Below are 53,674 nucleotides of genomic sequence, written 5' to 3'. Positions count from 1 at the left end.
TAGCAAACTTTATCCATTCAGAGTGAGAGAAAGGGGGACATTGTCTCTCTTTCCTCTCTGAAAAATAAATGTTTTTATTGCTTATTATCCGCACCCAAAAAGTTGCATTTATAAGTTGAATTCAAGAATTCGCTGAGCCTTTGAGCTTTAAGGGAAGTTTGATTCTCGTTGGTGTTTGCTCTTCTTTGCTGTATTCAATGCTCAGAAATGGAATTGTATAAAGAATGGAATTGTCATCTAAAGCAAAGGTTTTATTGGGTGCATCAGCTAAGGATAATTCTTCTGAAAGTCCCTTTGTATCAGAAATACCATAGATAATTTTTTTACTGATAACAAAAGCTTCGTCATTAATATTTAGTGAAGCCAATAGTTTCTCCTGAGGATCAAATTGAGCGTCAATTAATAAATCTGTATTGAATAAAGTAACATGATATAAACTTCTTTTCTTCGTCGTAGTCACCACATTACCTGTTATGGTTTGTAGGGTAGGAGAGAAGATGGCTTGTTTACGTTGATAAAGTGTTTCTTGATGATCTCCTAAGGTTGGCGTTCGGTATTCAATGAGTAAAAATGGACCATAAAGTGTTTGTTGGGCGCCCCATTTTTCAGATACTTCCTGAATAACTTCCGTTTGAAAGCGGGTGCGTTCTGAAATAATAGAACCAATAATTGGGATTAAGATTAGTAATCCCAAAGATAATGCTGCAATAGCAATCCCTTTAAAAAGGTGTTTTTTTGTTTCTTTTTCCATGTTGTTTTATTTTTAAAAGTACTTTGTTTTTCAAAGTTAAAGGTTAAAAAAAATTATTTTAATGTTTTGATTAAATTTTCTAAATAGGCAAGGTGTTGTTTGAAGGCTAGTTTACCTTCTTCAGTAACGGCGTAAACCGTATTTGTTTTACGACCAATAAATCCTTTATGTACTGTAATATAGTGACTGTCTTCTAAATTTTTTAAATGTGAAGCCAAGTTGCCATCCGTCAGATCTAAAAAATCTTTTAAATCTTTGAAAGACAAAGTTTCATTAACCATGAGTCCGCTCATGATTCCAACGCGAATACGATTATCGAATACTTTATTTAATTTTTCAATATCAAATTTCATTCAAGACTACTTTAGTTCTTTATCGTATTTGTTCCAAAGGATAATACCATAAAGAATGTGAATAACACCAAAGCCAAACGCCCAAAACAATAAACTGTAATCAACAAAACAGAAAGCCAATAAGCCAATAAGTATTTCTAGTAAAGCCATGGTTTTAATCTCTTTTACCGTATCTTCTTGAATAGTATAGAGAGCAAGGCCGTAGAACAAGATGGTTGATGGCAATGTTAGAGGCAATAAAAATTTAGTATAGAGAATAACACACAAAATACCTCCAATTAGTAGAGGAAAGGAAAAGCGAAGTAATAGTCGCTTGGTTACTTTATTAAAAAAAGTAGCTCCTTGTTTTTTTGTCTTTTGAATGGTAAAATAAAGTCCTCCACCCAATGCAACAGCTAAAGTTACAAGTGCCAAGGCTAAAAGATTAAAAGCACTGTAATTCGAATTTTCAGTATAATTGAAATCCATTTTCCAACTATATAAAATACCGCTAGCCAATAGACCACATATTCCTACCCAGATACCGCTCCAACCACTTAAACTTAAAAATTTAGTGGAGCGTTCCATGATTGCCTTGATTTGTTGTAAATCTTCAATTGCTTTTGTGCTCATTTGTAAAGTACTTTGAAAAGCAAAGTTAAAAATATAAATGAAACAAAATACAAATTAAGAATAAAAAATTACTTCAAAAGCAAAGAGTAGCTTTTAGGTTTGTCTGTATGAGTTGAAAAATTAGAAAGTGAGGAGGGAAATAAGCTTGTAATTTTAGTGTTTTATACGAACCAAAGACCGTTTTAGTTTAGGGCTTTTTAAATAGATACTTTAAAAAAGAATAAGCTTTACGTTGCTCTGCATATAAAAGATTCGCTTCATTGGCATAAGCTTCTCGTTCAAAAGAGATAGCGCGATAGGCTTTTCTCTTGTCTTTTAATTGGGTGAAATGTATGAGAAATTCCACCGCATACCACAAGTAAAAGGGCAGAATGAGTAGTTCCAATTGCTGTTGCAAGTGAATGCGTTCGTGGTTCAGGAGAATGGCATCTGCTGTGTAATCTCTCTTTTTATAGATGATAAAGGGAAACAACGTCAGGGCAGCTATGTTTTTGGGTAGCCAAGGACAGATGAGAGAAAAGTGTTTCATACATGTAAGTTAGCAGAATCAAGTGTAAATTACGCTTTTTTTCGTCTTCTTTTTATCCCAATGCGCGTACTTCTAATCTGATCAACGGTATGGTGTCTTATGTACTCGTGGTGTAACAGCCAACCGCCAATTCCTCCCAATAAGCTTCCGATAACAATATCAATCAAACGCGCTTGTATCAAGTCGTTCGGAGAGTGGATCAAAGGACTGCCAGCTTCAGCTAGTAGAACAGTTAAAGCAGTAATAAATATCACCGCAAGTGCATAGTTTCGAGAAATGAATATTTCTATAATAAACTGTAAAAGCATAATGCAAATACACAAGTATAGCGGTTCTTGTGAAATCGAAATTAACACCCAACACAAACCAATTCCGATAAAAGTTCCCGCAATGCGGTGTAAGGCTCGTTGCCAAACGTGGTAAAGGGAAATACCCTGCATGATAGCCAAGCAAGAAATGGGAATCCAATAGGGATTATTAAAGTGTAATACATTTCCAATTAATAGCGAAAGCGACATAAAAACGCCCACAATGATGGCGCGAATCAGATAATCTACCTGTGTTTTTATAGGGACAGGTTGGATGATACGCACTGGAGTTTTAGAGGTGTATTTTCGTCCAACAATAAAGCTATAGATGAGGGCTAAAGTACAAGCAAACATAGTTCCCAAAACGAAATAGCCAATTCGCGTGGCAATGGTATCAAAGTCAAAAGGCGTATTACTCGCCATTGAAGCAATCATGATAAAGAAAAAACTTCCTGGCGGAGGCATGGAGAAATAGAGTGATAGCCAATGCATTGCAGTAGCGAACAAACCAAAAACCAGAGCTGATACAATAAAATTAAAACTGAAGCTCACGCCTACGACATAAGAGAACATAAAACCAAACGAACACACCAACATGATAAACATGCGTTGAGGAGTTGGAAGATTGGAAGGGAGATACAAGATCACCAATCCGGCTAAACAGGCTAATAATCCGGCTTGTAAATTGTCGAAATACCAACCTGCTAATAAGGGAACTCCAATAGCAAACATTGCCATGAATGGAATGTGCCACAAGCGATCACTGTGTTTGAGTTTGAATAGATTTTTACTTTCTTGTGTTAGCAATTGAACGAAGAGACTATTTCTCATGATTGAAATCGAATTTACAGTTTAAAAAGAGATAAACTGTTGGTGTTTTAAATGCGAAATTAAAACAAGGGCAAAGGTACAACATGTGAGGGCGAATTGCAATTGAGGATGAGTACTTTATTAAATTAGGAAAACTAAAAAAGGGCTGAATAACGATCAGCCCTTTTTTAGTTTTGGTGAAGAATGGATTTGAATTCGTTTATGCTTTTTTCAAATTCCACTTGTAAGAGATCATTCGTGATGCTACCATCTTTAAAGTTATCTTGAAAACTCGGTAAAGAAAAGTGAGATTGAATATTTCCACCGAAGAAGGGAAAGATTGTCTTGGCTGATTCCATTACAAATTGACCACCTCTAGGTCCGGGTGAAGTAGATAATAAAAGCATGGGTTTCTGTTGAAACAGCGTTTTATCAGCACGTGATCCCCAATCAAAAATGTTTTTGAATGCCGTACTGAATGTACCGTTGTGTTCGGCCAATCCAATAATTAATGCATCACTTTCTTTTAATAGCTGATTAAATGCCAATGCTTCTGCAGGAATACCTTCTTGGTTTCGCTCTGGAGAGTAAATAGGCATTTCATAATCGTTGAGGTCTAATACTTGTATTTCGTGATCTTGAAAAGTATGTAAAGCGCTTTTTACTAATTCTAGGTTTATGGATTGCGTGCTATTTGTTGCCGCAAAAGCTGTAATTTTCATAGGTTGAATGTTGTTTTATTGTCTTACAAAGGTAGAAGAGACACCGTGAAAAAATACTTAATCTAGGATAAGAAGTAGGGAAGGTGAGTGGATTTATTTTAGGTACTTGACATGAATATCCTAAGTACTAGTAAAAAAAGGAAAGAATAAAAAAAAACTGCGAAACCTAGATTTCGCAGCTTTAGTTATTATTTGTCGATTGACCCGAGTACGCGTTGCATGAAGCTGTTTAAGGCTTCTTTTTGCGTAGCACCTTCTTTCATTAATTTCTGAACTTCTAGTGCACCATACATATTGGAAATTAATTCGCCAATTACGTCTAACTCCTCGTCTTTTAACGAAGGCACTTCCGTAAGGTTTTCCAATACTTCAAGGGTTTCAATGATATAATCTTGGTCATTTTGCTCAATAAATTGAGTCAAATGTTTAATTACAGGTAATTTCATGCTCGTAGTATTTAGGATTAAGCGATTTCACCAACCAATTCGTGTAAAACTTCTGTTTTATTCGTTTGTGTTTGGTTCACTAATTTTCCATTTACAAAAGTAGCAAATGTTGGTAGATTACTCACGTCAGCTAATTTTCTAGATTCAGGGAATTTTTCAGCATCTGCAATTACAAACGTGATATTCTCTTTTTCTGTAGAAAGTTTTTTAAACTTCGGTTTCATAATTCTACAATTACCACACCATGTAGCTGAAAATTGAACAACTACTTTTTCATTTTGACCTACAATTTCTTGTAAGTTATCTTGATCTAATTCTAAAAGCATTTTTTTAAATTTTTACGTTAATACTTGATTAGTGTTTGCTTAAATAATCAGCAACACCTTTTCTGTCAGCATTCATTGCATCTTTTCCTTCTTCCCAGTTTGCTGGACATACTTCACCATGTGTTTGAACGTGTGTATAAGCATCGATTAAACGTACATACTCGTTTACGTTTCTTCCTAATGGCATATCGTTTACTGACTCGTGGAAAATTTTTCCTGTTTCGTCAATTAAGTACGTAGCTCTATATGTAACGTTTGATCCTTCAATTTGAACTGAATCTAACTCTTCATTGTATACTTCGCTCTCTACATCTAAAATTCCTAATACAGAAGATAAGTTTCTTTGTGTATCAGCAATGATTGGGTAAGTAACTCCTTCAATACCTCCGTTGTCTTTTGCTGTGTTTAACCATGCAAAGTGTACTTCGTTTGTATCGCAAGATGCTCCAATTACCATTGTATTTCTTTTCTCAAATTCAGGAAGAGCTTCTTGGAAAGCGTGTAATTCTGTAGGACATACAAAAGTGAAGTCTTTTGGATACCAGAATAATAATACTTTTTTGTTATTTTTTGTCGCTTCTTCGAAAATGTTGATTCTTAAATTATCACCCATTTCTGAAATTGCATCTACTGTAATGTTTGGAAACTTTTTACCTACTAAAGACATAATGTTTATTTTTTAAAAGTTAATATTTGTTTTTCCTTTCTTATTTTCTACTACAAAAGTAGTTCACAGATCTGGTATATACTATTATTTTTGATTATTGTTTTTTATTTTACTATAAGATATATCTATAGTTAGAAGTGAAAATCCTATATTTACCTTGAACCGTAAAACTAATTTCGACGAGACTAAATATACGAATTATTTAAGACTTGTGATGTGAAGAATTTGTTATAAATTTTTTTTCATATGAGAAGTGGTGCTTGTTCAAAAAAAAGGAGCGAATTTGTGATTCGCTCCTTTTAAAAAATTAATAGTTATACATGCTGAAAAAAAGATTAGGACGATGAGCAAAGACCCATTAAAAAATCAGTTAAACATCGTCCCATAAAAAAATTAAATATGATATAATTGACTTAATGGTAGTGATTGAGAAGGTTGAATAGAAACTGGTTTTTGATCAATGTGAATTTCATAAGTTTCGTGATTCATTGCAATATGCGGTTGACTCGCGTTGTGAATCAAATCAGATTTTTTCACTTGACGTGTATTTTTTACGGCTTTTAGTGCTTTTTCAACGCCTAATTCTTGTAATCCACCGTGATCAATGGCTTGTTGTGCTACGAATAGGGCAGAGATCTCACCTACTACTTTGCCAAATGTTCCCCACATAGGACGATACATATAGGGTTGAGGTGTTGAAATCGAGGCGTTAGGATCTCCCATTCCTGCATAAGCAATGACTCCTCCTTTGAGAACCATTTCTGGTTTTATTCCAAAAGCACAAGGTCGATAAAAAACTAAATCAGCCATTTTCCCAACTTCAATAGAACCAACATATTCTGATATACCGTGCGTAATTGCAGGATTAATTGTGTATTTTGCTACATAGCGTTTGGCTCTGAAGTTGTCATTTACAGTATCTGGTTGTAGCGGACCAAAATCTTTTTTCATTTTATCCGCAATTTGCCAAGTGCGCGTTACTACTTCTCCAATTCGACCCATCGCTTGTGAGTCAGAACTCATCATAGATATAGCTCCCATATCGTGTAAAATTCCTTCTGCTGCAATGGTTTGTTCTCGAATACGCGATTTAGCAAAAGCGATATCTTCTGGAATGTTTTTGTCCAAATGATGGCATATCATCATCATATCCAAGTGTTCGTCAATGGTATTGATCGTAAAAGGATTAGTTGGTGTAGTTGAAGACGGTAAAATATTATCGTATTCCACCACTTTTAGCAGATCAGGAGCATGGCCACCACCAGCACCTTCTGTGTGATAGGTGTGAATGGATCGTCCATTGAATGAGCGCAGAGAGTCTTCAACAAATCCTGCTTCGTTTAGTGTATCCGTGTGAATGCATACTTGTATATCCGCTTGATCTGCTACTTCTAAACATTTGTTTAATACATACGGTGTACTTCCCCAATCTTCGTGAATTTTCATTCCTCCTGCACCTGCAGTAACAATTTCGTTTAAGGCATCTGCACTTGAACTATTGCCTTTAGCCAAAAAGATGAAGTTTACAGGAATTTTATCAGTAGCTAGAGCCATGCGTTGTAAATGCCATGCACCCGATGTACAGTTTGTTGCTAAAGTACCTGCAGCTGGTCCGGTACCTCCTCCCACAACGGTTGTTGTACCTGATTGAAGTGCAACGTCAAATTGTTGAGGACAGATATAGTGAACGTGGGTATCGATCGTTCCCGCTGTAACAATCAGATTTTCACCTGCAATATACTCTGTTCCCACACCTACAATCATATTGGGTGAAACACCGTCCATGGTTAATGGATTTCCAGCTTTTCCAATTCCAACAATACAGCCGTTTTTGATTCCAATGTCCGCTTTAACAATCCCCCAATGATCTAAGATAATAGCATTAGAGATAACCGTATCTAATACTTGATCTTTAGTGGCTAGAGGATGTTGTCCCATGCCATCTCGTACTACTTTTCCTCCTCCAAAAATCAACTCATCTCCATAGGTGGTGTAATCTTTTTCAATTTGGATCCAAAGATCCGTATCTGCTAAACGTATTTTGTCTCCTGTTGTTGGTCCAAAATAACTAGCATATTCTTTACGTGATATTTTTTTCATTTTACTTCTTACTCTTTTAAATTAAATCGAACCATTTATTTTTCCTGTAAAACCGTGAATGATTTTATCTCCTCCGTATTCAACAAGTGATATTGTTTCTTGAACTCCAGGCATAAATCGAATGGATAAACCTGACGCAATATCCAGGTGATAGCCCTTCGTTAATTCACGATCAAAGACTAAGGCCGGATTTACCTCGTAGAAGTGGAAGTGTGACCCCACTTGTACTGGACGGTCAGCAGTATTAACTACGGTTATTTCTACGCGTTTTCGTCCCTTTGATAAGATAATGTCCTCTGCCGCATAAGCATAGGCTCCTGGAGGTAAGGTTGCAGATGCTGCAGATGGGATAGGGCTGTTGAGGGAGACTAATTTTGTACCATCAACAAACATCGCTTCTACTTGTAGTTCTGTGATTAGCTCTGGAACACCAGGCATAACATCTTCATTTGTCAGCAATTGATTGCATTCTTCGATGAGTTGTTGTACCGTTTTTCCCTCTCGTGCTCCCTCTATAATATGTCCAGACAAATAAGCAACCGCTTCTGGATAGCTCAATTTTAGTCCTTTTTCTTTTCTACTTTTCGCAACAATAGCTGCAAATAAAAGAAGCATTTTCTCCTTTTCTTGGTGAGTTAAATACATAGTTTTAAAAGTTTTGTACAAAAGTAGTTTTCAACTGAGCACCTGTAAATAGCTATATCATGCGAATAGTTTCCTTTTTCATGCCATGCTAAACTGTTGTTTTTTTGCTTATCTTTAGGCGTATTTTTACTGTACTTTTATATGAAAGATGTTGCTACGATTTTATCTAGTTACGATTATAAAAAAAGATACTTACCCTATCTCGATTTTGCGATATTAAGCAATACAAATTCGCTTCAAGTTTATAAAATAGAAGAATACTTAACGGGAATAGTGAAGCCTGTAAGTCCATATCGAACGGCATTTAGCTTGATTATCTTTGTTACCCATGGCGAATTTGAACAATTGATCAATTTTCAAAATTACCGCATTAGTGCAGGAGAATGTCTTCATGTGAAGCAAGGGGTTTGGACTGCTACCCAAAATTTATCAGAAGACATTAAGGGGTTTATAGTGCTCTATGAATCGGATATTTTTACGCAATACTTGTTGATGCATGACAAAAAAGAAGAAGTCAAGTATATGCCTTACTATGCGTTAGACTATTATGATAGTCAAGCATTAACTGCGAGTATGCTTCTGTTGTACGGCGAATTGGGTCTAACGGCAAATAGACCGAGTATTTACGTGCCTATTTTTTATTCTATACTATCTCGCTTAAACTACTATACCGATCATTATACATTTAATTCAAGGGATTTAGAAATTGCCTTTAAGTTTAAGGAATTGGTTATTGAATCTCATATACGAGAGAAGTCAGTAGGTTATTACGCGCATCAACTGTGTATTTCTGAGAATTATTTGAATCGCTGTATAAAAAAGGTCATCGGGCGCTCTGCCAAACAATTTATCAACGAAGTAACGCTGGAATACGCTAAATTACTCCTCCATAATTCAAATCTAGACATAGCAGAAATTGCTTATGAGTTGCATTTTCCTTCGCCAAGTTATTTTTCCAAGTTTTTTAAAAAAGAAATGGGGGTATCTCCTCATGAATTTAGACGAGGTGTATGGTCTTTTACTTCGATAAATAATGGCTAAGAATTATTTGGGATAAATGTCGCTTACTAACAAAGAACAACTAATTGTCTTTGGTTAAGATGCGTCTTATTTTATAATCAAAAGCGGCGTACAGCAAGGTAACGAACGGACTTAAATAGTTGAAAAAGGCATAAGGTAAATAAGTTAATGTAGGAATTCCCAAAACGCCAGCATGGTACGCACCACAAGTATTCCACGGAATTAGTACAGAAGTAACAGTACCTGAATCTTCAAGTGTTCGACTTAAATTTTCAGGAGCAAGTCCTTTTTGTTTATACGCATCAGAAAACATTTTCCCTGGTACAACAATGGATAAATACTGATCTGAAGTCATGATATTAATTGCTAAACAACTTGCAACAGTACTGGCAAATAAACCAAATAAGTTGTTGGCAATTGCTAAGAGCGACATGGATATTTTTTGCAAAGCACCGATAGCTTCCATGGCTCCTCCGAAGAACATGGCACATAAGATGAGCCAAACGGTGTTGAGCATACTCGCCATACCTCCGGCTTCAAACAAGCCATTAAGACTTTCTAGTGGGGAAAGAATACGGATATCTGTGGTAAGGGCTAACATAATTCCCTTATATGCATTGTAAAAATTGAATTCATCTCCACCTGCGACGTCAACGACAATGTTTGGTTGGAAAATTAAGGCAAATACTCCACCTAATAACGTACCGATTAGTAGAGCGGCAATCGGTTGTACTTTTTTGACGATGAGAACAATCACACATACAGGAACAATAAACAAAAGTGGAGAGATGTGAAAGGTACTGCTAATCGCCTGTAAGGTTTCTGCAGTGTCAACCTGACCATCTGCACTGTAAATAAATCCTAAAACAACAAATAAAATGAGCGTTACGACATACGTTGGTACAGTAGTATAGAGCATGTAGCGGATATGAGTGAATAAATCTGTTCCGGCCATAACAGGAGCTAAGTTTGTGGTATCAGATAAAGGGGAAAGCTTATCTCCAAAGTAAGCCCCAGAAATTACAGCTCCACCAATAACACCCAAAGGCATTCCTAATGCATTTCCAATGCCTACCAAGGCAATACCCACCGTAGCAGAAGTAGTCCAAGAACTCCCTGTTGCAATAGAAATAATAGAGGTAATAATCAAACAAGCGGGTAGATATATAGCAGGATGCAAGATCTCTAAGCCATAGTAAATCATACTAGGAATAATTCCACTCAACAACCATGTACCAGATAAAGCACCAACGAGTAGTAGAATAAAGATCGCATTGGAGGTATCTCGAACATTGTTTACAATTTGTTCTAATATCTTATCATACGATACGCGGTTGAATAGTCCCACCGTTATGGCAATAGCTCCACCTAAAAGCAAAATGAATTGATTCGTTCCCGATAAGGCTTCATCCCGGAATACAAAAACGTTAATAGCCAATAAAACAACAAGTAATACGACAGGAATTAATGATTGTGTTAGTGAAATAGGCTTTGCTTGTTTTTCTTGCATTTCGAGATTGTTTTGATCAAATGAATAAAAAAGTAAAAGTACTTCTTTTTGATGAGTACTCGTTTATTATCCGCATAAACTATACCAAATTGTTTGGTGAGATGGTGAAATCGGAACGCAGTGAAAATCGAAACGCAGTGTAGATTCATCGAACACCAAAACAAATATAAACTAGGTGAGATAGATGGTGAGATGTTCGAAAATCCATCTATAGTCTATAGGCAGTTCTTGTTAGCTTGCTAGGTGTAAATGGAAGTCAGTGATCAGCAATCAGTGACACTCAACAACTCAACAAACAAACAAACAAACAAACAAACAAACAAACAAACAAACAAACAAACAAACAAACAAACAAACAAACAACAAAAAAACAACCGAATTAAACGTTTAATAACAGTTATTCCCTTGTGATCTAGTAATTTTGTATAGAATTAATTTTTAAAACTATGATAGTTAGAGACAAAAAGCATATCGTTCAGATGCTTTTTATTTGGAAAGGATCAGTACTTAAAAAAATTGCCCCCACGCTATTGGCCATTTTTCTCTTTTCTTGGTTGGTCTATTGGAGTCATTATTTTTTTCCAGATATCATCATACCATTAAATGTGGGAGCTTTTACCTTAGTTGGGATATCATTAGCGATTTTCTTGGGTTTTTGCAACAGTGCGGCATATGATCGCTATTGGGAAGGGCGTAAGCAATGGGGAAGTTTGGTGATCCACAGTCGCTCATTGGCTTTTCAGTTGTTGCATTATATTGAAGAAGATGAAACCTGTACAAAGGAGGAAAAACAAAAAGCCATTCGCCTGATTATTGCTTTTTGTTATGCGTTGAATAAGCAATTGAGAAACAAGACCGATTATGAAATTGTTCGATCATATGTAACAGAAGAGCTGTATCAAGAAATGCTAACCAAACGTTTTAAGCCAGCTTTTTTACTGAGTGAATTGACAAAATGGGTCAACCTACAACATAGAGGAGGTCGAATAGACTCGATTACCCAAGCGCGTATTGATCAAAACCTTGAGCAATTGTCTATCATTCTTGGTGCTTGTGAGCGAATTGTTCATACGAAGATCCCCTTTGTCTACTTTGTTATTTTACATCGAACCGTTTATGTATATAGTTTCTTACTGCCCTTTGGCTTAGTTGATCTCATTGTGTGGACCATGCCGTTTTTCGTAACTTTTGTCGCCTATACTTTTATTGCATTAGATGCCGTAGTGGATGAAATTGCAGAACCTTTTGGCGAAGAAGAAAACGATTTAGCCTTGGATCAAATGTGTAGTACTATTGCTTATTCACTCTCCGAAGTTTCGGATTTACCACTACCTGTATTGGTGCTACCAAATGAGGATTATATAGTCAAATAGTCGTTTTTAGTTATACTATAAAAAAGCACGCGTAAAATGCGTGCTTTTTTTGTGAATTATTCATGATTTGGGTATTTCTCTCCTATATGTAACTTTAATAAAACTCTTCTTATTAAGAAAAAATTAACAATGTAAAGTAAAAAAAAAGTGCTTTGTCTGCATTATTTTTTTTGTCTCGTAAATTATTTTTGCTTAGTTTTTATCTAATGATATATGAGTGACTTTGAAGTAAATTCATTTTATGAGTTAATAATACACGATTTAGTGAATCGCGGTTACTCCGTGGTAGATTGCTTTTTCACGGAAAAGGAAATAGACTTATTGCGCGCTAACTTTTTCATGAAGCAAGATCTGCAAGTATTTAAAAAGGCGGCAATTGGTCAGGCCAGTGAAGAGCAAATCGTAGAGGAGGTGAGAGGTGATTTCATTTTGTGGCTCAACGAGCAAACACCTGATGAGGTCGAGGCAATGTACTTCCAAAAGATGAATGAGTTCATCGCTTATGTCAATCGCACTTGTTTTTTGGGAATCAAAGAAGGGGAGTTTCATTATGCAAGCTATCCAGTAGGTACGGGATATCAACGTCACCTAGATGTGTTTCACAAAGATACGCGTCGAACGCTGTCTGTGGTTTTGTACTTAAACGAAAAGGATTGGACACCCGCCAATGGGGGAGAACTCGTACTCTATTTACCCGATGAAAACGGAAATGAACGAGAAGAAATTGTATATGCATTGCCTGGACGATTGGTGATTTTTGATAGTAAATCCATCGAACACGAGGTTCGAACCGTTAATAAACCTCGTTATAGTATCACGGGATGGTTGAAAACAAGATAAGGAAGTTAGGGAAACCTAACTTTTTTTTATGGACATAGTTTAGAGAGGTTTTGATTATTGGAACCTCTTTTCCTCTTCTCTCCAAAATAAACTTCAACTGATAAATGCTAATTTAATTCGCGAATATCGATTTATTTTGAAATTGTCTGGTTATAAAGTGATTGTTCAGTAGTCACTAATGATGTTCTTTGTCATTTTTTGGTTAAAAAAATATAGGTTTACTTTTTTTTTGCGACTATTGGTTTGTTAATTGTTTATGTGTTTTCTTGTTTTTAGTGTTTTAATAATGTTTAATTAACTGTATTTTTTTGTTTATAACCTCTTTGTCTGTTAATTATATTGTTTTAATGTATTTTAATTCACTTAATTCTGTTTTTGATTAAAAATCACTATACTTGTTTATGGATTAAATGATTTTTAATACGGTATTGTCTGTTAATTTTGTTTTTTAGTTATAATTAATTTCTAATTTCACTATTTTTATTTGATTACTTAAATAAATTGTTTTTTGTATTTCTTTAATTTAATTAAATATTAACTAAAACAAAGTCTTTTAATTTGTATAGATACAGTACTAGAAATGAATTGAGTTCACAAAAAGAAATCCAATGTTTAGTAGTATTTCAATCGACGTGCCTAAACAGAAGCTAAAGAGATCATCTTTTTTAAAAGAGATAATCAGTTAGCTTACTCAAGTACATAAAAACAAGCTTAAGATGAAAACTTTACTCTCCTTACTCGTCCTTTTTTGCGGTTTCATTTGCTTTGGACAAAAAAAATTTAATGATGTGCATCAACCCATTTGGGTGAAAGGTGTGTCAACAACAGAAGTAGACTTTGGCTTCAATTACAATACGCGCATTCCCTTTTCTAGTGAGCTTCCAATATTGAATAAGAAATTCAAATCTTCTTCCTATACCTATGTTTTTTACGTGCTCAAAAGTAGCAAAGAAGGAGAAAAGCTTTTTTCTATTTTTGACACTGCAGGTTTACACAGCTTTTATACGGATGTGATTAAATCTAACATAGAGGTCAACGTCGACTTGTCTTATCTTCATCACGGGGCATTGGTCAATTTTAATTTTCCCAATGTGGAGTACAAAAACAAGAATGACAAAGGTATTTTCTACTTGGACAATACCTATGATAAAGCTACAACAGCTTTGTACGAAGTTTTGGTCTGCAGTGATTGTGCGGATTCCTTTTTACGTGATAAAATTGAAACCTATTTAGCGATAAAGTACGGAATTACCTTAGCGAATACTAACAAATATTGGAGTAGTTCAGGAGTAAAAGTATGGGATTCTCAACTGAATTCTTCTTTTAATAACCATATTATAGGCTTGGCGAAAGATTCCTATTTTGGTTTAACACAAGTGGCTACTTCCAGTAATGAAGAGGAGGATGTTGTCTTAAAAAAATCAGAGGATCAAGTAGAACTACTAGATCAAAGCTATCTCTTAGTTGGAGACAATGGCGGCGCAAAAGCGTTTGACAACCAAAATAATCGCTTTAAACGACAATGGCTCGTACAGAACAAAGGAGAACACGATATGCTTGTTGATTTTACTGTAGCTGTTACACCCGAAAAAGACATCGAATATTATTTGTATACATCGGCTGGGAGTGAGTTTGCGTATGATCAAGGGGATACGCTGCAATTGAATTTTAAAAATATAGCCGTAAATAGACAAACGGATATGTATTGGTCTATCGGACGTGTTCAACCTTTAAGTATAGAAATCCAACAAGATAGTACGGGAATAAATCGTTCCTATCGCTTGTTGACCCATGGTGAGGCAGAACCTCCTTTTTCTATTCAAGCAGTTGATTTAGTTACCCAAGAACAGCATTTTTTCATCACAGAGAACACCTCTTTTACTTTGGAGGGATTACCAACTTCTACTTATTCCTTTCAGGTGAATGATAGCCAGCAGCAACAAGCTACCCTTGCATCTATTGCTTTAGATTTTGGGCAGTCTGATTTAATTGTTATGCCTACAACATGGGCGTTGAATGGGCGAGAAATGCTCGTTATTCAACCCCAACTCAAACAAACAGATCTCCTTTACGGTTATCGATGGTTTTTAGGAGATAAGATTATTTCTACAGCTCCTGTTTTGCGCGTGAATTACCCTGGTAGCTTTACGTTGGAAATGACCGATCAACGCGGAAAATATCAACGTTTTGGTTTTACGGTCGACAAGCAAAAGGCAACATCTAGTTCTTTGGATGAACAGTGGCTCGTTAGTCCAAATCCGGTGAAGGCCGGTGAAGAATTCAAGGTGCACTACTTCTTTGAATCCGATAAATACGTTGATTTTTATATCTATACTCTAGAAGGGAAATTTATAAAACGTGAGAAACACGGCCTGATTGCAGGGGGAACCTATACCTATCGCTTGGCTGGAAAAACAACCTATTTATTGGTTTCTATCATCAACAGCAAAACATCCATTCAAAAATTAATTGTCAAATAAGCTACTACTATGATACCATTTTTTAAACGTTACCAAAAAGAGATTGCTGCAGTTATTTTAGTTAGTTTATTTCAAAGTTTTGTTTTTGAGGTTTTTGTTGCTTATGCCAATCCATTGCCTCAGCAACAAGTTGCCTATTTATATCCACCAGTGTTGGATGGGGAAGAATATGAACGTATCAATCAACAGTATAGTACAGTAAATAGTACAACGGAAAATAATTTCGATCAGAAAGAGCAAGTAGTAGATTCTTATGAGATTGATCTAGCGGATGCGATGGCTATGGAAGAAGCTTCTAAACAAGCTGAAATAAGTCAAGCAACAGGCACAGCTTCACCCACGGTTCATTCAAAAGACAATGAATCCGCTACCTTATATACCGCTGATCTTGTGTATGGTGTCATTGGAGTGGACGAAACGGTGCCATATGACAACCCAGAGGATAATGTATTCCGTGTAAACATTACGGAAGCCATAGATGCGCAGGCAACGTATGTTTTGTCTTATGAATTATATGGGGCATCGAGTGCTGCGGAAGTGGCCAAGAGTATTAATACAACAACCAGTGTGGGCGGATATTTAAAAAGTAAGACCACCACTTGGACGCGAGTAGAAGAATACCTATCAGCCTCAAATTTAAAACAGGGAATAAATACAGTGCTATTTACAGCTGATCAACGAGCTGGATCGCAATACTTGGTTCGTCATTTACAAATTGAAAAACGCGTTGCAGCAGATGCAACAGCTCTACTTCAACTCAATACAACAGTGCGCGATAGTATCACAGGAAAAGTATATGTATCGGGGATTGTTTCGTCGAATTTGAGCGAGAACGAATCTGAATTGTATATCTCTGGAAAGCGTATTCCCATTACCCATCGTCGTTTTGAGTATATAGAAAATAGTTCACCAGAGGTAGTTACGCCACTGGTTGTGGAGTTAAAAAAAGAGGATCAACTGCTAGAGAAGCAAACGGTAGTTTTGTCGGAATCAAAAGCGCTTCCTGAAGTAAAGGAATTAACGACGCCTTTTCAACGCTATGAATTTGATGTTCAAAAAGCAAAAGAAGTTCGCGAGATTACAGCAAGTAGAGCGGGTATCCTTTTACCCGAAGGTAGTAGTAAAGCCGACTTTACCTTGTCTATCCAAGAATTAAGACCTAGTGATTACGCACCAACGGGTATGGCGATGATCAATGTGACGGCCAACAAGAGTGCTTATCGCTTTTTACCAGATGGAATTCAATTTGAACAAGAGGTAACCTTGCTGTTACCTTACGATGTTGCAGCGTTACCTCGAGGATATAGCGCCAAAGATATTCAGGTTTTTTACTTTGATACCCAGATGAAACAATGGGAAAAGGTTAAGGTGATTGATGTCTTGGAAGAAAGCCAACAAGTTGTTGCTGTCACTACGCATTTTACGGATTACTTAGCGGGTGTTATTCAAGAACCCGAGAGTCCTGAAGGAGAAGCTTTCGCTCCGACGACGCTGAATGGAATACAAGCAGTGAATCCCACCGAAAATATCCCGATGATTAGCGTACCACAGATTAACGATAGAGGAGATGCGGCGCTGACTTTTCCTTTGATGTTACCTCAAGGGAGACAGGGGGTAACACCTGATATTTCTGTAAATTACAACAGTGGTTCTGATGAGGGAGATTTTGGATTGGGATGGAGTTTATCCGTTCCAACAATTTCGATTGATACCCGCTGGGGAGTGCCTTTATATGATACAGCCAAAGAAACAGAATCCTATCTACTGAATGGAGAAGAATTGCTGTTGGTCAAAGCAGATCGTACTTTATATGTACCCCATAAAGATCCTCTGATTAATAGAGTGTCTAATGCTGTGTTTCAAAAAGCACAACACAATCCTAATCTAGAAATCAAACGTTTAGGGCCAGTAAATAATTATACTTGGCAAGTAATTGATCATACCACAGGATGGATATATCTGTATGATCTTTATTCAAAAGGAAAATGGTATTTGACTAGAGTTAAAGATCCTTTTGAAAACTTTATGCAATATTATTATGAAAGGAACTCAAATGGTGATTACCAGTTAGGTAAGATTATTTATAATCGACATCCTTCAGTGGATTTAACGGTTAATAACATTCCTCAAACTACATCAATTATTCAGCCTAGAGTAGCTTTAGATAGTCATGTTTTTATTATCGATGTATTTAGAAAAAAAACCATTGATTTACCAGCCGGTACTCGAATAGATATTAAAACAAATAATCGCTTTGGAGAAGAATCTAAAAGTGTTGATTTGATAGATCGTATTGTGGTAAGGACAGAACCTATAGCAACATCTATTAATGTAGGTAATGAGAATATTTCGATTGGGTACGCTTTTAATGAATATAAATTTTTGTATAAAAAGGGGCAATTTGGTCGAAGTTTATTATACAAGATTGTCAATACTAATAGCAATAATAATTATGAAGTTTCCAATAACAATTACATACCAAATATTCAAGAGTATAATTTAGATTATTATGATGATATTGGCAGCGGTCCTTTATTTGAGAGTGCTGGGCAAACAATTAATACATATAAAGACTATGCAACTGAATATGATAGTTTTGGAGTTAATATTTCTGCTTTAGGAGGTTCAGAAGGAAAATCGACGAATTTTAATGGAGGAGGTTCTGCGGGAATTGTTACACCCATATTTCCAAACTCTTGGTTACCTTTTAGTCGGGCTGCCACATTAGGAGGGAATTTTGGAGGAGGATCCTCTAATACTGAAATTAAGGTAATGATGACGGATATTGATGGAGATGGATTACCAGATAAAGTGTTTAAAGATAGTAATAAATTCTACTACAGAAAAAATCTGGGAACTGCGTTTTCAACAGAGATCTATCCCATCAAGGATCTCCCTAATTTGAGTTATTCTAGAGGAGAAAATAGTGATGAATCTTTTAGTTTGAATATATTTGTTGGGAATATTACTCGATCAAATTCAAAGAGTTCATCTAAAACGTCTTCATATATGACTGATGTCAATGCTGATGGATTGTTAGATATAGTGGATAATGAACGAGTTTATTTTGGGTACATAGATCCTCAAACCAAGGCTCCTTCCTATAGTTTAGACAGTTCTATAACTCCTGTTATTGTATTAAAAGAAGAGGATGTAGCGCCTATTTTAAATCCAGAACCGCAAGTGGATTTAACTAACGGTCCTATGGATATGGTGATGGTATGGCGTGCACCTAAACCAGGACAAGTAAAAGTAACGGGAACGATTAGTAAACAACACGTAGGGTTAGAAAATGGAGTAAAATTTTCAATTGAGCGATTGAATGCGTCAAATGAGATGGGAACAGCTAGTTTTATACTTGGTCCTAACTTAATGTTATCAACTAGTGAAACCCACAATCATACTTTAACTGTTGAAAAAGGAGATCTGTTGTTTTTTCGTACCCATACCAACCAAATTCCCCAAGAGGAATTAGGCGTTTCATGGAATCCAAAAGTTGAATATATTGGAGTAAATCCAGACCCGATACTTACATCTTCTAGACATACCTCTACTTATCGAGAAAGCTTTATTGTAGGGACCAACCAAGAGCATGTGTTTGATAAAAAAGGGAAATATCGCCTAGAATGGCCAAGTTTTGATATTCATGAACGAGACCGAATAACGATTCAGGTTTCTTACTTTAAAAAGGGGAGTACTGCTGGCGGAAATTTACCTATTATTGGTAATAATGTATTGATTTATAATAAGGCTAGTGGTATCAACAATACCACAACGATGACCTCTCCCAATCAAGTTTTAGATATGAGTTCAATTACTTCTGTACCTAGTAGTTTTCACTACATAAAGGTAGAAGTACAAAGTGATTCTGAAATTAATTGGAAAGCAATTGATAATGTGTTTAAACCCAAATTAGTTTCATTAGATTCTAGTAACCCTGATATCTATTTAATCCCTTATTATACCAATTACAGTAAAGTGCACACTAGTAATACTCCTTTGCAATATATAGCAACAGGACCTCGTGTTACAGTAACAATTAATAATAACTTTTCTATTCCTGGTTGTACAAGCGCAGTATGTGAAAATCGCTATATTTATTTAGTTGCTCGCTATGATACGGGACAGATTATGTCGTTGGTTAGTAATAGCAATCCAAATGAATTTAGAGGTTATGTAAAGTTTCGTTATAAGTTTAATGCAGCTGGAGTTATTGTTCAAAAACAACGTTTGAATGCAAATTATATTTATGAGAATTTAGATAATTCTTATTCGTTTACGTTAAGTCCCAGTATTGGAGAAAAATATTTCTTTGAATATTATACCACAGAGCATGAAATAGGTAAATTATTAGATGATTACCAAGGGTATAGTGGATCAAATCCACCCCCATTTTTAATTAAAGCTACCTCGAGTGGAAATCCTTCTACCTACATGGCAGGTGTTGACACGAATGGAAAAGTAAAAGCAAATATTTATACTTCGGAATCAACGATAGCGTGGGGACCCATGTTTAGAAATTGGGGACAGTTTGCATACAAGGGGGCTGATGTTGGACAAGCGTATCAACCTATTGTAGGCAAAAATATTCAATTTTTTAATAATACCTCTAATACAACAAGTTCGGGAGCAACGGCTCAAGATGTTCTAAATGATCCAAATCTTACGTTAGATCAGGCAGAGTTGGAGATGGATGAGATTCAAGATTTAGGAGGTAATATGTCAGAATATTTTGCTATGCTGTTACCTAATAAACAGTTGAATCGTTGGGAAAGCCACGAGCATTTGTATGTTTCATCTTCGATCATAAGCCCTTATACTCGATTTTTGACTGATGATATTCCCGATTTACGCCCTCCTACGGTACCAGTGGGTAACTTTGGAGCAGTAGGAATTAATAAATACTCCTATTTTAAAAATAATACAACAAATAAGTCACTAGGCTTTTTAGGATTGAGTTTTGGACGTGCAAAGACAGATGGATCAAGTGAGCTGTTGAATGAATTTATGGATATTAATGGTGATGGATTTCCAGATATTATCGGTGAACGCATCCAAATAACAGCCAAGCGAGGAGGGCTGTCAAGTCGCATTGTACAAGCTGATTTTACTGTTAGGAGTTCTATTAGTGGTTCAGGTACTTTAGCAGGAGGTGGAAATGCAGGTATGTCAGGAAGTCCAAAATTGGGTGATAGGGCAACTAGAGCAGCAAACTTTATGGCTAATTTGAATACAAAAATTGGAAATCAAGCCAGTGGAGCACTTAATGGGAGTAAGTTTACAACAAACAATACTGCTAATCGCTTTTATGTAGATATAAATGGCGATGGATTGATTGATATTGTTCAAAGTAATGGAAAAGTGTTGCTAAATTATGGAGGAGTTTTTAGAGAAAGTACAATCTGGCAAAGCTTACCGCTACAAAAGAGTAAAAGCGAAACTATCGGAGGTAGCGGTAATGGAGCGTCAAGTTTAGGTTTTTCGAGTCAATCAAACCTAGATATATCTGCTGGATTGAGTATTTCTTCAAGTACATCCAAAGATGAGATAACTTACCTGGATTTAAATGGTGATGGATTGCCAGAAAAAATTCAAAGTGGAAAATATTATATCAATACAGGTATAGGATTTGAAACTACTGGATATAATTTACCAGGAAGTCAAACTCAAAAATCGATCGAAGCTGGACTAAATGGTAATGTAACTGTCTGTGTCTATTTTCCCCTACCTTTTATTTTAACCGGACCTAAATTCTGTGCTTCTGTTGGGGCAGCAACAGGGCGAAATGTTTCAAGCGAAGAAAGTCGCTATATGGATTTTGACGGTGATGGATTTGTTGACTATGTTACCTCTACTAAAAATGAGAGTATTACGGTTTATAAATCGCGTATTAAACGCACCAATTTATTGAAAGCGGTTACCCAAACAACAGGAGCAAAGATCGAGTTAGACTACGATATCGTTAATCCTATTGACCAGTCGCCGATTGGATCAACCTATAAAATGCCGTATAAGAAATGGGCACTAACTAAGGTAGCCGTTTACGATGGTTTTGAAGGTGATGGACAAAATACAACCCGATATGCGTATGAGTATTTTAATGGGTATAAGGATCGAAAAGAACGAAACTTTTTTGGTTTTGGAAAAACCCAAGCGCACCTTTTAAATACGGATGGGGTTCCCTTTCGCACGGAAGTAACAGAGTATCTTCTGAATGGAATGAATGATTATGAATTATACCAACCAGGTACGAGTTCGGGATTAAAACAGTATCTCTATAAAAAAGGATTACCCAAAAAGACCTATACCTTAGACAAGAGAAAAAGACTGTTAACGGAAACAACGTTTGATTATAAGTTTTACGATACTCGCTTGTTAACGGCTGATGTGAATACTGCGACTACTTCTTCAGCAGAAGTGGGTACATTTACGGAGAAATTATCCGTTTTGCCATTAGTAACAAGTATGCTGACTAAAAACTGGACCTATCAAGAGGAAACAGGAACAACAGCTCTAATGAATCAAACGCAACAAAAGTTTGAGTTGTATGATAAAATGGGGAATGTCAAAAAATATGTGGATGTTGATCGTGGGGTAACGATGGATATCACCTATAATTTGGGCATTAGAACGCTACCTATTAGTCATAAGGTAAGTTTAACAGTTGGTGGACAGCAATTGCGATTAACAAATGCCAGCGTAACAACAAATGGGGTACAGTATAGCGAGGTTAAAAAATATTCTTCTTCTTCAACATTTAGTTCAATTAAGTATGAATATGATCTTTTTGGTAATTTGACGAAGAAAACACTACCAGGTGGGTTTGTATATAAATATAACTATAGTTTAACAAGTACTACTGGTACAAGTGCAAATGAAGCAAATTATTTTAGAATTTATCCAGGTGTTATTACAGATCCTTTTGGAAATATAACAACAGTTTATCATAGTGCTTTTGGGCAACCTGTTCTTGTAAGGGATGTTTATGGAGAAGAAATGCGTTATAAATACGATCCTTTTAATCGTCTATTAGAAGCGAAAGGTCCTTATGAAACAGATTGGACCATCAAAAACACCTATGTAAGCAATCGCAAGGCTATTACACAGCATAATTTAGGTAATGGAAATATATTGCATACGAGCATGTTAACGGATGGTTTAGGACGTCTGATTCAAGTGAAAAAACAATTAGCAAATGACGAAGGTTATCTCGGTTGCGGTGGACGAACACCTGCACTTCGCTTGGCGGTATCAGGTAGAACAAAATACGATGAATTTGGACGTGTGGTAGAAAACTATCTGTCTGAAGAGGAGTTGTATTGCGATCCACTTCGACCACAACAAACCTTAGCGTCGATTTTAACAACATATTATCAAACAACGGATTTAGAGGAACGCAAAATTATGACCACGTATGATGATCAAGATCGCGTTTTGGATCAAAAAGTGTTTGGTACTGATGCTACAACTAAAACAAGTTATGGCTTTACAGGAGATCTAATGACGCAAAAAGTGGTGTTACCTCAAGGAAATACGACAATTAGTTATTTTAATAAATTAGGACAAAAAACAAAAACAGAACAAGTAAGCGGTATTGAGCGTCTTGCAACACAATTTATCTATGACCCTTTGGGACAAGTGAAACAAGTGACTAATGCAATGAATCACTTTACCAAATACGAGTACGATTTATTGGGAAGAGTAACGAAAAAGGATGCTTCAGCTTCAGGTGTTACTCTATTTACGTATGACGATTTAGGGCAGATTACACAAAAGAAAGATGCCAATAATCGCATCGTCAATTATCGATATAGTTTTAATCGATTAGTTGAGATCATTGGACAAGACATCAATGCTACCTTTAGGTATGAACGAGGTGGACGTCTTGAACTAATGATTGACGGAACAGGAAACCATGCATTCAAGTATGGGAAATTGGGAGAAGTTGTTGAAGAGAGTAAGTACATTCCGGATCAACGTGGAGTTGATCATTATTTCAAAACAAAATACAAATACGATTCTTGGGGACGACTGTTGGAAATGGTGTATCCCGATCGAGAAAAAGTGTTTTACCACTATAACAGTGTGGGACAGTTAGTTCGCATTGTCAATGATAGTAATCAAGAATATTTAAGTGAGGTGAAATACAATCATTTTGATCAACCTTATTATATGAGATACGGAAATAGGGTAGAATTAAAGCAAGAATTTGATTATGTTGAACGCTTGCGTGTCGCTCAGTTGTCATCGCCTTCTTTAAGTAGTCTAAGTGTTGTTGCACGTAATGTTTATGGATATGATAAGAACAATAATGTCACTTCGATGTACAATAATTATAGTCAACATGATCGAATAAAAGTAGGAGGAACGTATCAGAAAGTTTATACCTATGATAAGTTTAATCGATTAGCTAAAGCAGTAGGTAAATGGGATGGTTTGGTAGAGGAACACCAGTATAATTTGACTATGAAATACAATAAGGACCATTCTATTGCTCAAAAGATGCAGGCACATAGTGTATATGATAAAAACACGCACCAAACAAATTCTACAGAAAATGCCTTAAGTAGAGATTACACGTATGATAATGCTTTACCTCAAGTAAAACGTATTGTGGGAAGAGATACTTCAGGGGGAAGAATTGGTCAATCTTTTGAATATGAGCCTGGTGGAAATTTATTGACAATTACTTCAAATGGTAATATTAGAAATGTATTGACCTATACTAGTCGAAAATTTCAATGGGATGCAAATAATAATATCACATTAATTGACGATGATGGACGAGTTCAAAATCGTTATCTCTATGACGGAAAAGGTGAACGCGTAAGAAAAATTATTAGCAGTAATAGTGGTCTAAGTATTAACGGAGGAGTTAATGCTGTAGGGACTTATGGAACAAATGAAATTATATATCCAAGTGGCTATCTTGTTTATACAGATAACATGTATACTAAACATTACTATGCAAACTCGAAACGTATCGCCTCTCGTATTGGTAAATCAGATGATGTAGGAGGATTTAGAGCAGAAAATTACAATACTGTCAATGTATCTCCACATATGAGTCCAGCTGGGCGAATGAGTACTATGGGAGTAAATGAACCGCTTGGAATAAATGAGACCGGAGTTACCGATACTTCCCAAATGTCAGAGGCTATTTGTAAAAATCAAGTAGAATTTTTACTAAATTCGCTTTATAATACACCAGAAAAACTCTATTGTAGACAACAAATATTGAGTATTGTTGATAAAAGTAAGACATTAGGATCTAGGTGTATTCAAAGAGATGTTAATGGAAATTGTATGGTCTTCGAACTATACGTTACAGGTACAAATTATTGCAAGGCATTAGAACAAATTAATGCTCAAGGATGTGTTCAATTAACTGAAGACGGTTTGGTAATTGATCCTGAAACAGGTTATGTCTATGATCCATTGACAGGAATACCGCTCGATCCTATTACAAGAGAGCCCATAGATTTAGGGAATGTTACAGGTCCGATTAATCGTTTGGAATTGGATTGTTACAATAACTTTCTTGAATTTATCGAGTATTATTATGATAGGGAGGAGAAACCACCAGGTTATGACTTGTTGTTGCAATACTATTACTGTATGACTTGTAGATTGTTAGGTTGTAAAGAATGTTATAGTTTACCAGGCATTCGACTGCCAGGAACTGAAGGAGAAGTAATAGAAGATTGGATCTTAGGTGAATCTGGATTTTATATCAATTTCTGTGAATTAGTCATTCCACCAATTGTTAGGGAAGATCCAGAAACACCAGAAGAACCTGTGTTTCCTCCTGTTGTATTACCACCGGCTATTGGAGATACGTGGACTGATAACCCACCACCAGGTACAAACCCACCACTAACAGTAGATCCAGGGGATGTAGTAACTCCTATTTGGTGGTACCATAGTGATCATTTGGGCAGTACTTCGTATATTACAGACTTAAAAGGTAAACCTGTTCAATATATTGAATACTTACCGTTTGGGGAGGTGATGGTGGAACAAAGCACCAACAATATTTTGGAGAATGTGTACAAGTTCAACGGAAAAGAAATTGATCCTCAAACAGGGTATTACTACTATGGAGCAAGGTATTATGATCCGGGAACAAGTATATTTTTGAGTGTGGACCCGTTGGCGGAGAAATATCCGAATATAAATCCTTATACGTATGTTGCTAATAATCCTATTAATGCAATTGATCCTGATGGGAGAAAGATTATATATGTGATTCGAGGTAATAAGGGGAACGATCAAGTGTTTACTTATAGAAATGGAGCATTTTATGATAGCAAGAACAAGATATTTACACCAGATGCAAAAAAACAATCAACGATGTATAGAGCACTACAAGGGTTTAAAGAAGTCTTACGTTCAAAAGATAAAACCTTAATTGCTCAGTTTAGATATATTGAACAGAATAAATCAAATAATTATATCGAACAAGGGAAGGATAATTCCGTTGAGAGTTTAGATGGTTTATCTGCTATAGGTTTTTCTTCAGATACGAGAACAACATTTAATTTTGATGTAACAAAAAAAACTGCTTTTGAAATTATAGCGCATGAATTTCGACATATTTTAGATCATAATATAGGAAATATGCGCGATAATAAGCGCGATAATACAGCAGATGATCCTTCTGAAATACGAGCAGTTTATAATGAAAATTTGGCGAATGAAGTAATAGGAAATGAGCCTCGTACTACTTATGGTAAAGACACGATAGATCCAGAACTTTTAAAGAATCCACCAAATAATAAACAAATTTATAATGAGGATAAAAAATAATATAATAGTTCTCAGTATTTCAGTAATATTAAATTCTTGTATTGGTACTGAAACAAAACAAAACAATGCAGCATTTGTAAATGTATTGTGTCAAAATAATAAAGTTGAAAGTACCAAAAGTAGTCAAGAAGCTTTTATAATCTTAGTTAGATGTAATGATGATATTTTTTTGACAAGACTAAATTTATTGAATTTAACATATGAAAAATATTATAAAAAGGAGTTTTTATATTGCCAATATATTGCCAATGTAATCAAAGAAAAAAACTTTATAAGTAAAGAATTATTAGAAGATATTTCTTTTGGAAATAAGTTTTCATTGGACTTGCTGGTGGAAAGCGAGTATAAATTAAATGGTTTAGAATATTTAAAAAATAAATATTTTGAAAGTAATATATGGAGAAATAGTAACGAGATTTATTTAAAGACAGGTTTAGAAGAAAACACTCAATTTACAGTGTTGTATTTATGTTTTATAAATAATTATTTTATTGTTTTTGATGGGGATGGTTTTATTGCTAGTAATACGATTCAAAACTTAGAAATATGAAAAAAAAAATATTTGGAATACTTCTTATAGCTTCATTGCTTTTTTTGACGTGGTTGATTAACGATAAATGGTCAATCAACAATAGTGCGAAAAATAATTTATTTTTAAATGAAATATGTAAAAACACGGATTTTTCTACGGTTAATAGATATGAGTCTCTTATAATAATAGTAATGAAGAAAGATTATTTGTATCTGTGTAAATTAAGACAGATTTATTCTGTCTATGAAAGAGACTATGCGAGAAAAATTTCATATTGTGATTTTCTATATCAAGTACAATACGATGATCTTCTACCTAATTTTTTAATTAATGAAATATCATTTAATCAAAGAGTCAAGATTGATTTAAATATTAAACAGGAATATAATGAAAATGGATTAGATTTTATTAAAAGAAAATATTGTGTTGAAATTAAGAAAGACAAGGAGTATATCTTGAATCAAAAAATGCAGTTTAATGAAAGTAGGATTTTTACTTTAATGTATTATTTTTTTTGCAATGGTTTTTATAATAGTATTGGTTCTCAAGATGGTGAAGTTCTGTTTTTTAAAATAAAATAAGTATGAATAAAAATTAGGATTTAATTTACTGTTTATATGATCGTACCGACTTAACTTCGTTCAATCCCGATCGCATGTACTTGCACCTTAAATCCCGATCGCGCGGATTTAACTTCGTTCAATTCGGTTAAAGTCTCGGGTGCAGTCCGTGTGCCTAAATTATAAAAGATCAAAAACCCACTGTCTTTAGTGGGTTTTGTTTTATAAAACAGCTTGTAATTTTCTTTAGTTGTTCTTTTCCAACCAAATAAACCTTATTTTTATATGGACAGTTGGTCTTGTAAATCCAAGGTTGAGTTCGCGCGAGCAAAAGAAGGAGTAGATGTGGTTGAGTGTGGACCCATTGGCGGAGAAGATGCCAAGTTGGAATCCTTATGCGTATACGTTTAATAATCCAATTCGTTTTACAGATCCAACGGGAATGATAGGAGAGGATGTGATAACTACAGTATCGAATACGAGGGGGGATTCACATTACAGGCAAAGAGATGTGAATATGAGTATTACGTTAACAATCGTTAATTCGGAAAATGTAGATTTGTCTACAACGATGTTTAACAAATCGAGTGGAACAGTTGTACTTTCTTCATTATCTGGAAATGCACAAATGCATCATACAGGAATTGATATGATGATTTCAGATAATTTGTTAGTATCAGTTAACTATCAAGTTGTAAATTCATTAAATGATGTTAGAGAAAATGATCATGTTATGATGTTGGTTGGAAGTATCCCCAAGGCTAATGGAAGTAATCTAGATCGAGAGGGGTTAGGTCAATTGGGAGGAAGAATAAGCGCAGTTGAGATAGGAACTATAAAAAAAGGGACATTTAATGAAGTATCAACACATGAAATAGGGCATAATTTAGGTCTTGAACACAGGAAAGGTGGATTGATGAATGAAACTGTTAATGGTTCGTTGAGGACTGATTTTAAAGAGCGTGGAAAAATTATCGGAGGTTCATATGGACCATTAGGAGCCAAAGATGGGAATGGAGTATATAAACAATCTATTCTATCCAAAGACAACTATAAAGAGAATATAAAAAAACAGGTTAATAGTTTTATAGATTCAAACAAAATAAATTAAAATGAATATAATAAATAAAGGATTTTTCTGTATATCTGTATTATTGTTGCTGTTTTCTTGTGAATCAAAAAAAATAGTAAGGATTGATTTTCATTATTATACGGCTGATATACCTGAGAGTTGGAATGAAATTTATATTGAGAGTATAGATTCTCAAGTTAATGCTTTGCTAACTGCAAATGGTGATACAGTATATTTTGATTTTGGAAGATACTCACAAAATTTTGATGAAACTATTAAAGTTTTTAGTAATGAACAGATCAAGAAGTATGATTCTTTAGGGATGAGTTTAGAAGGCTTGTATTTTTCAAATACTCCTGAAGTAGATCAAATGCAAGGAGTTTTTTTAGATAGTTATTATTATTATTATGATACTATTAATAATACTATAGCAAAAATAAAAATCCCTAAAAGATTAAATAAAGGAGGGGAAGTAGGCGCTTATTTTCAAACATTAGGAGAAAATAGTTTAACTATTGTTGCTAAAGATTTGACTGTTGATGAGCAGTTTGATTTAATTAAAGTTTTTGAAAGTATTAGATTTAAATGATTTTATTCATAAAAAGTACTTACTCCGCGACCCCGATCGCGCGGATTTAACTTCGTTCAGTTCGGCTGAAGCCTCGGGTGCAATCCGTGCGCATAAATAAAACGAAAAAAACCGTTAGTCGAAAGATTAGCGGGTTTTGTTTATAAAATAGCCTGTAATCTTCTTAAGTAGGTATTTTCCAACCAAATAAACCTTATTTTTATAGGGGCAGTTGGTTTTGTAAAGCCAAGGTTGAGTTCGCGCGAGCAAAAGAAGGAGTAGATGTGGTTGAGTGTGGACCCGTTGGCGGAGAAATATCCGAATATAAATCCTTATACGTATGTGGCTAATAATCCTATTAATGCAATTGATCCTGATGGAAGAGAGATAGTAATAGTGCATAGAAATTCGTCACTAAAATATGAAAATGGAAAGTTGTACAATGAGAATGGCTCTAGGTATACAGGGAGAGTGAGCGGGTTTTTACAGAAAACACTTAATGCATTAGGAAAAATATCTCAAAGTGGCGAAGGTTTAAATATGATAACAACTCTCGAATCATCAAATAATACTTTTAAAATAAAGGAGGGTAGTAGTCAATTTAATGAGTCAAATAGATATAAAGCTTATGCAAATCAAATAGAAACAGATCCCCAACAAAGTAGAGTAAAAGATTTGGGATTAGATCTTGATGGAGGATCTGGTGGAGTTATTCAATGGAATACTTCGGGTATTCCTATACAAACAAAAGATGGGATGAAACGAGATGCTGTTATTGATTTGGCACATGAAATGTTTCATGCGTTAGATGCAAATAATGGTATGCTAGATGATAGAAGAGAATCTGGAGTTAAACGCAGTGAATGGCAAGCCACGTATAGAGAAAATATCCTAAGAAAAGAATTAGGTAAGCCTTTAAGAACTAATTATAGACACAGCATTGATGAAAATGGTATTAAAAGAGGTATAGAGCCTTCTATGTTAGATTCTTCAAATAAAAATGTAAAACCAGTCTGGTATTAGTGGTTATGAAAAAAGTAATTTTATTTTTGTTTTTTTTATTCTTTTCTTGTAATTCGAATAAAGGATTTGTAGATGTAAAGTATAAAGGATATTTTAAAATGATGTCAAATAAAGAATACATTTATAGATATTCTTTGAATAAAGGATTTGTTATTAGAGAAACTCAAGGTGATGAATGGCGGCAAATAGAATATATTTATGACGATAATTCAATATTTTACATTAGTAATGAAGATGATAATATGTCCCTTAATTACGAAAATATTAAATCAACTAAAGAGATCTCTGATCAAGCATCAATAGCTTTTTTTGAGAAAGATACAATTACACTCTACGGAGTAGATAATGATGGTAAATTTTGGAAAAATAAATATGATGGAGAAATAAACATAGGTTATTTAAATGCCTCTGATGATCGAAAAGAAGAATTTGAAAAGGTTATTTCTACTTTGATTCGTTATTCTTATTAAATTTATCCCCCACACCCGACCCCGATGGCGCGGATTTGCACCTTAAATCCGCATATAAATTATAAAAACAACTCCGATCGCGCGGACTTGCAGTCCGTGCGTCTAATTATAAAAGAAGAAAAACCCCGATCGCACGGATTTAACTTCGTTCAATTCGGCTGAAGCCTCGGGTGCAGTTCGTGCGCATAAATAAAAAACGAAAAACTCGTTAGTCGAAAGATTAACGGGTTTTGCTTTATAAAATAGCTTGAATTTTTCTTTAGTTTTTCTTTTCCAACCAAATAAACCTTATTTTTATATGGACAGTTGGTTTTGTAAATCCAAGGTTGCACAACGCGAGCAAAAGAAGGAGTAGATGTGGTTGAATGTGGATCAGTTGGCGGAGAAGTATCCAGGAATTAATCCTTATGTATTTGTAGCAAATAATCCAATTATGTTTATAGATGATGATGGTAGAGATTATCGTGTTTTTTTTAATTCAGCAACAAAAACAGTTACAATTAAAGCAACGTATTATGCTTTAGGAAAAGATATGGAATCTGCACAAAAGGCAATTGAGTATTGGAATAATCAAAGTGGACAGTTCAGTTATATTGTAGGCAAAAAAGAAAATTCTGTGAGTTATACTGTGAATTTTGAACTTTCCGCTATTGAAGTAGATGTTGATCCACAATTAGGAGAAAGAGGATCTTTAAATAATGCACTTAAACAAGATTCTTCAGGAGGGGCTAATTTGTATACCGTTGATAATACAGGCTTAGATCCAAATACCAACGGAACAACAATAGGAGGAAATTACATAAAGGTTAAAGATACACAAGCTGATGCAGATACAGGAAGTCATGAAGTTGGACATAGTTTAGGTTTAAAACATAATAGAAAAGGTTTAATGACTCCTGCTTCGATAGATTCAAGTAGATCTTCCAATATAAATTCTAATGATATTTCAGATATGATTCAATATCCTGCTAAAGGTAAAGTTAATTCGGAAAGAAATAGTGAAGGAAATATTATGAGGGCAGGTAGAGGAACAATCAATAATGATACAAACTTTAGAATGAAAGATATTAAAAATGGTAAAGCACAATAATATATGAGAAAATTTATTTTACTATTGATCTCTTTATATCTTTTTGTTTCATGTAAAAGCATAAAAGATAAAGTTGATTTTGATTATGTTGGAGAATCAAATTATGAAAATTTCTATTTGGTAGATACTATTAAGATAGTAAAACCTATTTTAATTAGTTCTAAAAAATTTGGTGGGAAATACATCGTTTCTGAACAAACATTAGAAAAATATGATGAAACAATTAAATTTTTTAATAGATCAGACGTTTTTATTTATGGTGATGATCTGTATCGAATTCTACCTTTAAAAAGGTATAAAGATTTTAAGTATCCGAAATATGAAGACTGTGATAAATTTGAATTTAGTTATTTAATCAATAATGAATTGTCCGTCTATAAATTAAAGACTGAATCCGATTTATTTTTATTGGGATTGATTAATTCAAATTATTATTATCAGAAACACAATGGTTTTCATAACAATATTACTAACTATTTAGAGACAGACTATAAAAGAGTCTATTATAAAATTGTTTTCCCTTATTGTAAGTAGAAAATAAACACTTCCCGAAACCCCCGATCGCGCGGATTTAACTTCGTTCAATTCGGCTAAAGCCACGAGTAAAGTCCGTGTGTCTAAATTATAAAAAACTAAAACCCGCTGTCTTTCGATTAGCGGGTTTTGTTTTTATAAAATAGCATTTACTTTTCTTTAGTTGTTCTTTTCCAACCAAATAAACCTTATTTTTATATGGAAGTTGGTCTTGTAAATCCAAGGTTGAGTTCGCGCGAGCAAAAGAAGGAGTAGATGTGGTTGAGTGTGGACCCGTTGGCGGAACAATTCCCTGGATGGAATCCGTACCATTATGTACATAATAACCCGATTAATTTAGTTGATCCTACGGGGATGAGTGCAGAAATGTTAGATGGGCCAGGTGATGAATTTAAAAGTAGAGATTCAGCAGCTAATGATTTTGGAGAGTATTATAATGGAACGTCTATAATTAAGAATAAAGAGATTTCTTCAACTATTTATTCATATGAAAGAGAAGGTGAAACTTATTATAGTTATAGTGATGGATATATTGGAAAAGAAGCAAAGACAAAAACAGGAGGAAATGGAAATCCAGAAGGAACTACAAAAGAAGCTTTGATTCATACCCATGGAGGGTATGATAAATATTATAAAAATAATGAGTTTTCAAATAAAGATAAATGGAATGCATATGATGATAAGGTTGACTCATATGTAGCAACACCAGACGGATCATTATTAAAATATGACTATAAAACTACAGAAGTAAGTGTTATCAGTACTAGTTTACAAAGTGATCCTAAAGATCCTATGAGAAAAAATAACAATCAGCCAAAGTTAGACCTAAACAGTAGAACTGAGATAGCTACCCAAAGGAAGGAAATGCGTAAAAATAGTTTTCAGTATTTTGGTTTTTAATCTAAATAAATTATGATGAAAAATAGTGTGTTAATAGTATTGGTTTTACTAATATTTGCATGTAATAAGACTATGCAGACTTCAAATGATCATGATACTAGAGATACTTTGAGGATTTTTGAAGTGACTGAAATACCTTTAGATTATGATAATTTTGATGGAATTGATAAGACCGAGGGATATGTTCCTAATGCAGATATAGCTGTTCAAATTGCAGAGTCAATTCTTTTTAATATTTATAAAAAGGAATTAATTATTGAGCAACGACCATATAATGTGTTTTTTAAAAATAATTCTGTTTGGTGTGTAGAAGGCAATTTGTCTAAAGAAATGGACGGAGGGGTTTTTTATATTGAAATACGTAAAAGTGACGGAGCCATTTTGAAAGTTCTACATACTAAATGACAAATAACGAACACGATTACACGGATTTAACTTCAAGCCCTTCGACTGAAGCCTCTGGTGCAGTCCGTGCGTATAAATTATAGAATACAAAACCCGTTAGTCGAAAGATCAGCGGGTTTTGTATTATAAAATAGGTTGTAATTTTCTTAAGTAGGTATTTTCCAAACAAATAAACCTTATTTTTATATAGACAGTTGGTTTTGTAAAACCAAGGTTGAGTTCGCGCGAGCAAAAGAAGGAGTAGATGTGGTTGAGTGTGGATCCGTTAGCGGAAGAGTTCCCAGGATGGACACCGTATCATTATGTACACAATAACCCGATTAATTTGATTGATCCTACGGGGATGAGTGCAGTTGATGGAGATTATTATGATAAACAAGGGAATTGGTTGTTTAATGATGGAATAGATGATAATAAAGTTTATGAGGTAAGTCCGATGCCCGGAATTGCACCTGGAATCGATGGATCGGGAGCAAATAAAATTGAATATAAAGGACAAGTTGAAGATGTGTTTGTTACAGGAGATGCAGCTACTGACAATAAGATTCAAAGTTTGCACCCTGCTATTAGAATGAAAGCAACTAATTTTATGAAAGAAGCGAATAGTGAATCTAAAAATACATTGATACGTATTGCTCAGGGAATAAGAACCTTTGATGAACAAAATGATTTATATGCTAAAGGGAGAACAACAGAAGGATCGAAAGTTACTAATGCTAAAGGAGGATATAGTAATCATAATTTTGGATTAGCTTTTGATATAGTTGGAATTACTAATGGTAAAGTAGATTATGATTTAGACTGGAATAGTTTGTCTACGATGGGAAAATCACATGGTTTTGAGTGGGGAGGAGACTGGAAAAAATTTAAAGACAAGCCTCACTTTCAGAATATGTTTGGAAATTCAATACAATCTTTGAGAAATAAGTATAATTCAGGAAACAGAGAAAATGGATATGTTAAATTTTAAAATTATATGAAAGATAGTCTCTTATTAAGTTTTGTAATTTTATTTTTATTAGGATGTGGAAAATTAAACGATAAGCGAAACGTAAAAATACAAACAGAAAAGAATGGAATAGATACTTTAAATGTTGTCCAACAGATAGAAAAGTATAAAGTAATAGTAGAAGCTTCAAAAATGCAATTGAATAACTTTCAACGCGATGTGTATGAGTCTTCAGAAGGAGGCGTTGCAAAAGCTTATTACAAAGGAGAGGATACATTAAAAAAAGAAATCGTTTATTATGGGGAAGGAGGAAAGAAAACAGTTGATATCTATCAAAAGGATGGAAAATTTATTTTAATAGAGGATAAAGATATAGTTTACAAAGACCCAATATATGTAAATAGCGATGTTAAAGTTAGTGATAGTACGTTGAATGTTTTTTATTTAGATAGTAAACAAAAATTGATTTTTTGGCTTAAAAACGGCAAAAAAGTTCCAACATCAAAATATAAAATAAAAGAAGAAGAAATACCTTTAGATTATGATTAACGAAAGTGAATTATAGTTTTTAAACATCCGATCGCGTGGATTTAACCTCGTTCAATTCGGCTGAAGCCTCGGGTGCAGTCCGTGCGCATAAATTATAGAATACGAAACCCGTTAGTCTTTTGATCAGCGGGTTTTGTAATTTATAAAATAGCTTGTAATTTTCTTTAGTCGTTCTTTTTCAACCAAATAAACCTTACTTTTATATGGACAGTTGGTTTTGTAAATCCAAGGTTGAGTTCGCGCGAGCAAAAGAAGGAGTAAATGTGGTTGAGTGTGGATCCGTTGGCGGAAGAGTTCCCAGGATGGACACCGTATCATTATGTACACAATAACCCGATTAATTTAGTGGATCCTACGGGGATGGTTGCACAAAATCCAGGAGAAGGAGATCCTCAAAAACAACCACAACAAAAACCGCAGAAAGTATTAAATGTAAAAATATACGGAGTAGATAAAAGTATATATTATTATGGAAAACCATGGAACCTAGGTACAGGAGGCTTCAATTTTTATAGTGAAACAGGAACACGTGGGGATTTATCCTTATTACAAGGAAACTCAGGAGAAGGAGAATCAATTGATGTAGATTTCGCATTTAGTTTAGCAAGTTATTCAACAGGTTATGCTAGTGGAAGTACATATAAAACAATGAAAGAAGGTGCTGAATTTATTAAAAATCTACTAGAATTGGTTACTAAAGGGAAAGATATAAAAGATAAAGTTGCGAAGGCTATTGGATCGGATACACCTAAAACAGAGATAATCCAAAGTGATTTAGTTACAATTAAAACTCGAAAGTTTGAAACAGTTTATCCTGATTGGTATACCGATGGATACATAAAGGGTAAAGATGTAGATACAACAGTAGTAAGAGGAAAAGAAAACTCAGTACGAAATTGGGCGAAATTAGATTCAGTCTTTAAGACAAATAGTCTTGAGAGTTATAAAAATAGCTTTAAAAACAAAGAATAATGATAAAAAATAATTTTATTGGTTTATTTGGTGTATTATGTATATTTCTAATGCTTTTTTCGTGTGGAAAAAATACAAAAAAAAGTAATATTATAAAAAATAACAAACAGAGTTCATTAACGTTAGAAATAGAATATAATATAGAATTTCCTGATACAGTTCATATAAATAAAGCTTATAGTGGAAGTATCAGTTACACAAGTATTTTCGATACTATAACCACGGATTTTGGAAATGAAGAAAAGTATAGGTATGTTATATTTAGAAGTTTAGTATCTGATAGTATTGATTATGATGTTGCTTATTTGAGTACAATTGTGAAAGATACTTTTGGAGCAGTTACAAACAAAATTATTCCACTGAAAGATATCAGTTTTCATAAAAAAGGGATCTTTTATATTGATGGAATCATAGAGGATACAGCTATTATTAATTTGCATAAAAAAAATGAAAAAGGTGAAGATTTAGAAAGATGGTTAATAAAAGAATTTAGAGCTACAAAAAAAGTAGTTGTAATTGACAAAGAATAAACCCCGATGGCGCGGATTTGCACCTTAAACCCGATCGCGCGGATTTAACTTCGTTCAATTCGGCTAAAGCCTTAGGCTTAGGATGAGTTTGAAGAGGAGAGTATTTATGAAATGTAGAAGGCACAGACTGCAACTATAAATCAACATTATTGGAATTAAATGACGAAACCCTTGTATTTTAAATCTCATACAGCAAATTTTAAGTATTTTTGTTAATTACAGACAAGTGAACAACATCTTTTGTCTTTTAAAAAATAAACTATGTTTGATTTTCGGTTAAAGGTTTTTTATACAGTAGCAAAAAGGGAGAGCTTTACAAAAGCAGCCAAAGAGCTATTGATTTCCCAACCCGCTGTATCTAAACATATACGAGAGATCGAATCTCACTATCAGACTAAGCTGTTTGTACGCGATGGAATTACAATTCGCTTAACCGAATCCGGACAACTGCTATATACCTATGCAGAAGATATTTTTTCTACCTATCGCAATTTAGAGTTCGATATGCAGGCGCTAAATGCAAAAATGGGAGGCAATTTGCGCATAGGAGCAAGTACTACTGTGTCTCAATATGTTTTACCCCCACTTTTAGCCGAATTTAGAGGAAAAGTACACGATATACACCTCGACATCCTTTCCGAAAATTCAGCCGTAATCGAACAGTTATTGCTCAGTAAAACGATTGATGTCGGAATTGTAGAAGGATGCTCTAAAAACCCTCAAATTAAGTATATCGATTTCATTGATGACGAGATTGTCCTAGTATGTCGTGCTGAGAATCCGAAGTTTAAAACAGGATTGATTGAACCACACGAATTGAAAGATTATTCCTTTTTGTTAAGAGAAACCGGATCAGGTACCCTAGATGTCATCGAGAGCAATTTGAATCAAGTGGGAATCTCGCTCAATCAATTGCGTAATGAAATGAATTTTTCAAGCACAGAAAGTATTAAGATGTACTTGAAGCACTCCGATAGTTTTGCCTTTCTTTCGATTCACGCCATTCTCAAAGAATTGAAATATAATGAATTAGTTGTGGTGGACATCAACGGACTGGATATTCGTCGAAAATTTAGCATTGTACAACGACAAGGGCAGGAGAGTGCCTTGGTAGAATTGTTTATTCGATTTATTAAATCATATAACTTAAAGTTATAGCCGATAACTATTATGTATTTTTTTCGCCTACTGAGAAGATTGACCTTTGTAGAGTTGAAAATACATAAATTATGACAGTACAAAATAGCAATACAGCATTAGGTAGTAAAATTATATTAATTGGTTTAGCTATTTTGAGTTTATTTCCCTTCATCTCTTCCGCTACGGCTTTGGTTTTGGGAATTATATACGCTCAAATTTTCGAAAATCCTTACGGAAAGCAAACCAAAAAAGCTACGGGATTACTGCTGAAAGTAGCCGTAGTAGGTTTGGGATTTGGAATGAACGTTTACAGTGCATTAGCAGCGGGAAAAGATGGATTTGTCTTGACCATTTTTTCCATCTTTTTAACCCTTGTATTGGGCTTTGCATTGGGTAAAATCTTAAAAATAGACAAGAAAATATCCTATTTGATTTCTTCAGGAACTGCTATTTGTGGTGGAAGTGCCATTGCCGCTGTATCACCGGTGATTGATGCAGATGAAAAACAAATATCCGTAGCCTTGGGGATCGTTTTTGTTTTGAATTCCATCGCCTTAATTATTTTTCCACCGATAGGACATGCACTAGGTTTGAGTCAGGTTGATTTTGGACTTTGGTCAGCTATTGCTATTCACGACACTAGTTCCGTAGTAGGAGCAGCTGCAAAATACGGAGATGAAGCCTTAGAAGTCGCTACAACCGTAAAACTAGCTCGTGCTTTATGGGTAATTCCAGTTGCCTTTTTATCAACGATGCTTTTCAAAAACAAAGGATCAAAGGTGAAAATTCCCTATTTCATTGGGTTGTTTATCCTAGCCATGTTAGCTAATTCTTATATTCCTTTTATTCAGCCTTTAGGTCCTTATATTGTCGAATTATCTAAAGCTGCATTGACGTTAACCCTTTTTTTAATCGGAACCTCATTATCCTATAGAACCGTGAAAAATGTAGGCGCAAAACCCTTTATTGAAGGTGTGTTGTTGTGGGTGTTTATTTCGGTGAGTTCCCTGCTTTATATTTTGTATCTGTAGAGATGAACCGTTAACAGTTAACGGTTTGAACATCCCTAAATACAGTTGAGCATATTTTCTTTAAAACAACGAACAACGAACAGTTAACGAATCTACTTTTCTCTTTTTTTGTATAAAATTCCTATTTTTTGACTTCCTGCGAATACTTGTGAAATAAGAGTGAAAAAGTTGGAACGTCTTTTGAAAATCTCATACATATAGTAATTTAAATATTTATGTCATGAGAAAAATTAGTGTTTTATTGTGTTTAGGTCTTCTTTTTATACTAGGTTGTAGTAGAGAAGATGAAAAAGATCTACCTACTAAACAGGATCAACTTTCGGTAGATGCCTATCAGGTAAAGGTAAAAGAAATGCAGCGTATATTTTCAAACTATGGGTGGAGTGAGGATAGACAAGTTCCTTATGATTACAATGATCCCAGAAATAGAAGGGAAATTGAAAAATTGGATTTAAAAGAATTGGAAGATTTTTTGCGTGAATTTAGTTCAGATGAAGGGCTTAAAAATTTGGATGAGCAATTAAATCTAGAAAAATCAGCACAAGAGCCGAAAGAAAGCAATCCTTTAGGTAAGGTAGATTGGACAACAAAGGCAGTAAATTCTTATTCTGTTTCAGGTAGCCATAGTAGCTCAGTTATTGGATCTTCTACTTCTTTAGTCAACTTTTCAATTAAGGACAACGAAGTAATAACCTTCAGTAGTGCTAGTGCAACATATAACAATGCCAATGTGAGTTTCGTACAAGTTAACGGACATAATATTATACCTTTTTATCCCAACGCCAATCAAGATTATTACGATCATAAAGGAGGAATTAACGTAGATTGTAAAGTGAAAGCTTATGGTCAGACTGCTACTGCTACGATGTATGCTCGGTTTAATCGCAATGGCTCTGGAAGTGTTGAAAGTTTTAGAATCTAGTTTCTCTTCGTATAGGTACGTTATAGAACCTGAGTAGTTAAGATTGTAAAAGCATCAAGTAGTGTGTGATTTTTAAATTTAAATGATATGAAAAAGAACAGTGTCCTTTTGTGTTTAGGTCTTCTTTTTATACTAGGCTGTAGTAGAGAAGATGAAAAAGATCTACCTACTAAACAGGATCAACTTTCGGTAGATGCCTATCAGGTAAAGGTAAAAGAAATGCAGCGTATATTTTCAAACTATGGGTGGAGTGAGGATAGACAAGTTCCTTATGATTACAATGATCCCAAAAATAGAAGGGAAATTGAAAAATTGGATTTAAAAGAATTGGAAGATTTTTTGCGTGAATTTAGTTCAGATGAAGGATTGAAAAATAGTTATCGGTGATGAGTGATGAGTTATTGGTGATGAGTTAAGAGTTATGGAGCTAACAGCTCACTGATAACCATAAAAAAACGGCAATTTTTCAATTGCCGTTTTTTTATTTATACTTGAATAACACCTAAGTTGAATGGTTTTTCGATAGGCGCATGGTTCGCCGCTTCGATACCCATAGAAATCCATTTTCTAGTATCTAATGGATCGATGATGGCATCAGTCCAAATACGAGCAGCAGCATAATAAGGCGACACTTGTTTGTCGTATTTCGCTTTAATCTTATCGAATAATTTTTGTTCTTCTTCAGCCGATAATTCTTGTCCTTTTGCTTTTAAAGAAGAAGCTTCAATTTGCAACAATACCTTTGCTGCCTGAGCACCTCCCATTACAGCAAGTTCAGCACTTGGCCAAGCAAAGATTAAACGCGGATCATAAGCCTTTCCACACATCGCATAATTACCTGCTCCGTATGAGTTTCCTACAACTACCGTAAACTTCGGAACAACAGAGTTTGAAACGGCATTCACCATTTTTGCTCCATCTTTGATAATTCCTCCGTGTTCTGACTTAGACCCTACCATGAATCCAGTTACATCTTGTAAGAATACCAATGGAATTTTCTTTTGGTTACAGTTCGCAATAAAACGCGTTGCTTTATCGGCAGAATCTGAGTAAATCACCCCTCCAAATTGCATCTCACCTTTTTTCGTCTTCACTACTTTGCGTTGGTTTGCTACAATTCCTACTGCCCATCCATCAATACGAGCATACCCCGTGATTAAAGATTGACCATATCCCGCTTTGTATTCTTCAAATTCAGATTCATCAACGAGGCGTTTGATGATTTCCATCATATCATATTGTTCTGCACGTGATTTGGGTAAAATACCGTAAATCTCATTTGGATCTGCCACTGGTTTTTTCGCTGCAATTCGGTTGTAACCCGCTTTGTCAAAATCGCCAATCTTGTCCACAATATTTTTGATGGTATCTAAAGCGTCTTTATCGTCTTTTGCTTTGTAATCTGTAACACCTGAAATCTCACAATGAGTAGTTGCACCACCCAATGTTTCATTGTCGATACTTTCTCCGATAGCCGCCTTTACTAAGTAACTACCAGCTAAGAAAATACTACCCGTTTTATCAACGATTAGCGCCTCATCACTCATAATTGGTAAGTAAGCACCACCAGCAACACAACTACCCATAACTGCGGCAATTTGCGTAATCCCCATGCTACTCATAATGGCGTTGTTTCTGAAAATTCGTCCAAAGTGTTCCTTGTCTGGGAATATCTCATCCTGTAGTGGTAAATAAACGCCAGCACTATCTACCAAATAGATAATGGGAAGTTTATTTTCTATTGCGATTTCTTGTGCGCGTAAATTTTTCTTTCCAGTAATCGGAAACCATGCACCTGCTTTTACAGTAGCGTCATTGGCTACAACGATACACTGTTTTCCCTTGATATAACCTATTTTGACTACAACACCAGCAGAAGGACATCCTCCGTGTTCTTCATACATCTCATCTCCAGCAAATGCACCAATCTCTATGCTATTAGATTTGGGATCTAATAGATAATCAATGCGTTCTCTGGCTGTCATTTTTCCTTGTTGGTGTAATTTTTCAATTCTTTTTTCACCTCCACCAAGTTTAACTTTTGCTAGTTTTCGTTTTAAATCTGAAAGCAATAACTTGTTGTGATCTTCGTTTTTATTGAAGTTAATATCCATAGTTATCTAGGTTGTTGTATAATATTATTAGTTTTCGCTAAAGTACAAAATAAAAATTTACAGGTATAATAATCAATGTATTATTCAATAATGCTTATAGATCAACGAAAATACAAGAGAAGAAGCACTACTATAAAACGAGAGATAAGATAAATCGGTGTTTTTTTGTTAAATTAGTTGATTGAAAAATGAAAATGAAATGAAGATTCGCGATTTGTTTGTGCTATTGATTAAATTGATAGCTACCTTAATGACGATAGAACTTGTACTAACTACTATTCCTTCCTTTCTAGTCTATTTAGGGAAGGATTACACAGTAATAAGCGATAATTATTTACCTCTGTTATCTGTTGCAATTAATTTTATTTTGTTTATTTTACTCTTTGCCTATGCCGAAAAAATCGTCAAAGTACTAAAAATTGAAAAAGGATTTTCATCGCCAATTCTTCCAACAACTTCACTTACCATTTCAATGATTGCACAATTGGGTGTGTTTTTTATAGGGTTGAGCTTGTTAATTGGACATCTGCCTACTTTTTTAAGCAATAGTTGGTATTGGTTTAAGGCACAAGCAGTCGAAAATCCTTATGAATATGTGCAAACAGGGAACTATTGGTTTGTTAGTGTATTTAATTTAGTCATAGGATATATGTTGATCTCTAATAGTCGTAAGATTGCTTTTTGGTTTGTGAAGAATTCAGAAGTAAAGGAAAAAATATAAGTTGTTGATTTTTATTTGCTTATATTTTTTTGTGGAAAGAAGAGTTATTGGTTTATTATTCCAATGTTACGTTAATGTTAAGTAATTGTGGTTGTTTTTTCCAAATGTTAACTGCATAAGTGATTGAAATACAGGAAATAGTCGTATTTTAGAAGTATTGTACGTGTAGAAATCTCATTTTGATGTAAAAATTAACGTTAAGGAAACATTCGCTTTATTTTATTGCGTAATTTTGTCCCTGTTTATAACATATATTTTATATAATGTCATTGAATAACATTTTTCAATTTTTAGTTCCAAAGGACAAGACGTTTTATCCTTTATTTGAACAAGCAGCTATTAAGCTTAAGAAGTTATCAGAAACGCTGAATGAAGCTGTGCACACACCAGCAAAAGAAAGAGAGAAATTACTTAAAGATGTTGAGGTAATTAAGGTAGAAATCGAAGCGATTGCACAGAAAACAAGAATCGAATTAGGAAAGAACTTTATCACTCCTTTTGATAGAGAAGATATTCACAATTTGATTACAGCTGTGGATGATGTAGCGGACCATTTATCTGATGCTGCTTCTCGTATGAGATTGTATCAAATTGATAAAATTACAAAACCTTTGCGCAAATTAACGGAAGCAAACTTAGAAGCTTGTAGTGAAGTGCACAAGGGACTATTACACTTGAAAGATTTAAAAAAGCTAGAAGAGTTAGCGACTGTATGTAAAAACATTTCTCGCTTAGAAAGAAAAGCAGATAAAGTTTTTGATAAGGCCGTTGCCGATATTTTCGAAAATGAAAATAACGCCATCGAAATTATAAAATACAAAGAGGTAATGGTGGCTTTAGAAACGGCTACAGATAGTTGTAGAGACGTGGCTAATGTTTTGGAAACTGTTATCGTTAAATACTCTTAATGTTCTAGCGCAAGTATATGGAATTTTTTACAGAAATATTGAGTAATCAAAGTGGGATATTGCTGATTGTCATTATCATTTTAGCCCTTGGATTTGATTATATCAATGGTTTTCACGACGCCGCAAACTCGATTGCGACGATAGTAACTACTCGTGTTTTAACTCCGTTCCAAGCAGTGCTTTGGGCGGCGGCTTTTAACTTTGCAGCTTATTTTATCTCCCTATACATTATTGGTGAATTTAAAATTGGTAATACTATTGCCAAATCAGTCAATGAAAACTTTATTAGCTTAGAGGTTATTTTTGCTGGTTTAATTGCTGCAATTATTTGGAATTTAGCTACTTGGAAGTTGGGAATTCCTTCTTCTTCTTCACATACTTTAATTGGTGGTTTCATCGGTGCTGCTGTTGCACACGCAGGTGGATTTTCAGTTGAAGGAGTTGATGTTGTTGTGTACGCAAAAGTAATTCCTATTTTCTTATTCATTTTTGGAGCACCCTTACTGGGATTGATCTTAGCGTATTTTATTACCGTAGCAATTATGTGGATTTGTAGAAATCAAAACCACTATAAATGCGAAAAGTGGTTTAAACGCTTGCAATTAGTTTCTTCTGCTTTATTCTCTTTAGGACACGGAGGAAATGACGCACAAAAAGTAATGGGGATTATCGGAGCTGCAGTTATCTTCTATCACGTTAATGTTGATATGGATCCTGACTACCTTGTCGAAGGAGTAGATACGTTCAAAGTGTTCGTAGAACACTGGTGGTGGGTTCCTTTAGCGTCGTTTTTATTCATCGGTTTAGGAACATTATCTGGTGGATGGAAGATCGTAAAAACAATGGGAAGTAAGATTACGAAGGTAACTCCATTAGAAGGAGTTGCAGCGGAAACAGCTGGTGCAGTTGCTTTATATGTAACCGAGCACTTGGGTATTCCTGTATCAACAACACATACCATTACAGGTTCTATTATTGGGGTAGGAGTAACCAAGCGTGTATCTGCAGTACGTTGGGGAGTAACCATCAACTTACTTTGGGCATGGGTGTTAACCATTCCGGTGTCTGCAGTAATTGCTATGCTTGTATACTATATCGTATCAGCAGTGATTTAAGGATAATTTACAGTTGACGGTTAACCATCCGTTTATATAAAATAGAAAGCGCTTAATCATCGATTAGGCGCTTTTTTTATGAACTAAGTATGCGTTTTGGAAGCGTATACAGTTGTAACAGGACTTAGTTTGGAGAGAATACTCCTTAATATTCACGCTGTAAAACAGGCTGTCTTCATCAAGAAAAGACAATGATCGATACGTAAAAAAACTGTAGATCTTTCAATCTCTTAAACGGGAAAATAAAAAACGCCTAACCCAAGGGTTAAGCGTTGTGTGATATAAAGTTGCGCAGGCAAACTATAAATTAAAAGCTTTTTTAATGTCGTCTACACGGTCTAATTTTTCCCAAGTAAACAATTCTACTTCTACTTGTTTTGTTTCTCCTCCAGGTCTTGTAAACGTCTTAGTTACTACTTGAGGTTTGCGTCCCATGTGTCCGTATGCAGCTGTTTCGCTATAAATCGGGTTGCGTAGTTTTAAACTTGTCTCAATAAAATAAGGACGTAAATCAAATAATTCACTTACTTTCTTTGCAATCTCTCCATCAGTTAAGTTTACTTTTGACGTACCATAGGTATTTACGTAAACTCCCGTTGGTTTTGCAATACCAATTGCATAAGAAACTTGTACTAATACTTCTTCCGCAACACCTGCGGCTACAAGATTTTTCGCAATGTGGCGCGTAGCATAAGCTGCACTTCGGTCTACTTTACTTGGATCTTTTCCTGAAAACGCACCTCCTCCGTGTGCCCCTTTTCCTCCATAGGTATCAACAATAATCTTTCTTCCTGTTAACCCAGTATCTCCATGAGGTCCTCCAATAATGAAAACTCCAGTAGGGTTAATTAAGAATTCAATTGCTTCTTTAGCTTCAAATAAGTATTGATATTGTGGGTATTTCGCCAATAAACGTGGAATTAATACCTCGATAATATCTTGTTTGATTTGCGCTTGCATCGCTGCTTCAGCTCTTGCTTTTGCTTCAGAAGTTGTATTCTCTGCCTGAATAAAGTCATCGTGTTGGGTAGATAATACAATCGTAACAATGCGAACAGGCTTGTTGTCTTCGTTGTATTCTAAAGTAACCTGACTTTTTGCATCTGGACGCAAATAGGTTACCTCTTTGTTTTCTCTTCGGATGACTGCTAATTCTTGTAGTAATTTATGGGATAAATCTAATGCTAAAGGCATATAGTCTTCCGTTTCTGTTGAAGCATAACCAAACATCATCCCTTGATCTCCCGCACCTTGATCTTCTTTACTAGCGCGTTCAACTCCTTGGCTGATCTCTGCTGATTGCTCGTGAATCGCCGATAAAATACCGCACGAATTTCCGTCAAACATATATTCACTCTTCGTATAACCAATTTTATTGATTACATCGCGAGCAATTTGTTGAACGTCTAAATATGTTTTTGATTTTACTTCTCCAGCAAGAATTACTTGCCCTGTAGTAACTAATGTCTCACATGCTACCTTTGATTCTAAATCAAAAGCCAAGAAATTGTCAATTAAAGCATCTGAAATTTGATCTGCAATTTTATCCGGATGTCCTTCACTTACAGATTCCGATGTGAAGTAATAAGCCATATGATATGTTTTTTTATGTTTTAAAAAAAGAGGAAATGGCTAAAGTGAAGATACAATATATTCTGCTTTAGCATTTTTTACCGAGGTTGCAATCAGTACAAATTTTTCCTCCCGTGAAATTCTCTGCAAATGTATCAACTATTTTTGATTCTATACAAATTTTATTCTTTTTTATATTCCTCTTAACGATTATGTGATTTTTACTAATCCAAAGCAAATACACCTTTATATGAATTAGATATGAAAGATAAGGGAGTATAAAATCCTTAAAAAATGTTATGTTTTTTCCAAATTGATAAAAATATAGAGGTTTATTGCTTTATTTATATTTTAAAAGCCATTTTTGGTTACATTTGTTCCAAATTATTATCGTATTAATCGCGTAAAAATGAGACTACATAATATAGACGATCAAAAGTCGATGACTCCGCAAATGGCGCTGTCTTTTCTGAAAGAAGGAAACAAACGCTTTGTTGAAAATTTGAAAGCACATGCGAATTTATTAGAGCAAGTGAATGAAACAAAGGAAAGCCAATTTCCTTTCGCTATTATCCTAAGCTGTATTGACAGCAGAACTTCAGCAGAACTTATTTTTGACCAGGGATTAGGCGATGTATTTAGCACGCGAATCGCAGGGAATGTATTGAATGAAGACATTATCGGTTCGATGGAATTTGCCTGTAAATTAGCGGGATCTAAATTGATCATGGTATTAGGACACTCACACTGTGGTGCCATTACAGGAGCGTGTAAAGACGTTAAATTAGGTCATTTAAGCAATTTATTAGCTAAAGTGGATCCTGCCGTTGAGCACGTAAAAAAATACTATCCTGAATTAGATGTTCAATCTAAAGAAGGGGTAGATATGGTTGCGTTTTACAATGTGGAGTACACAATCAATCACATCTTAACTAAGAGTACTGTGCTTTGCGAGATGTATGAAAAAGGTGAAATCGGTATCGTAGGAGCCTTTTATAAAGTGGAAACAGGAGAGGTAGATTTCGTCAAAGAAATGTTTGTTGAATAAAAGAATGAATTTTGAAACACAACGATTTTTACAAAAAGATATTAGAGAATAATAAAGCTTGGGTTGAAGAAAAACTAGCTATTAATCCGGAGTATTTCAAGCGTTTGTGCCACAGACAAACACCTCCTGTTTTGTGGATCGGTTGTTCGGATAGTCGTGTGCCAGCAAACGAAATTATCGGTGCTGAACCTGGGGATGTATTTGTACACCGTAACATTGCCAATATGGTGATTCACTCGGATATGAATATGTTGAGTGTATTGGATTATGCCGTAAATATCCTCAAAGTAACCAATATTATTGTGTGTGGACACTATGGCTGTGGTGGAGTAGAAGCAGCGATGAAAAACGAATCTTATGGTTTGATCGATAACTGGATTAGACATATTAAAACCGTATATCGCTTGCACAATGTAGAACTCGATGAAATTGAAGATACAACAACGCGATTTAATCGATTTGTAGAGCTCAATGTACAAGAACAAGTATATGACTTAGCAAAAACATCCATCGTTCAAGGAGCTTGGGCAAGAAATCAAGATTTGAGCATTCATGGATGGGTGTATGGACTAAATTCTGGTTACGTAACAGATTTAGAAGTTAATGTAACCAGTAATCAAGACCTAGACGAAGTATACCAACTTCGATTTAAAAAGATTTAATCCGACTCCAAATTCTCATTAAAAGAAGAAGGTAGGAGGGAAGGAATAAATTTTAAAATAATAGGAAGTAATATTGTGCCACCTGGCAATAAAAATATCGCAAGAGAAGGAATTGTTTTAATCACCTCAAGGGTTTGTTTCTTAATCAATTTCTTTTCTTGCATATCTAAATTTCGATGGGTTGAATCCATCAATAACTGCATTAACTGCTTGTTTTTTTGAATCTCTTTCAAGATTCGCCCTTTATTTCTACTTACTAAAAACTCCACGTAATTCGTTGAATTATTAATCATGTTGTTGAACAAATTAGACGACTTGAGAAAGACATAATTATAGTCGTTTTGTTGCACAAAGCGCATAAAACACGTACGACTGTCTTCGATTTGCGCTGTAGAAAAGGATAAGCGCTCAAAAGGAGCAACCTCACAGTTGGGAAGATTCAGTGTTTTAGTTTCGTTATTCCAAGAACTACACATCACAAGATCAAGTAAAATACTCATCTCTAAATGTGAAGATTGTACCTCCATAATTTCATCAATTGAAAAATCATTGGGATTGTCTACCAAATGGAGATCTGCATTTTTTTGATGAGCGGTCTGATTTAAAATTGCTTGGATTAAATCTTCGATGTATACATGGTATAAATTAGGGTGTATTTTGCCTGCTAAAAATGTTTCAAAAGTCAACAAATAGACAGATAATACGAGTAAATTCAGGGCAATATTATTGCTCTTAGACTGAGAAAAGAAGTTTTCTTTCCACTTAATTGCAAACAAGTGTTCTAACCTTGCATATGTATTTTTATCCTCAAACAAACTTGTGAAAAAATTCGTTTTATGGGGAACAAATAGCTGATAAAAATCGAGCAATTGACGAATAAAGTCTTCCGTTGTATGAGTTGGATATTGGAAGAAATAAACTTTTTCTAAGAGTTGCAAAAAGCAGATTTTAGCTAGTTCTTCCTGCGTATAGTCAAAAGACGCGTAAACATCGGGAAAATCACTTGCATTGATTTGGCCGAAGCTAAAACCTGTCATTCTAATTTCATGCGCAAGTTCCTCTACATTTGTTGCCTTGAAAATAGCGTATTTATCGTGCTCTGCAAAGTATTTTTTTATCCAGCCAGTTGTTGAGGGATTCATAACTCTATATTGCGTTTATAAGGGAGGTAAGAAATAGCTTGAGGGCTATTTCCTTACCATTTAACTTGTTTTTCAATTGCTTTAATCATCTCAGTGGCAATGTCTTTATTTGTTGCTCCTTCAATACCTTCTAATCCAGGTGAAGAGTTTACTTCTAGTAATAGAGGTCCTTTGGCTGAGCGAATAATGTCAACTCCAGCAACTTTTAAATTCATGGCTTTCGCAGCGCGAATGGCAATGCGTTTTTCTTCAGAAGTAACTTTGATGATTGATGCTGTACCTCCTAAGTGGATATTCGCTCTAAATTCACCCGGAACAGCTTCGCGTTGTATTGCGGCAACAACTTTTCCGTCTACCACAAAACAACGAATGTCTTTTCCATTCGCTTCTTTGATAAATTCCTGAACTAAGATATTTGCATTTAAACTCTTGAAAGCATTGATTACACTTTCCGCTGCTTTCTTCGTTTCTGCTAATACAACTCCTTTTCCTTGTGTGCCTTCTAATAGTTTGACAATAAGTGGGCTACCGCCTACCATTTTGATCAAGTCGTTGGTGTCTAATGGAGAATTAGCAAAACCCGTTGTAGGAATATCAATTCCGTGATTTAAAAGCAGTTGTAAAGAAAATAATTTATCTCTTGACTGTGCAATAGCAGCAGCACTGTTTAGACTGTATACTTTTAAGGATTCGAAATGACGAGTTAAGGCACATCCGTAATACGTCATGCTTGGCCTAATACGCGGAATAACTGCATCAAAATCGTTTAGTACACGGCCACCTCTATAGTGAATTTCTGGCTGATTCGCATCTAATTTCATGTAGCAGTACTTCAAGTTTAAGAAGTGCATTTCATGACCTCTTAACTCTCCAGCTTCAATGATTCGCTTGTTGCTATACAACTCAGGATTACTCGCTAACAACCCAATGCGCAAGCCACTTTTAGCCTCTTTGGGCTTGTTGTAGTATTCGTCTAATTTCTCCGTTGTCGGTTGCCCAAGTAAGAAGTGTTTTTCGGGATCAACTAAAATACGACCGCCCATCGCTTCTCTTCCCAATAACATGCGATACCCCATAGAGTCTCTATTGGTTAAGGTTAATTCAATGTCCCAAGACGTTTCACCAAAACCGAGTATTGTGCGGATTACATAGCGAGATTCTCTAGATCCACTAGAGCTTTTGACGATTCTTTTATCCACTACTTTAGCTTCACAATGGATTATTGTTTTTCCGTTGTTTTGTAAAGGATTTACATCAAACTTGACCCATTTTTCACCGTCTTTTTCAAAAGGACTAATGTTCACTGCATGTAGTGCAGATGTCTTAGCTCCTGAGTCTACACGGGCTTTAATTGCAGGGATATTTAATGTAGAGAAAGAACACCATTCTTCACTACCAACAATGAGTTTATCTACCATTCTATTTAATTATTCAAATGCGAAAGTACTACTTTAAAGTAATTGCTATGATCTAATATAAGACAAAAAAATAAAAAATAACGTTTAAATAACAACAGGGAAAATTTTAGAATCAAAACCACTAAGTGTAAAAAGAAAAAACCTGCTAATTAGCAGGTTTTTTTGTTTTTATCTTGATCGTTAAAGTATCTCCAGTTTCATCTTTGGGTACATCTAAAGTGATCGTATCCCCAACGGTGATTTTCGAGTTGACAATCTCTTCCGCAATAGGGTCTTCAATGTATTTTTGAATCGCTCTTTTCAGTGGTCGAGCTCCGTATTGTTTGTCAAATCCTTTATCAGCAATGAAATTCTTCGCTTTGTCTGTAAGAACTAACTTGTACCCCAAATCGTCAATGCGTTGGAATAATTTAGCTAATTCAATATCAATGATCGCGTGAATATGTTCTTTCTCTAGTGAATTAAACACGACAATATCGTCGATTCGATTTAAAAACTCCGGTGCAAAGGCTTTTTTCAACGCACTTTCAATAACAGATTTACTGTGTTGATCCGTTTGTTCTTTGCGTGCTTGTGTGCCAAAACCTACACCTTGACCAAAATCTTTCAATTGGCGGACACCAATATTAGAAGTCATCACGATAATTGTATTTCTAAAATCGACTTTTCGACCTAAACTATCTGTTAAATGCCCATCGTCTAATACTTGTAAAAGCATGTTGAAGATATCTGGATGTGCTTTTTCAATTTCATCAAATAGAATAACGCTATACGGTTTTCTGCGAATCTTTTCCGTTAACTGTCCACCTTCTTCGTATCCTACATAGCCTGGAGGCGCTCCAATTAAACGAGAAAGCGCAAATTTCTCCATGTATTCACTCATGTCAATGCGAATCAAAGCGTCTTCTGAGTCAAAAAGTTCTTTGGCAATTACTTTAGCTAACTGCGTTTTACCAACTCCTGTTTGTCCTAAGAAGATGAAAGAACCAATCGGTTTATTCGGATCTTTTAATCCCGCTCTATTGCGTTGAATAGCCTTGGCAATTTTGCCAACAGCCTCATCTTGTCCGATAACTTTACCCTTGATAATCGCAGGTAAATTAGCCAATTTGTTGATTTCTTTCTCAGCGATGCGATTTACAGGTATTCCCGTCATCATAGATACTACATCAGCAACATCGTCTTCTGTAATGAGTATGCGATTGTCTTTTACCTCTTTTTCCCAAGCTTCTTGTGCGATATCAAGCTCTTTTTCAATGTTTTTTTCTCGATCTCTCAGGTTAGCTGCCTCTTCGTATTTCTGTTTTTGAACCATAAGGTTCTTGTTCTCGCGAACTTCTTCCAACTCTTGTTCTAGATCCAAAATATTTTTGGGAACATTGATATTTGTAATGTGTACACGAGATCCAACTTCATCCAAAGCATCAATGGCTTTGTCCGGTAAGAATCGATCGGTCATATAGCGGTTGGTTAACTTCACACAAGCTTCAATCGCTTCATCAGTATAACTAACGTTGTGGTGACTTTCGTATTTGTCTTTGATGTTGTGTAAGATTGTAATAGTTTCATCGACTGAAGTCGGTTCAACTAAAACTTTTTGGAAACGACGTTCTAATGCTCCATCTTTTTCGATGTGCTGTCTAAACTCATCTAATGTGGTAGCACCTATACATTGAATTTCTCCTCTGGCTAAAGCCGGTTTGAACATATTCGATGCATCTAGTGAGCCTGTAGCTCCTCCAGCACCAACAATAGTGTGAATTTCGTCAATAAAGAGAATGATATCGGTGTTTTTTTCCAACTCATTCATCACAGCTTTCATTCGCTCCTCAAATTGACCTCTGTACTTTGTACCCGCAACCAAACTCGCCAAATCAAGGGTTACTACGCGTTTGTTAAACAAAACACGAGATACCTTTTTCTGGATGATTTTTAACGCTAATCCTTCTGCAATAGCCGATTTTCCAACTCCTGGCTCACCTATAAGTAAAGGGTTGTTTTTCTTTCTGCGGCTTAAGATTTGTGAAACTCGCTCGATTTCTTTCTCACGACCCACAACGGGATCGAGCTTGCCTTCGATGGCCATTTCTGTCAAATCTCTACCGAAATTATCTAATACAGGAGTCTTACTTTTTTTATTGGGTAAATTTCCTTGAGTGTCAGCTTTTTTACTTGAAGAACTGTCATTTTGTCCTGATTCTTCGAAGGTTTCTGCTTTGGGACTGTGAAAAATATCCTCGCTATCCGATTCTTTCTTCTCGTCAGAAAGAAATTCAACATAGTATTTTTTTACATTTTCGTAATCCACGTTCATCTTGTTTAAAATCTGCGTGATCGGATCTTCATTGTTCTTTAATATACACAGCAATAAATGGGCAGAGGTTACTTCAACATTCTTGAATACCTTTACTTCAAGGTATGTCAAGCGCAAAGCTCTTTCTGCTTGTTTGGTAAGATATAGTGATCCTTTCTCGTTTACTGCTGTTTTAGTAGAAGAATAAGGGGTTAAGTTCTCAACTTTATGTCTTAAAAAGTCAATATCTACCTCCAAATTTTGGAGGATTGTCGATCCTTCACCTTGCTCAATTCTCAATAAGGCTAACAGAAAGTGCTCCGTTCCTATAAAGTCATGACCTAGACGCAATGCCTCGTCCTTACTAAAGGAAATAACATCTTTAATTTCTTGTGAAAAATTTTCGTCCATATTAACTGAATTTAGGTGATTATTTGTTTCTATACTATAGTAAAGGCAAAAAGCATACCTAGTTGTCTTTTCTTGCCCTTCTGTCATATGCTAATTGACAAAAAAAAACTGGTATATAAAAATATTATCCGCTCTTTTTTACAGACTGGAGATATAAAATAACGGGCATAAATCTCCGGCATAACTTGTGAATAATAGAACTAAACTAGTTGTTTGTTTTTTTTTGTGCGAACAAATACAGTGCCTGAAGTAAAAGTATTTTGTTTGGATTAAATGTTGATTAAATTGTTATAGTTGTGAAAGATCCTGAAGCTTGCTTCTTTTTACTTCTATGTACTCTGTGTTTTTTATCATCAAGCTACGTGGTGTTTTTAATAGATCTATAATGGATATGAGAGTAAGGTGAGTTAGACTTATATTGATGATGTCCATCAAGAATCAGGATAGAGATAAATTTTGCTACTAAAAGATCGTTCGTTCTTTAAACGAAGATCTATTTCGAAAATATAATATTATAAAAAGTCATCACTCTAAAAAGTCATCACTCTAAAAAGTCATCACTCTAAAAAGTCATCACTCTAAAAAGTCATCACTCTAAAAAGTCATCACTCTAAAAAGTCATCACTCTAAAAAGTCATCACTCTAAAAAGTCATCACTCTAAAAAGTCATCACTCTAAAAAGTCATCACTCTAAAAAGTCATCACTCTAAAAAGTCATCACT

Annotated in this window: 45 protein-coding genes; 28 read left to right on the top strand and 17 right to left on the bottom strand. The window is 34.9% G+C overall.

Annotation, left to right across the window (positions count from 1 at the left end):
- Nucleotides 1-121: 121 nt before the first annotated feature.
- The 11 genes from H4K33_RS14630 to H4K33_RS14580 form a co-directional block, all read right to left on the bottom strand.
- Nucleotides 122-751, bottom strand: a complete 630-nt coding sequence (locus H4K33_RS14630; RefSeq protein WP_182650289.1) for an inner membrane CreD family protein — start codon at nucleotides 749-751, stop codon at nucleotides 122-124.
- Nucleotides 752-804: 53 nt separating this feature from the next.
- Entirely contained in the window at nucleotides 805-1,104 is a 300-nt protein-coding gene (locus H4K33_RS14625; protein ID WP_182650286.1) for a transcriptional regulator, read from the bottom strand.
- A gap of 6 nt (nucleotides 1,105-1,110) precedes the next feature.
- Nucleotides 1,111-1,716, bottom strand: a complete 606-nt coding sequence (locus H4K33_RS14620) for a hypothetical protein (protein WP_182650284.1) — start codon at nucleotides 1,714-1,716, stop codon at nucleotides 1,111-1,113.
- A 187-nt stretch (nucleotides 1,717-1,903) separates the two neighbouring features.
- Nucleotides 1,904-2,245: a hypothetical protein gene (locus tag H4K33_RS14615; RefSeq protein WP_182650282.1), complete on the bottom strand. Its 342-nt coding sequence runs from the start codon at nucleotides 2,243-2,245 to the stop codon at nucleotides 1,904-1,906.
- Between the two features lie 29 nt (nucleotides 2,246-2,274).
- Nucleotides 2,275-3,384 carry an FUSC family protein gene (locus H4K33_RS14610; RefSeq protein WP_182650280.1) on the bottom strand — a complete coding sequence of 370 codons (1,110 nt, stop codon included), beginning with the start codon at nucleotides 3,382-3,384 and terminating at the stop codon, nucleotides 2,275-2,277.
- 167 nt (nucleotides 3,385-3,551) lie between these two features.
- The gene (locus H4K33_RS14605; protein ID WP_182650278.1) at nucleotides 3,552-4,085 is read right to left on the bottom strand and encodes an NADPH-dependent FMN reductase; all 534 of its coding nucleotides are present in this window, start codon (nucleotides 4,083-4,085) and stop codon (nucleotides 3,552-3,554) included.
- Nucleotides 4,086-4,273: 188 nt separating this feature from the next.
- Nucleotides 4,274-4,531 (bottom strand): hypothetical protein, encoded by a 258-nt coding sequence (locus H4K33_RS14600; RefSeq protein WP_002985723.1) that lies wholly within the window; start codon nucleotides 4,529-4,531, stop codon nucleotides 4,274-4,276.
- Between the two features lie 17 nt (nucleotides 4,532-4,548).
- The gene (locus H4K33_RS14595) at nucleotides 4,549-4,857 is read right to left on the bottom strand and encodes a co-chaperone YbbN (protein ID WP_060873367.1); all 309 of its coding nucleotides are present in this window, start codon (nucleotides 4,855-4,857) and stop codon (nucleotides 4,549-4,551) included.
- Nucleotides 4,858-4,885: 28 nt separating this feature from the next.
- Nucleotides 4,886-5,524, bottom strand: coding sequence for a peroxiredoxin (locus H4K33_RS14590; protein WP_002985718.1), 639 nt, complete (start codon nucleotides 5,522-5,524; stop codon nucleotides 4,886-4,888).
- A 393-nt stretch (nucleotides 5,525-5,917) separates the two neighbouring features.
- On the bottom strand, nucleotides 5,918-7,624 hold the full coding sequence (gene ureC / locus H4K33_RS14585; protein WP_182650276.1) for an urease subunit alpha: 1,707 nt from the start codon (nucleotides 7,622-7,624) through the stop codon (nucleotides 5,918-5,920).
- Between the two features lie 21 nt (nucleotides 7,625-7,645).
- On the bottom strand, nucleotides 7,646-8,269 hold the full coding sequence (locus H4K33_RS14580; RefSeq protein ID WP_182650274.1) for an urease subunit gamma: 624 nt from the start codon (nucleotides 8,267-8,269) through the stop codon (nucleotides 7,646-7,648).
- Between the two features lie 141 nt (nucleotides 8,270-8,410).
- Here H4K33_RS14580 and H4K33_RS14575 point away from each other — a divergent pair, with 141 nt between their 5' ends.
- Nucleotides 8,411-9,310 (top strand): AraC family transcriptional regulator, encoded by a 900-nt coding sequence (locus tag H4K33_RS14575; RefSeq protein WP_182650272.1) that lies wholly within the window; start codon nucleotides 8,411-8,413, stop codon nucleotides 9,308-9,310.
- Nucleotides 9,311-9,350: 40 nt separating this feature from the next.
- Here H4K33_RS14575 and nhaC read toward each other — a convergent pair whose 3' ends face one another.
- Nucleotides 9,351-10,799 (bottom strand): Na+/H+ antiporter NhaC, encoded by a 1,449-nt coding sequence (nhaC, locus tag H4K33_RS14570; protein WP_182650270.1) that lies wholly within the window; start codon nucleotides 10,797-10,799, stop codon nucleotides 9,351-9,353.
- A 446-nt stretch (nucleotides 10,800-11,245) separates the two neighbouring features.
- Here nhaC and H4K33_RS14565 point away from each other — a divergent pair, with 446 nt between their 5' ends.
- From H4K33_RS14565 to H4K33_RS14460, 22 genes are all read left to right on the top strand, one after another.
- Nucleotides 11,246-12,172, top strand: coding sequence for a bestrophin family protein (locus H4K33_RS14565; protein ID WP_182650268.1), 927 nt, complete (start codon nucleotides 11,246-11,248; stop codon nucleotides 12,170-12,172).
- A 213-nt stretch (nucleotides 12,173-12,385) separates the two neighbouring features.
- Nucleotides 12,386-13,012, top strand: a complete 627-nt coding sequence (locus H4K33_RS14560; RefSeq protein WP_182650265.1) for a 2OG-Fe(II) oxygenase — start codon at nucleotides 12,386-12,388, stop codon at nucleotides 13,010-13,012.
- A gap of 716 nt (nucleotides 13,013-13,728) precedes the next feature.
- A complete protein-coding gene (locus H4K33_RS14555; protein WP_182650263.1) occupies nucleotides 13,729-15,492 on the top strand; it encodes a hypothetical protein in 1,764 nt (587 codons plus the stop codon).
- A gap of 9 nt (nucleotides 15,493-15,501) precedes the next feature.
- Nucleotides 15,502-26,301: an RHS repeat-associated core domain-containing protein gene (locus H4K33_RS14550; protein ID WP_182650261.1), complete on the top strand. Its 10,800-nt coding sequence runs from the start codon at nucleotides 15,502-15,504 to the stop codon at nucleotides 26,299-26,301.
- A complete protein-coding gene (locus H4K33_RS14545; RefSeq protein WP_182650259.1) occupies nucleotides 26,285-26,851 on the top strand; it encodes a hypothetical protein in 567 nt (188 codons plus the stop codon). Before H4K33_RS14550 ends, H4K33_RS14545 begins: the two co-directional genes overlap by 17 nt.
- Entirely contained in the window at nucleotides 26,848-27,414 is a 567-nt protein-coding gene (locus tag H4K33_RS14540; RefSeq protein WP_182650256.1) for a hypothetical protein, read from the top strand. The genes H4K33_RS14545 and H4K33_RS14540 overlap by 4 nt, the downstream gene beginning before the upstream one ends.
- Before the next feature lie 322 nt (nucleotides 27,415-27,736).
- Nucleotides 27,737-28,504, top strand: a complete 768-nt coding sequence (locus tag H4K33_RS14535; protein ID WP_182650254.1) for a zinc-dependent metalloprotease family protein — start codon at nucleotides 27,737-27,739, stop codon at nucleotides 28,502-28,504.
- Nucleotide 28,505: 1 nt separating this feature from the next.
- Nucleotides 28,506-29,054: a hypothetical protein gene (locus H4K33_RS14530; RefSeq protein WP_182650252.1), complete on the top strand. Its 549-nt coding sequence runs from the start codon at nucleotides 28,506-28,508 to the stop codon at nucleotides 29,052-29,054.
- 321 nt (nucleotides 29,055-29,375) lie between these two features.
- Entirely contained in the window at nucleotides 29,376-30,056 is a 681-nt protein-coding gene (locus tag H4K33_RS16615) for a M91 family zinc metallopeptidase (RefSeq protein WP_370576681.1), read from the top strand.
- A gap of 5 nt (nucleotides 30,057-30,061) precedes the next feature.
- Nucleotides 30,062-30,526: a hypothetical protein gene (locus H4K33_RS14520; RefSeq protein ID WP_182650250.1), complete on the top strand. Its 465-nt coding sequence runs from the start codon at nucleotides 30,062-30,064 to the stop codon at nucleotides 30,524-30,526.
- A 355-nt stretch (nucleotides 30,527-30,881) separates the two neighbouring features.
- On the top strand, nucleotides 30,882-31,616 hold the full coding sequence (locus tag H4K33_RS14515; RefSeq protein ID WP_182650248.1) for a hypothetical protein: 735 nt from the start codon (nucleotides 30,882-30,884) through the stop codon (nucleotides 31,614-31,616).
- A 3-nt stretch (nucleotides 31,617-31,619) separates the two neighbouring features.
- Nucleotides 31,620-32,150 carry a hypothetical protein gene (locus H4K33_RS14510; protein ID WP_182650246.1) on the top strand — a complete coding sequence of 177 codons (531 nt, stop codon included), beginning with the start codon at nucleotides 31,620-31,622 and terminating at the stop codon, nucleotides 32,148-32,150.
- A gap of 255 nt (nucleotides 32,151-32,405) precedes the next feature.
- Nucleotides 32,406-33,050 carry a DUF4329 domain-containing protein gene (locus H4K33_RS16610; RefSeq protein ID WP_255493765.1) on the top strand — a complete coding sequence of 215 codons (645 nt, stop codon included), beginning with the start codon at nucleotides 32,406-32,408 and terminating at the stop codon, nucleotides 33,048-33,050.
- A 12-nt stretch (nucleotides 33,051-33,062) separates the two neighbouring features.
- Entirely contained in the window at nucleotides 33,063-33,455 is a 393-nt protein-coding gene (locus H4K33_RS14500; RefSeq protein ID WP_182650244.1) for a YbbC/YhhH family protein, read from the top strand.
- 244 nt (nucleotides 33,456-33,699) lie between these two features.
- Nucleotides 33,700-34,425 carry a M15 family metallopeptidase gene (locus H4K33_RS14495; protein ID WP_255493764.1) on the top strand — a complete coding sequence of 242 codons (726 nt, stop codon included), beginning with the start codon at nucleotides 33,700-33,702 and terminating at the stop codon, nucleotides 34,423-34,425.
- A gap of 6 nt (nucleotides 34,426-34,431) precedes the next feature.
- Entirely contained in the window at nucleotides 34,432-34,953 is a 522-nt protein-coding gene (locus H4K33_RS14490; RefSeq protein ID WP_182650242.1) for a hypothetical protein, read from the top strand.
- 261 nt (nucleotides 34,954-35,214) lie between these two features.
- Nucleotides 35,215-35,925 (top strand): hypothetical protein, encoded by a 711-nt coding sequence (locus H4K33_RS16605; protein ID WP_255493763.1) that lies wholly within the window; start codon nucleotides 35,215-35,217, stop codon nucleotides 35,923-35,925.
- On the top strand, nucleotides 35,925-36,455 hold the full coding sequence (locus H4K33_RS14480) for a hypothetical protein (RefSeq protein WP_182650239.1): 531 nt from the start codon (nucleotides 35,925-35,927) through the stop codon (nucleotides 36,453-36,455). Before H4K33_RS16605 ends, H4K33_RS14480 begins: the two co-directional genes overlap by 1 nt.
- Before the next feature lie 261 nt (nucleotides 36,456-36,716).
- The gene (locus tag H4K33_RS14475; RefSeq protein WP_182650237.1) at nucleotides 36,717-37,613 is read left to right on the top strand and encodes a LysR family transcriptional regulator; all 897 of its coding nucleotides are present in this window, start codon (nucleotides 36,717-36,719) and stop codon (nucleotides 37,611-37,613) included.
- A 71-nt stretch (nucleotides 37,614-37,684) separates the two neighbouring features.
- Nucleotides 37,685-38,626 carry a YeiH family protein gene (locus H4K33_RS14470; protein ID WP_182650236.1) on the top strand — a complete coding sequence of 314 codons (942 nt, stop codon included), beginning with the start codon at nucleotides 37,685-37,687 and terminating at the stop codon, nucleotides 38,624-38,626.
- 220 nt (nucleotides 38,627-38,846) lie between these two features.
- Nucleotides 38,847-39,548, top strand: a complete 702-nt coding sequence (locus H4K33_RS14465; protein WP_182650234.1) for a hypothetical protein — start codon at nucleotides 38,847-38,849, stop codon at nucleotides 39,546-39,548.
- A gap of 87 nt (nucleotides 39,549-39,635) precedes the next feature.
- The gene (locus H4K33_RS14460; protein WP_182650232.1) at nucleotides 39,636-39,935 is read left to right on the top strand and encodes a hypothetical protein; all 300 of its coding nucleotides are present in this window, start codon (nucleotides 39,636-39,638) and stop codon (nucleotides 39,933-39,935) included.
- A gap of 98 nt (nucleotides 39,936-40,033) precedes the next feature.
- Here H4K33_RS14460 and H4K33_RS14455 read toward each other — a convergent pair whose 3' ends face one another.
- A complete protein-coding gene (locus H4K33_RS14455) occupies nucleotides 40,034-41,662 on the bottom strand; it encodes an acyl-CoA carboxylase subunit beta (protein ID WP_182650231.1) in 1,629 nt (542 codons plus the stop codon).
- Between the two features lie 199 nt (nucleotides 41,663-41,861).
- Between H4K33_RS14455 and H4K33_RS14450 the strand changes: the two genes are divergently transcribed.
- The 3 genes from H4K33_RS14450 (at nucleotide 41,862) to H4K33_RS14440 (ending at nucleotide 44,406) form a co-directional block, all read left to right on the top strand.
- Nucleotides 41,862-42,383, top strand: a complete 522-nt coding sequence (locus tag H4K33_RS14450; RefSeq protein ID WP_182650228.1) for a hypothetical protein — start codon at nucleotides 41,862-41,864, stop codon at nucleotides 42,381-42,383.
- Nucleotides 42,384-42,646: 263 nt separating this feature from the next.
- Nucleotides 42,647-43,291 carry a DUF47 domain-containing protein gene (locus H4K33_RS14445; protein WP_182650226.1) on the top strand — a complete coding sequence of 215 codons (645 nt, stop codon included), beginning with the start codon at nucleotides 42,647-42,649 and terminating at the stop codon, nucleotides 43,289-43,291.
- Between the two features lie 17 nt (nucleotides 43,292-43,308).
- Nucleotides 43,309-44,406 (top strand): inorganic phosphate transporter, encoded by a 1,098-nt coding sequence (locus H4K33_RS14440; RefSeq protein WP_182650224.1) that lies wholly within the window; start codon nucleotides 43,309-43,311, stop codon nucleotides 44,404-44,406.
- A gap of 300 nt (nucleotides 44,407-44,706) precedes the next feature.
- Here H4K33_RS14440 and metK read toward each other — a convergent pair whose 3' ends face one another.
- Nucleotides 44,707-45,999: a methionine adenosyltransferase gene (metK, locus tag H4K33_RS14435; protein ID WP_182650222.1), complete on the bottom strand. Its 1,293-nt coding sequence runs from the start codon at nucleotides 45,997-45,999 to the stop codon at nucleotides 44,707-44,709.
- A gap of 388 nt (nucleotides 46,000-46,387) precedes the next feature.
- Here metK and H4K33_RS14430 point away from each other — a divergent pair, with 388 nt between their 5' ends.
- On the top strand, nucleotides 46,388-47,026 hold the full coding sequence (locus tag H4K33_RS14430) for a carbonic anhydrase family protein (protein ID WP_182650220.1): 639 nt from the start codon (nucleotides 46,388-46,390) through the stop codon (nucleotides 47,024-47,026).
- Between the two features lie 11 nt (nucleotides 47,027-47,037).
- Complete coding sequence (gene can, locus H4K33_RS14425) at nucleotides 47,038-47,688, top strand: carbonate dehydratase (protein WP_182650218.1); 651 nt, start codon at nucleotides 47,038-47,040, stop codon at nucleotides 47,686-47,688.
- On the opposite strand, the gene H4K33_RS14420 is transcribed toward can, so the two are convergent.
- From H4K33_RS14420 to H4K33_RS14410, 3 genes are all read right to left on the bottom strand, one after another.
- The gene (locus H4K33_RS14420; RefSeq protein ID WP_182650216.1) at nucleotides 47,685-48,830 is read right to left on the bottom strand and encodes an LETM1-related biofilm-associated protein; all 1,146 of its coding nucleotides are present in this window, start codon (nucleotides 48,828-48,830) and stop codon (nucleotides 47,685-47,687) included. The genes can and H4K33_RS14420 overlap by 4 nt on opposite strands.
- A gap of 53 nt (nucleotides 48,831-48,883) precedes the next feature.
- The gene (gene rimK, locus H4K33_RS14415; RefSeq protein ID WP_182650214.1) at nucleotides 48,884-50,248 is read right to left on the bottom strand and encodes a 30S ribosomal protein S6--L-glutamate ligase; all 1,365 of its coding nucleotides are present in this window, start codon (nucleotides 50,246-50,248) and stop codon (nucleotides 48,884-48,886) included.
- Between the two features lie 145 nt (nucleotides 50,249-50,393).
- Nucleotides 50,394-52,952 carry an ATP-dependent Clp protease ATP-binding subunit gene (locus H4K33_RS14410; protein WP_182650212.1) on the bottom strand — a complete coding sequence of 853 codons (2,559 nt, stop codon included), beginning with the start codon at nucleotides 52,950-52,952 and terminating at the stop codon, nucleotides 50,394-50,396.
- Nucleotides 52,953-53,674: the final 722 nt, after the last annotated feature.

This window comes from Myroides sp. WP-1 (assembly GCF_014145635.1).
GTDB lineage: Bacteria > Bacteroidota > Bacteroidia > Flavobacteriales > Flavobacteriaceae > Flavobacterium.
This window is presented reverse-complemented; position numbering and strand designations above follow the sequence as displayed.

Bases quoted from the DNA above. Each gene is read 5' to 3' on its own strand.
- H4K33_RS14630 (WP_182650289.1), bottom strand. From the start codon at position 751: ATGGAAAAAGAAACAAAAAAACACCTTTTTAAAGGGATTGCTATTGCA.
- H4K33_RS14625 (WP_182650286.1), bottom strand. From the start codon at position 1,104: ATGAAATTTGATATTGAAAAATTAAATAAAGTATTCGATAATCGTATT.
- H4K33_RS14620 (WP_182650284.1), bottom strand. From the start codon at position 1,716: ATGAGCACAAAAGCAATTGAAGATTTACAACAAATCAAGGCAATCATG.
- H4K33_RS14615 (WP_182650282.1), bottom strand. From the start codon at position 2,245: ATGAAACACTTTTCTCTCATCTGTCCTTGGCTACCCAAAAACATAGCT.
- H4K33_RS14610 (WP_182650280.1), bottom strand. From the start codon at position 3,384: ATGAGAAATAGTCTCTTCGTTCAATTGCTAACACAAGAAAGTAAAAAT.
- H4K33_RS14605 (WP_182650278.1), bottom strand. From the start codon at position 4,085: ATGAAAATTACAGCTTTTGCGGCAACAAATAGCACGCAATCCATAAAC.
- H4K33_RS14600 (WP_002985723.1), bottom strand. From the start codon at position 4,531: ATGAAATTACCTGTAATTAAACATTTGACTCAATTTATTGAGCAAAAT.
- H4K33_RS14595 (WP_060873367.1), bottom strand. From the start codon at position 4,857: ATGCTTTTAGAATTAGATCAAGATAACTTACAAGAAATTGTAGGTCAA.
- H4K33_RS14590 (WP_002985718.1), bottom strand. From the start codon at position 5,524: ATGTCTTTAGTAGGTAAAAAGTTTCCAAACATTACAGTAGATGCAATT.
- ureC (WP_182650276.1), bottom strand. From the start codon at position 7,624: ATGAAAAAAATATCACGTAAAGAATATGCTAGTTATTTTGGACCAACA.
- H4K33_RS14580 (WP_182650274.1), bottom strand. From the start codon at position 8,269: ATGTATTTAACTCACCAAGAAAAGGAGAAAATGCTTCTTTTATTTGCA.
- H4K33_RS14575 (WP_182650272.1), top strand. From the start codon at position 8,411: ATGAAAGATGTTGCTACGATTTTATCTAGTTACGATTATAAAAAAAGA.
- nhaC (WP_182650270.1), bottom strand. From the start codon at position 10,799: ATGCAAGAAAAACAAGCAAAGCCTATTTCACTAACACAATCATTAATT.
- H4K33_RS14565 (WP_182650268.1), top strand. From the start codon at position 11,246: ATGATAGTTAGAGACAAAAAGCATATCGTTCAGATGCTTTTTATTTGG.
- H4K33_RS14560 (WP_182650265.1), top strand. From the start codon at position 12,386: ATGAGTGACTTTGAAGTAAATTCATTTTATGAGTTAATAATACACGAT.
- H4K33_RS14555 (WP_182650263.1), top strand. From the start codon at position 13,729: ATGAAAACTTTACTCTCCTTACTCGTCCTTTTTTGCGGTTTCATTTGC.
- H4K33_RS14550 (WP_182650261.1), top strand. From the start codon at position 15,502: ATGATACCATTTTTTAAACGTTACCAAAAAGAGATTGCTGCAGTTATT.
- H4K33_RS14545 (WP_182650259.1), top strand. From the start codon at position 26,285: ATGAGGATAAAAAATAATATAATAGTTCTCAGTATTTCAGTAATATTA.
- H4K33_RS14540 (WP_182650256.1), top strand. From the start codon at position 26,848: ATGAAAAAAAAAATATTTGGAATACTTCTTATAGCTTCATTGCTTTTT.
- H4K33_RS14535 (WP_182650254.1), top strand. From the start codon at position 27,737: ATGTGGTTGAGTGTGGACCCATTGGCGGAGAAGATGCCAAGTTGGAAT.
- H4K33_RS14530 (WP_182650252.1), top strand. From the start codon at position 28,506: ATGAATATAATAAATAAAGGATTTTTCTGTATATCTGTATTATTGTTG.
- H4K33_RS14520 (WP_182650250.1), top strand. From the start codon at position 30,062: ATGAAAAAAGTAATTTTATTTTTGTTTTTTTTATTCTTTTCTTGTAAT.
- H4K33_RS14515 (WP_182650248.1), top strand. From the start codon at position 30,882: ATGTGGTTGAATGTGGATCAGTTGGCGGAGAAGTATCCAGGAATTAAT.
- H4K33_RS14510 (WP_182650246.1), top strand. From the start codon at position 31,620: ATGAGAAAATTTATTTTACTATTGATCTCTTTATATCTTTTTGTTTCA.
- H4K33_RS16610 (WP_255493765.1), top strand. From the start codon at position 32,406: ATGTGGTTGAGTGTGGACCCGTTGGCGGAACAATTCCCTGGATGGAAT.
- H4K33_RS14500 (WP_182650244.1), top strand. From the start codon at position 33,063: ATGATGAAAAATAGTGTGTTAATAGTATTGGTTTTACTAATATTTGCA.
- H4K33_RS14495 (WP_255493764.1), top strand. From the start codon at position 33,700: ATGTGGTTGAGTGTGGATCCGTTAGCGGAAGAGTTCCCAGGATGGACA.
- H4K33_RS14490 (WP_182650242.1), top strand. From the start codon at position 34,432: ATGAAAGATAGTCTCTTATTAAGTTTTGTAATTTTATTTTTATTAGGA.
- H4K33_RS16605 (WP_255493763.1), top strand. From the start codon at position 35,215: ATGTGGTTGAGTGTGGATCCGTTGGCGGAAGAGTTCCCAGGATGGACA.
- H4K33_RS14480 (WP_182650239.1), top strand. From the start codon at position 35,925: ATGATAAAAAATAATTTTATTGGTTTATTTGGTGTATTATGTATATTT.
- H4K33_RS14475 (WP_182650237.1), top strand. From the start codon at position 36,717: ATGTTTGATTTTCGGTTAAAGGTTTTTTATACAGTAGCAAAAAGGGAG.
- H4K33_RS14470 (WP_182650236.1), top strand. From the start codon at position 37,685: ATGACAGTACAAAATAGCAATACAGCATTAGGTAGTAAAATTATATTA.
- H4K33_RS14465 (WP_182650234.1), top strand. From the start codon at position 38,847: ATGAGAAAAATTAGTGTTTTATTGTGTTTAGGTCTTCTTTTTATACTA.
- H4K33_RS14460 (WP_182650232.1), top strand. From the start codon at position 39,636: ATGAAAAAGAACAGTGTCCTTTTGTGTTTAGGTCTTCTTTTTATACTA.
- H4K33_RS14455 (WP_182650231.1), bottom strand. From the start codon at position 41,662: ATGGATATTAACTTCAATAAAAACGAAGATCACAACAAGTTATTGCTT.
- H4K33_RS14450 (WP_182650228.1), top strand. From the start codon at position 41,862: ATGAAGATTCGCGATTTGTTTGTGCTATTGATTAAATTGATAGCTACC.
- H4K33_RS14445 (WP_182650226.1), top strand. From the start codon at position 42,647: ATGTCATTGAATAACATTTTTCAATTTTTAGTTCCAAAGGACAAGACG.
- H4K33_RS14440 (WP_182650224.1), top strand. From the start codon at position 43,309: ATGGAATTTTTTACAGAAATATTGAGTAATCAAAGTGGGATATTGCTG.
- metK (WP_182650222.1), bottom strand. From the start codon at position 45,999: ATGGCTTATTACTTCACATCGGAATCTGTAAGTGAAGGACATCCGGAT.
- H4K33_RS14430 (WP_182650220.1), top strand. From the start codon at position 46,388: ATGAGACTACATAATATAGACGATCAAAAGTCGATGACTCCGCAAATG.
- H4K33_RS14420 (WP_182650216.1), bottom strand. From the start codon at position 48,830: ATGAATCCCTCAACAACTGGCTGGATAAAAAAATACTTTGCAGAGCAC.
- rimK (WP_182650214.1), bottom strand. From the start codon at position 50,248: ATGGTAGATAAACTCATTGTTGGTAGTGAAGAATGGTGTTCTTTCTCT.
- H4K33_RS14410 (WP_182650212.1), bottom strand. From the start codon at position 52,952: ATGGACGAAAATTTTTCACAAGAAATTAAAGATGTTATTTCCTTTAGT.